The organism is Shewanella sp. Scap07 (genome assembly GCF_013394145.1).
Lineage (GTDB): Bacteria > Pseudomonadota > Gammaproteobacteria > Enterobacterales > Shewanellaceae > Shewanella > Shewanella waksmanii.
The window spans coordinates 1,857,129-1,914,799 of the sequence record NZ_CP041329.1 but is presented as its reverse complement, the minus strand read 5'-3'; the positions used below and the strand labels follow the sequence as shown (position 1 = coordinate 1,914,799).

The window sequence follows — 57,671 nt, the reverse complement described above, 5'->3', positions numbered from 1 at the left end:
ATTCGGGCAAACATCAACTCTTTCTTATCGGAAATATCAGGCATCAGGTTTTTCTTCAATAAATCATGAGATACCGATGTAGAGATAACCAACAACAGACCTGCTGAGGTTGATAACGCGGCGGCTAGACCACCTGCAGCAACCAATGCGATAACCCATGCTGGTAAGTTGGCAATTTCAGGCGTTGCCAATACCATAATATCACGGTCAATCTTCATTTCACTTTCAGGACCTTTGGCATAATACATATTGCCATCGCTATTTTTGTCATCCCAAGTGATCAGGCCAGTCTTTTCCCAGTTCTTAATCCACTCTGGCGCGGTTTCATAAGCAACACCGGTTGATTCAGGGCCATTGATGGTTTCAATCATGTTAACACGTGAGAACGCTGCTAGTGCTGGAATCGTGGTGTACATAATCGCGATAAATACTAACGCCCAACCTGCAGATACACGGGCATCTTTCACTTTAGGTACAGTGAAGAAACGTACAATCACGTGTGGTAAACCCGCGGTACCAAACATCAGGGCACCAGTAATAAAGAACACATCAATCATGCTCTTAGAGCCTTCGGTATATTGGGAGAACCCGAGTTCAGCGGATAAGCCATCTAGCTTATCGAGCAGATACACGCCAGTACCATTACCCGCAGCATCGATTAACTCCGCACCAAAACCAATTTGTGGCAGTACATGGCCTGTCATCATCACTGAGATGAAAATCGCTGGAACCATAAAGGCGAAAATTAGTACGCAATATTGGGCAACCTGGGTATAGGTAATCCCTTTCATACCACCCAATACCGCATAGAAGAATACAACGGCCATACCGATGTAAACACCAGTCTCAACGTCAACCTCTAGGAACCGCGAGAACACCACACCCACACCACGCATTTGACCTGCAATATAGGTAAAGCAGATAAAGATGGCGCAGACGACAGCCACAGTTCTGGCCGCTTGCGAGTAGTAACGGTCACCAATAAAGTCGGGCACCGTAAACTTACCAAATTTACGTAGGTACGGAGCCATACAAAGCGCTAGCAGAACATAGCCACCCGTCCAACCCATTAGATATACCGAACCATCATAGCCGGTAAAAGAGACGATACCTGCCAAAGAAATAAACGATGCCGCTGACATCCAATCTGCTGCTGTGGCCATGCCGTTCATCACAGGGGGAACACCGCCGCCAGCTACATAAAATTCTTTAGTTGATCCCGCACGAGACCAAATCGCGATACCGATATACAGGGCGAACGTTACGCCCACAATCAAATACGTTAAAGTTTGAACATCCATCTCTATACTCCTTTAGTCTTCGTGCACGTCATATTTTTTATCAAGTGCATTTGCCTTCGCTACATAAACGAAGATAAGCGCGACGAAGACATACATAGAGCCCTGCTGAGCAAACCAGAAACCTAGTTTGAAGCCCATAAAGTGGATCTCATTAAGTACATCTACTAATAAAATTCCGCATCCAAACGACACGAATGCCCATACCGCTAATAGGCTAAGAACTAGGCGTAAATTTTCCCGCCAATAGCCCTCAGCTTTTTCATTATTTTCAAAACTCATAGCGACTCCCCTGTGCTGTTTTTTTGATTTAAGTCACAGTTAATCTATCAAGCAGGGAAAGGAGAACAATCAAGACCTTAGTCTAACGCTGGCGTAAACCCTGCCAGAATAAAAATATTTAACACGTAAAAACAACAGTTTACATATTGACGCGCACGTCAACCCAACACTAAACGGTCAGCCCTACCTTAGACTAAGGTCGAGTTAGAATTAGCAATTATGTAACAACTCAACTAAAAGTTTATTGACTTTACCTAGAGGCCTAGCACCAAACGGACCTCGAAATCAGTACAATAAAATAAGGCTCGCTGCTTGATCAGGGCCAAATTGATGGCTCTAGGTCAATAACATACGTAAAGTGTGGCTAGTACATGGCAAGAATGGAATTTAAGGGCAGTCATACCGCAGCGGGCTGATGGCCAGATAACGAATCAAGCAGCGGCTAGATAAGCCAAAATATCTAAGCAACAGCGCTAAAACTAGTGGGCATATAATTGAAATGTCAGGCAGTTTAGGCGCTTATAAACACCTAAACTGACAACTTTAACCTTGCAGGTTTAGCTTCGCTTTAGTAGTTACCACTACTTTAAGTTGGCTAGGTAGGTGAGTAACTCGGCTAATTCAGCGGCAGGCCGACTGGTATTGTTCACCATATATTGACCGTTAACCAAGATAGCGGGGACACCGCGAATGCCCGATAATTGCGTTTGGCTATCATAATTAGACAGACTCAATTGCATATCAGCTGAGGCCATTAACGCCTCAACTTTGTTAGCATCCGCACCATTAGCAACGAACAGATCGACAACTTGCTGTGGGCGCGTAAAAGGCCCTTGCTGTTGGTGAATATGATTAAATATTTGCCCATGCATCAACTTACCCATTTGCAGTTTTTGCGCGACAAAAAAAGCTTGTTGGCTTAGCATCCAGCTTTCACGCCCTGCCCCTACTGGTGTGTGAGTAAAGGTAATTGATTTATCCAACAGCTTGGCCACCTGTTCAAAATGCGGATCTTGTCGGTAACAATGACCACAGTTGTAAGAGAAAAACTCCCTAACGACTGGTTGGTTACTCTCTGGTATCCCTGAAACTTTGACAAAATCTGTACCTTCGACAAATTCTTTGGCATTAACCTTCGATACAGCAACCGACAGCAGACAAGCAAGCAACACAGATGTAAAAACAGTGGATAGTCGTTTCATTTAAGGCACTCCTTACGCCAGTAAAATAGTAAACTAATAAAACAGCCATGCAGTGGCTACCGTTAGCAATGCTCTAGCATCACCATAGGATCTAAATAGTGGTATCGGTAATTAAGCTCATTTACGATCTTCTGTCCACAAACGGTTTTATCCAAACTCGCGTCATTATCTACGGCGAAAGCAGGTGCGGGCAAACCTAGCTTCTGGGTTGCTGCAAAATAAAATGCTTGTTTAGTCGGGTGTTGTTCAGCACACACGTTGAATATATTGTTAGCGCTATGCTGTGCCTGCAACACCTGATAGGTCGCACCAATACAATCATCAAGGTGGGTCATATTAACTGATAGGTTTGCCCCAGCAATGTCACGCTTACCGGCAAAAAAACGCCCTGGTGCACGCTTGGGGCCAACAAGTCCCGCAAAGCGCAGTACAGTGCAACACGAATAATCTAAAAACAGTTGCTCTGCCGCTAGCAGGGTCTGGCTTTTATCGTCATAGGCGCTAGCGGACGTTTCATCATGACAACGGCCATCTGCGGCATAAACACCTGTGGTACTGACAAAAACAACTCGCTGATACTGGTGGTCGCCAATCAATGTTTTTAGCTTTTGTAAGCGCTCAAGGTAATCGCTTTTGCCGCTGCGAAGTCCCGGGGGAATATTGACAATCAAGGCATCTTGCCATAAAGCTTGCTGCGTCTTATTGAGCTGCTCAGATTGGCTTGTTGAATCATTGAAGGCACAGGTATCATCAAGATCGAGGGCAAAACCATGAATACCGTCTTCACTGAGCGCGTCGGCCCCTTGTGGCGTTCTTTTGGAGCCAAATACTTTGAGGTTTTTATCTAACAGAAATTTGGCCAACGGGGTACCAAACCAACCGCAACCAACAATAGCAACAGAAGTGATCATAAGATTTATTTTTACTGAATCGAAGGAAGGTAACGATACGCCATTACAGGCAAGATTTCATGCCTATTATTCAACGCCACTGAAATAAAAGCAGATCCCAGTGTCTGCCTGCAGTACTTTCATCGCACCTTCTGACAGCTCCTCAAGTTTAACCACCCTGGTCACTGTCACGCCCTCTTGGCTTAGAAAGCGTAATGCCGCACCACTGCCATCGGTTTCACAGGCCCACACTTGTGGCTGCTTCACTTCTTTCGCTGTCATCATGACCTTGCCGACACAGCCATTAGATAGCTCAACTAAGGTGCCTGGTGGGTAAATCCCCAGAATTTTAACTAGAACTTCAATGAGTTTTTCAGTGTGTTTACCAGCACGATTTTTAAATAAATAGCCTAAGGCAATCTGTGGTGAACTGATTTCACCAGACCACAACTGTTTATCGTAGTCATTGGCTAGACTAACAATTTGCGTTGTCGTAGCGATTTTGCTTTCTACTAATCCATCCGGGTAACCAGAACCATCAATAAACTCGTGATGATGTAACACGATATCGAGCATAGGTTTAGGGTACAGGCCAGACTTATTGAGCATGTCGTAACCGAAGTTAGGATGCATCTTCATAAAGTTGGCTTCTTGCGCCGTTAATGCTGTTTTTTTGCGGCGGATAACATCAGGCACTTTAAGCTTACCAATATCATGAAACAAACACCCTAAGGCAATGTCTCTCATGGCCGATTTGGGTAAATCGAGCGCTTTGGCAATCATTAACGACAACACTGCCACCGAAATGCCGTGCTGAGTAACGCTGGCATCGCTCTCCCCAGCGCTCACCAATGCAAGATATGGCTTTTCCACTTCAAGCATGTGCTCTAACATCTCTTCCACTAAACCGGCTGCTGCGCGATAGGCCCCTTCAGGATCGCTTGCGACCTTTCCAAAAGAGGAGCGACTTTCATTGACGCAGTCGATAAAACGTTGCTGACTTAATCGCAGTGACTTACGGACTTGCACTTTAGGATCAACTTGTTTGACTTCGACCGGTTTATCTTCGACAACTTGCTCGGCTTCTGCCAAAGCTTGCTCAATCAGCTCCTGTCCTGATAACAAAATAACATAGGGCACACCCAAGCTCTTGATCAACTCGATTTGGGTTGCATCTTTAATCTCTACACGATTGAGTAGAAAAGGATGGTTTTTCCACGACATTGGCAACTTCACCGTTATCCCAACTTGTAGTTGCGACACCGGCAATTGCATTGGCTCAGTTCGGGACACCAGAAACTCCATTTATTTGTCGGTAACACATTTGACCAACAGCCCTATGATAATAAAAACGTTTAAATTGATTTATCTTAATAAGATAACTATAGCTGATAGTTTAAATATTACGTCAAATGTCATAAAAATGACAAGTGACAATAAGACCGGCAAGCTAGAGATTTGTGAGTCAGCAGGCAGATTTACAAGCGGATATCACTGGACGGAGAGCCACTGACAGCAATAATATCGAGCCAAATGCATTAGCAAAGACTAATAAGGATGGGTGGATTGGTGAACACCTGAGTTACCAAGTGCAGTCATTTTCGCCAAGACTAACCAACAGCGGTTAATTCGCAACATAAAATTCACAATTCTATTTTTGAACATTGTATACAATATTCATTATGCTATTATCTTTCTTGTTCTTTAGAGGCTCATAGGCGACCCCGACTATGGAACTTTAAAGAGTGTTGCTGTCAATTGTCCTTACTGCTAAGGCACTACATCTAACTTCATGTAGCTGTTTTAGTAAGGCTTTTTTGTTAACATTCCTGGAACATTACATGAAGAGTTTTCTTCATTTAGGTTCGTTGGCGCTGCTTATTGGCAGCGCCTTTTTTTATTCTTTTTGCCAATCTTTCAAATAATAATGTAAGCGTTTCGACTGCCAGATATACAACAAGCTCCAAAATAGAAACAGTGCATCTAGGCCAAAACTCCAGGTAAACAGGAATTGATTATGGATTAAACGTTGCATCAGCAATGCACCGTCCACTGCCAGTAACAGCAACAACAACCATTTCAATTTGGCAAATATCGGGATAAGCCATAAGGGCTTGCGCTTTCGCTCAGCGATAACTACCCCATAAAGTAATAACGCACCAAAACCCGCAGCCAACGCCATTAAGAAATCGGTTTTATGGGGATAAAACAGTGCTACTAGGCCAGCTCGGTCACTGGCTTGTGTCAATGAAGCCGCAAATACGCACCAGCCGCGTGCAATAAACACCAACATCAAATAAAGCATCGGTGGCGGCTTAATGTGGCCATTGTCATCAAGCCAAGTTATGTGTCCAAAATTCACTCATCTCCCCCTTATGTTACTTGTTATATGGAGGTAAATAACTCAAAAACAATGCACCTTGAATAAAAATCAGCATTGTCGGCCTGTACCATTGCTTTTATATAAGAAAAAACACCAGCTCATAGCTGGTGTTTTTTACCGACGGCTGACATCAGATTACTAGCCGTTTAACAAATCCAGCAGTTCTGCTTCATCAATAACTTTGACACCTAGATCTTGCGCTTTAGTCAGCTTAGAACCCGCAGCTTCACCCGCAACCAAACAATCGGTGTTTTTCGATACGCTGCCAGCGACTTTAGCACCGAGTGCTTGTAAACGTGCTTTAGCATCATTGCGGTTAAGTTGGGTCAAGGTACCGGTGAGCACCCAAGTTTGGCCTTTGAGAGACAATTCATCGTCACTCACTTGCGCTATCTCTGGCCAATTAATCCCTGCTGCAATTAATCTATCAACCACTTCAACATTATGCGGCTGCGCCCAAAAATGCACCAGGTGTTTAGCGACAATCACCCCCACATCATCCACTTTGATAAAAGCCTCTTCATCTGCAGTTTTAATCGCTTCAATGGTTTTAAAGTGGTTCGCTAAGTTGGCAGCGGTGGCCTCGCCTACTTCACGGATCCCAAGCGCATATATAAACCGAGCCAAGCTAGTCTGTTTGGCATGATCAATCGCGCCAACAAGCTTAGTTGCTGACTTAAGTCCCATGCGGTCAAGCATTGTCATGGCCGAAGCTGTCAGTTTAAATAGATCTGCTGGGCTACTGACTAACTCTTTATCAATCAACTGTTCAACGACTTTGTCACCCATACCGTCGATGTTCAACGCCTTACGAGATGCAAAGTGCTTAATGGCTTCTTTACGCTGCGCTTCACAATACAAACCACCGGTACAACGAGCAACGGCCTCACCTTCGACACGCTCAACCATACTGTCACAAACTGGGCATGTTTCAGGAAACACAATCGCTTGCGCTGTATCTGGACGCTTGTCTTTAACAATGGCAACAATTTGCGGAATAACATCACCCGCACGGCGAATAATGATGCTATCGCCTACCATCACACCGAGTCGAGCGATTTCATCTGCGTTATGTAAGGTAGCGTTAGATACGGTGACACCACCGACAAATACCGGCTGCAATCGCGCTACTGGCGTTATAGCGCCAGTTCGACCCACTTGAAAATCCACACCTTCTAAGGTTGTTATCTCTTCCTGAGCCGGAAATTTATAAGCGGTTGCCCAGCGAGGCGCGCGGGCGACAAAGCCAAGTGTCTGTTGTTGCTCTATCCCATCGACCTTAAGCACCACGCCATCAATTTCATAAGACAGTGACTCTCGACGAGTCAAAATATCTTGGTAGTAATCAAGCACACTTGCGGTATCGCTGCACAGTTTGACCTCACTACTCACAGGGAAGCCCCACGACTTAACCTGCATCAGTTGACCATAATGGCTATCCGATAACGGCCACGATTCTGGCTCAACAACCCCTAACGCATAGGCGTAGAATGCCAATGCACGGCTGGCGGTTATTTTGCTGTCTAATTGACGCAAGCTGCCAGCAGCGGCATTACGGGGATTAACAAATACCTTATCGCCCTTGGCCGATGCTCGCTGGTTAACCGCATCAAAAGCGGCTTTGGGCATAAACACTTCACCGCGCACTTCCAGTAACGGCGGAAAATCATCGCCACGTAGTTTTAACGGTATTGAGCGAATAGTGCGCACATTCTCGGTGATATCTTCACCCACAAGGCCATCACCACGAGTGGCCGCGCGTTCAAATACACCGTCACGGTACAATAAACTCACCGCGAGTCCATCTAGTTTGGGCTCGCAGCAAAAGCTTAAATCTGAACCGACTTTATCGACTATGCGTTTGTGAAATGCATCAAATTCGGTTTGATCAAACACATTGTCTAAACTCAGCATCGGCTTCAAGTGGTTTATTTGTTCGAACTTATCTAACGCAACCCCGCCAACACGTTGGGTTGGCGAATCTGCGAGTATGAGCTCTGGATGTTGCTGCTCTAGCCCTTGAAGCTCTCGCAATAAACGATCGTATTCAGCATCCGGTATTGAAGGCGCATCATCAACATAATACCGATAGTTGTGGGTGTTAATTTCTTCGGTTAATTGACTAATACGCTTTATGATTTCTTGCATTTGTGTATCCAAATTAAGCAAAAGAGGCCGCGAATGCGGCCTCAGTTTATCTGATTGATTTTACTAGGCAGTATGTTGACGAATACGTTGTAAATAATTCTGCTTAGTCGCTTCACTCCACTCTTCTCGGCCACCATCGAGTAGTTTTCCGCCTAAGTCATCAGCAAGCTGATGGGCAGAGTTGAGCATAATAGAGAAATTCATTAGTGGTTCACCATAGCAAGGCAGCGTCATAAATAACACCACTCCATGGGTACTGAATTGCTCCATATCATCTGGGTTAAATACCCCAGGTTTTACCATATTGGCTAATGAAAATAGCACTTTACCTGTGCCAGCATTGTCTTCATGGCGGTGGAAAATATTCATGTCCCCAAACTTGAAGTTCAGTGCCAGTAAACTTGGCAGTAGCTCTGCGCCGTTAAGCTCACCTTCGTTGGCGACCACATGCAACACTAATACATCTTCGGGCTCAGGTAGCGGAGCATCAACCTTTTCTTCAATGGCTGAGGCCTGTTCAATTTGAGGTTCAGCCACAGGCTCAGCTTCGAACAAACTTGGCTGCGCGGGTGCAGGTTCCGGTGCTAACCCCAAATCCATTTGCACATTTTCAGCTGCGGCATCAGAGCTTGCAGTTAATTGTGGCTCTTGTTTGGCTTTAGGTGCTTTTGTCGTTGGTTGATTAGATAATGAAAAATCAACTTCGGGATCATCGTCAACATCATCGATAGCACTGAGAACCGGCTCTTGCGGCGACATTTGACTGTTGTGCGAGCTCGATGTGGCCTTTGATGGCGTCACTTGTTGATATTGCTCACTATCGGTATTTTCTTCGGAGGCCTTTTTAACTCTCACCTCACCAATACCATCAGCATCAAAGCCATCTGCATCTTTAGGTTTATCAGTATATAAACCCGACATAGGGTTTTCTTTTAATGACTTTGGTTGCTGTTTTCTAATGGACCAAAAACCATGCACAAGTACCGCGATAATGGCTATCGCTCCTAAAACAAACAATACCAGTTGCAAATTTTCCATTGATTACCCTGTGTTTCCTAATAATTATACAGCGTCGGCCATCGCCACCGCTTCATCAATATCAACTGCGACTATACGTGAAACCCCCGCTTCATGCATAGTGACACCAATTAATTGATCAGCCAATTCCATGGTGATCTTATTGTGACTTATATAAACAAATTGCACACTAGCTGACATCTCTTTAACCAATCGGCAGAAACGGTCTACATTGGCATCATCTAGTGGTGCATCAACTTCATCCAACATACAAAAAGGCGCCGGATTAAGCCTAAAAATAGCAAATACCAATGATAAAGCGGTTAGCGCTTTTTCTCCACCCGAAAGCAGGTGAATTGTACTATTCTTTTTACCCGGTGGCCTGGCCATAATGGTTACACCAGTTTCGAGCAAATCATTATCATCGGTCAATGCAAGGTGGGCGCTACCTCCCCCAAATACTTTAGGAAACAGCACCCCTAAATCTCGATTAACCTTGTCATAGGTTTCTTTAAATCGAGATTTTGTTTCTTTATCAATCTTTCTTATCGCTTCTTCCAATCGAGTCAACGCGCTGGTCAAATCGCTATCTTGACTATCAAGGTAGTGTTTGCGTTCACTTTGTTGCTCAAACTCTTCAATCGCCGCCAAGTTTATCGCGCCAAGGTGCTCTATTTGAGCCTTAACACGACTGAGCTCTTTTTGCCGCCATTGCAGTGATTTACTTACATCCAATTCAGCACTAATCGCTTCAAGATTAATTTGTTGCTCATCAATCAGCAATTGCTGAGAATCAAGCTGACCTTTAATCCCCTCTCGACGTAACTTTAACGTGCTGATCGCTTGAGTCAAGTGCTCAATCTTTCCAAGCCGTTGTTTTTGTTCTACTCCTAACTGTTCAAACTGCTGCTGTAATTGACTTAATGTGGCCCTAACCTCTGACAAATCCGCTTGCTGCTGAGTTTGAGTTGCCAACAAGCTAGCCAGCTTCTGCTGCATCTTTTGCAGTGCATCACTATCATCAATACTGTCGGAAAGCTGCAGTTTTAGTTTGTCCAATCGCGAGTCAAATTCATCAAGTTGACCTTGATACTGCTGTATTTGCTGTGCATGCAATGTTTGCTGTGATTGTAGCTGCTGAATATGACGCTGCTGCTTAAGAAGTTGTGCGCTTGATTGCTGCGCAGATTGCGACAAGGTTTTGCGCTGAGCATCGCAATTGGCAAGCTGTGCTGTTAATCGTTCAACTTGAAGCTGCGCTTCCTGCTGTTGTTGCTGGTATACCGCCAACTGCTGGCTATGGCTGAGGGCTTGCTGCTGTAACTTTTGCAACTGCTGCTGCCAAGTTTGCTGTTGTTGAAGCAAGTGTGTTTTTTGCTGCTCAACCACGCGTATACTGGCATGCTCAGCTTCAATATCAGCGCGTAGCTGTGTCAAGCTCACTTGGTACTGCTGATGAGATTTTATCGCTTGTTCTTGAGCCTGTTTATGGCTCAGTTGCATCGTCAATTGTTCGCTGTACGCGCTACGCACTTTTGCCAATTGAATTTCACTCGCGGCAATACTGTCAGTTAGCGCATCAAGTTCTGCACGCAGCTGCACCAGTGATAAGGTATTAATTGATTTTTGCAGCACAAACCCCTGCCCCACTAGATAACCATCAGCCGTGATAATACGCTCATGCGGGGCAAGGCCAGTGACACGCTGCTTGGCGATATCGAGCGTCTGCTCCCAATGAACATCTTTTAACCACGGAGACAGATTTACCTCGGTTTGCAGTCCTGGCCACTCAGCCGGTTGTGCGGTATTGAAACCAAGCTGGTTAACGTCCACTTCGACTTGCTGGGTCAATATGGATTCGAGTAGCACATCGACGGCAGCCTCCCAACCTGGCTTGACAGCAATACACTGCCATAAGGCTGCACCTTCTTGCTTATCAGCATCTGGCAGCAATTGCGTCACTGCTGCAGAGCGGCCTCGCTCTTCAGCAAGAGACTGTGCTAGCGCTTCTTCTTGAAGCTTGAGCTGATGACATTGCAGCTCTGTTTTTGCTAGTTGCTCGGCACTCGTCTTAATTAACTGCTGCGCATTATCTTGGGCAGCAAGCTGAGAAGTAAGCTCATCTTGATAACGGTTTAAGTTTTCATGATGGCTTTGGGTATTGAGCTGGCTAAGTTGATGTTCACTTTGCTGTATTTGCTGCTGTAAATTGTGGCTTTGCTGCTCAGCATGCAGCTCATCTCGCTTAGCAACCTCCGTCGCATGATGTTTTTCTTTGCTGGTAAACTGTTGCTGCTGTAGCGCTTCCCTCGCGTCATCATACAGTGCTTCAGCTTCAAATAACTGTTCTTTGAGATTATCGCAGTCGAGTTGCAGCTGCGACTCAACATCAGTGGCTTGGGTTAACTCTTGAGCTAATACCGCCTGTGCACTGCTAGTGTCACTATGTTGCTGCGTTAACGCCAGTTGGCGTTGATGTATATCGGCGACCTGCTCAGTTAAATGCGCATCTTGCTGTACGGTATGTTTAATGGATTGTTCAAGCTTGGCAATTTCGGTGCTGCTTTGATAGTAACGCTCTACATACTGATGTTCATTTTTATCGAGTTCATCAATACTGAGTTTGACTTGGGTCATCTGCAACGATAGCGCTTGTTTTTGCGCATCAAGTTCACTCAATGACAATTGGTGTTCATTAAGTTGCTGGTTAATAGTGTCAGTTTGACTGGTAAACTCTAAGAATCGGCTAACGGTGAGCTCGGCATCTAATTGGCGCTCTGCCTGTTTTAGCTGGCGATATTGTTTCGCATCCTGTGCTTGTTCTTCAAGCTTTTGCAATTGACGTTGTAATTCTTGGCGAATATCCCCTAATCGCTCAAGGTTTTCTCGGGTATGACGAATTCGATTTTCCGTTTCACGGCGGCGCTCTTTGTAACGCGATATCCCTGCCGCTTCTTCGATAAACACCCGTAACTCATGGGGCTTAGATTCAATCAGCCGAGAGATTGTCCCCTGCTCAATGATGGCATAACTTCTGGGGCCTAAACCTGTCCCCATAAACAGATCAGTCACATCTTTACGGCGACATTTTTGACCATTGAGGAAATAACTCGAATCGCCATCACGACTGACTTGACGTTTTACCGCAATCTCTTGATAGCTGGCATACTGGCCGGCTAAACGCCCCTGTTGATTATCAAATAACAACTCGACACTGGCCACCGATACCGGCCGCCTAGCGTTGGAACCATTAAAAATAACATCAGCCATAGAATCACCACGAAGGTGCTTGGCAGAGCTTTCCCCTAACACCCAACGTACAGCGTCAATAACATTAGACTTGCCACAGCCATTGGGCCCGACAATCGCAGTTAAGGGTTGGTTAAAAGGGATTTTAGTAACATCGACAAACGACTTAAATCCAGCAAGTTTTATCTGTGTGAGTCTCATTAAATAGAGTAAAGTCGTTTAGCTTTTAATCAGTTAGACTTTGACAACCTAACTAAGGTAAGTGAGTGTCCCCACTTTAGCAAAGCACGCCGCATTTTGTAACGTTTTTTATTCCCTAGATGCCATGCTAATGCTTGTTTTTACAGCGTTGCTACCGCACAATCGATACATATTCACTGTAACAACGACCTAACGTATATTTATGAATCAACCAGCTGCAACTAAACCTAAAAGCGGAGTGAACTATTTCCTCGATGGCTTTGCGCTAATTAAGCGTCCAGGGTTAAGAAGTTTTGTCTTTATTCCGCTGATGATTAACCTGCTGTTATTTGGCTCTGTGATCTACTTTGCCATTGGCGAGCTAGAACGGGCTTTTGCTTGGATATCGGCGCAGCTTCCTGACTATTTAAGCTGGCTCAATTTTTTGCTGTGGCCGTTAGCGGTGATCACTTTGCTAGTGGTGCTGTCATTTATATTTAGTTCGGTAATGAACTGGCTCGCCGCCCCATTTAACGGCCTACTAGCCGAAAAGGTGGAGCAACACCTTACCGGTAAAGATCTCAACACTGGTGGTACGGTTGATTTAATCAAAGATTTACCGCGCATTTTGGGGCGGGAATGGATAAAACTAAAATACTATCTTCCCCGTGCAATCGTGTTTTTATTATTGTTTTTGGTGCCTTTTATCGGCCAAACTTTAGCGCCGGTACTGTGGTTTTTGTTTAGCGCTTGGATGATGGCGATTCAATATTGTGACTACCCTTTTGATAATCATAAAGTGCCATTCGATGATATGAAATTTGCACTGAATCAAACCAAAGGCAGCAGTTTTAGCTTTGGTGCAACAGTGACGTTATTTTCCATGATTCCCATTGTGAACTTTATCGTCATGCCAGTGGCGATTTGTGGCGCAACGGCCATGTGGGTTGATAAGTATCGTGTAGCCTATAAAAACGATGCTGTGGCTCCTGAATAATGGCCCTGAATAATGTCCCTGAATAACGACATAGAGACTATCTGCTAGTGTCTAAATACTAAAAATTAGACACTAGCGATTAGATATTAGCGAGAAAACAGCCAAGATATGACGGTTAGCGCGGCAACTAATCTCGTGCTAACCAGTAAACCTGCTACTTTCAATCCCTTTGCTTGCTGTCACCCCTTGGCTTTAAGTCTTGTGCAGCGAATATCCTCACCATCTAGCTAACTGCCATGCAATGGCCCTTGTCCATATTCCTTTGGCAATGGCCCTTTGGCATTGGCCACATCGTTAAACGGCCAACCCGATAACAAACTGCAACCAATAGACACCAATTGTAACAAATATAAGTTAAGCTCAGCGGCTGTTTGCTGGCAAAATAGCCCCAAACGATAACAAATAAACCTCAAAAGATTAGCATTAATTACACATGAGAAAATCAACCTTGTATCGCAGTGCAGTTGCTCTGCTAACTTGTTGTTTTTCGGCGTTAAGCCACGCCGGCAACAGCAGCCAATTTGCCATCGACATCCCCACTTTAACCACTGAAGCCACCATTGATGGCACCTTCGATGAAGCCGTTTGGCAGCAAGCGGCCACGGCGAGTTTACGTTTTGAAACCAGCCCAGGCGAGAACATCAGCGCCCCGGTTAAAACAGACGTGAAAATTTATGCTACTGAAACTACCCTCTATGTCGCCTTTAGCGCCTATGATCCCGAGGCCAAAGATAACCCACAAATAATTCGCAGCAACTATAGCGATCGCGATGATACCTGGGGCGATGATCTTGTTGGTATCAAGCTCGATACCTTTAACGATGCCAGATTAGCTTACCAGTTCTTTGTCAATCCCTTTGGTGTGCAAATGGACTCCATTGAAAATGAACTCACTGGTGATGAAAGTGATGCTTGGGATGGCATTTGGTACAGTGCAGCCACCCAGACAGAGCAGGGCTATCAAGTAGAAATAGCCTTACCGCTGCGGCTATTTAATTTCGATAGTCAATTAGCGATGCAACAATGGGGGATTGAGTTCATTCGCTTTTACCCACGCAGCCAAAATCATCGTTTGTCTACCCATCAAATCGACCGTAACAACAACTGCCAGCTATGCCAACTGGGTGTGGCACAAGGGCTCGCTGGCGCGAAAACCGGTAATGATTTACAGCTAACTCCCTCTCTTGTCGCTAACCGTCAGAGCCAACGCGCCCTCAACCCACAGCAAGCTTGGCAAGACGAAGACAATTTTGAGGCTGGGTTAGATGTGCGCTGGGGGATCACACCAAGTACCTTGCTAAGTGCCACCATCAACCCGGACTTTTCTCAAGTGGAGGCGGATGCTGGGCAATTAAATATCAACAGTACTTTTGCGCTGTTTTTCCCTGAAAAGCGCGCGTTTTTCCTTGATAATAAAGATTACTTTGATACCCAGCTAGACTTGCTTCATACCCGTAATATTGTCTCGCCAGACTTTGGTGCCAAGTTGACCAGTAAAGTCGATAACCACACTTTTGGCCTTATGGTTACTAACGATACCGAAACCAATTTTCTGGTGCCTGGTAACTTGAGTTCAGACATCGCGGAGCTCAACGATAAAAGTGTCAATTTAGTTGGCCGCTACCGCGCTGATTTATCTGATCAGTTGTCGATTGGCAGCTTATTGACCGGTAAAAAAAGTGATGAATATCATAATTATGTCGCCAGCGCTGACATTAAATATCAACCCAGTGCTCAAGATACCTTCACAGCGCAATACGTATACTCAAATACGCTATATCCCGAAGACTTGTTTCGCAGTTTTTGCAGCAATGAAGACTGTAAACCCGTTCAAGATTGTGACTTAAGTGATTGCGGCGTCAATGAGCGCGTGTTGCGCACCCGCCAAGATGACGAGATCCAAGATAGCCTATACAAAGTCAAATATATCCACGAACGCCGCAATTGGTATGCGTTAACCCAATACGAATCGATAGGTGAGGATTTTCGCGCCGATCTCGGCTTTATCGATAAGGTTGATGTCAATAAATTTGTGATTGGTGGCGGTTACACTTGGTATCCACAATCTCAACCTTTGCACCGCATACAGGTCAGCGGAGATTGGGATATCAGCCACAATCAAAAAGGTGCGATGATTGAGCGTGAATCTGAGATCAAGCTAGAGCTAGAAGGCGCCATGCAAAGTTATACCGCCATGGGCTATGTTTACCGTGACCGTGTTGGCCGCCGTATTGACAGCTCGTCATTAGACATTAAGGACAACACCACCCTATTTACCGAAAAACTGGCTTGGCTTTATGGTAACTTCACCCCGATAAGCCCGTTGAAATTAGCACTGGATATCAATTACGGCGATGCCATCGACTTTTCCAACAATCGCCTAGGTAAGGAGTTTATGATAAACCCTGAGGTAGAGTGGAAAGTCAATCATGCCATTAGTTTAGATGCTTCGCACATTTATCAACATTTAGATGTTGATGGTGGCGAGCTATTTAACGCTAACCTAACCGATATTCGCCTTAACTGGTATTTAAACCTAAATCATTTTATTCGAGTTTCGAGTATCTATACGCAAATTGAGCGCGACCCTTCCCTGTATCTTTATCACCAGCCTAGAGCCAAATCTAGCCAGTTGGGCAATGAAGTTTTATACGGCTATAAACTCAATCCACAAAGTGTGTTTTACCTTGGTTATTCTGACGGCCTTATCAGCAACGACGAAATTGACAGTTTGACCCACAATGAGCAAACCTACTTTATGAAAGTTAGCTATGCGTGGCTGTTATAAAAATCCCCAACAAAAAAGGTGAGCTAATTACGCTCACCTTGTTAATCTTCTACCTATATTTATCTCAATAATGAAAGAACTCTCGCTAGCCTGTTAACCTAACCGCGGTCAGACTCTGCCATGTCCCTACGCCCAGTCTTACTCAGGTGCTAAGCAGACTAAATTACGTCCCGATTCCTTGGCGTCATACAGCGCTTTATCTGCGCGTTGCAGAAGCATATCCACAGACTCATCGACCAGTTCCGCAATGCCAATACTGACGGTAATCGCAAGCTCTCCTGCGGTCGTGCGAATGGGCAGTTCAGCTAATTGCGCCCTGAATTTATCCAATAAAACAAAGGCCTTATCTGCAGTTAACCCTTTAAAGGCGATGGTAAACTCTTCACCTCCGAACCGCGCTACAACGAAATGCTGGCCAAAGAAATGCCGCAGCCTAGCAGCAAACTCGATTAATACTTCATCGCCGACATCATGGCCGTAGGTATCATTGACTTGTTTGAAGAAATCAATATCTAGCAGCCCGACCGATAAAGTAGTCTGTTTTTGGATGATCTGCGGTAGGTGCTCTTCGAAGTGGTCGAAAAAATAGCGGCGACTATAGGTCGAAGTCAGATAATCTAAGTTTGCTTGTTCCCATAATTTGCGGATCATGTCCAACGAATTAAGCGTATTGAGTACCCGGCAGTGAAACTCTTCGTGCACAAAGGGCTTTTGCAAAAAGTCGTTGGCACCATTTTTAATAAACCGTGCAGATAGGCTTTGGTCATCGTCGCTAGACAAGCCAATAATCGCTAGCTCCTCACGACTAAATTGCTCTCTCACTTTCAAAATAAGCCCAAAACCATCTAACCCAGGCATATTGTAGTCAGTGATCAACAACTGAATGTCTTTTTGGTCTTGCAATATCTCCCAAGCAGAAAGACCATCGTCCGCTTCTATCACTTGGTAGAGGTGCTGCTCCAGCAGGCTGCGAACAAACTTGCGGCTTACCATAGAGTCATCAGCCACTAGGACTTTCACATCTTGATTGCGCTGTAATCGTTTAACGAGTGCAACTGCATACTCGTAACTAAATCGATTTTCTTTGAGGATGTAGTCGACAATACCCAACTGCAACAAACGTGTTCGCTGATCACCATCTAAGCTACCCGTTAACACAATACAGGGAATTTGCCTTGCTAACACTAGCTTGACTATCTCTCCTTCTGCCGCGTCAGGTAGGTTTAAATCTGTGATTGCGACAAAATAATCATGTTGTTGTAGCAGTTTTTTCGCGCTCGCGAGGTCTTCGGCATAGTCAACTTCGCATTCTAACTCCTGTGTGATTAGATGCTGCAAGATGCGTGTCACGACTTTGCTGTCTTCGACTACTAAAATTCGCAATTTATTCTCCTAGCTCCCCAGAGACCAACCGTGTTTACCTAACTTTGTCCATATGCGCTACTTATCGGTAAATCTACCAACGGGCTTTACACTCATTCCACAGCGGCAATCAGTATCAAAATAGGCCTTTGGCAATGGCATAAATTGTATCACTAAATCAACTTTTCACCAGCAGTTGATTGACATAGAGTAATGATTCTAACCAAAAAGCTTCACATTGACGCGATATAGTTTGGTTATATGGCTAGCACATACCATTAAAACAGCGATTGATATCGTCAAATGCAATCGTGAGCGAAAATTAGCCCAACAAACCAGTGCCGTGACAATCACTAGCATGAAATTGACCCCCTAGACTGACATTGGCGTAAATTAGTCATTTAAGATATAACTAGCAGCAACAAGGTACTTTGAAACGGCTGAGCATCGTCCTTAAACTGCGATGGCCATTTAGCTTGGATTTAAATTACTTTTTATAACCGACTGAGCGACAAAAGCATGGCCAATTGGCGTTTTATCCACACCAAGGTGATATGTAAAATAGCCATAAAACACAAGGCATTAGCGATAAAACCCAGGTAAGGCCTTAACAATTGTTAATAGAAATGCATGTGCTAATAACCAAATGGAATAAAGAAGATGAAACTAGCATTTCTCAAGCGCTTAAACCGCACTATGATTTAGCTATACAAAAAAGGAGCAAGCAACCCATGAGCAAAATTTACGAAGACAATTCACATACGATTGGTCACACCCCTCTTGTTAAGCTTAACCGCGTTAGTAATGGTAATGTGCTAGCAAAAATAGAAGCACGTAACCCAAGCTTCAGTGTGAAGTGTCGTATCGGTGCAAATATGATCTGGGATGCCGAGAAAAACGGTACACTGACCCAAGGTAAGGAGCTCATCGAGCCTACCTCTGGTAATACTGGTATTGCACTGGCTTATGTTGCTGCTGCTCGCGGTTATAAACTCACACTAACCATGCCTAACACCATGAGCTTAGAGCGACGTAAGTTACTAAAAGCACTGGGTGCTAACTTAGTCCTTACTGAAGGTGCTAAAGGTATGAAAGGCGCCATTGATAAAGCCGAAGAGATTCGTCAATCAGCACCTGAAAAGTATGTGTTGCTACAACAGTTTGACAACCCTGCTAACCCAGAAATTCATGAGAAAACCACTGGTCCTGAAATTTGGAATGACACAGATGGTAGCGTTGATGTTGTTGTCGCTGGTGTCGGTACCGGCGGAACAATCACAGGTGTGAGCCGTTATATTAAAAATGCCCAAGGCAAAGCGATTACTTCTGTTGCCGTAGAGCCTGTCGACTCGCCTGTGATTGCGCAAACCTTAGCGGGTCAAACAGTCCAACCTGGACCACACAAAATTCAAGGTATTGGCGCCGGATTCATTCCTGGCAACCTAGATTTAGAAATGGTTGATCGCGTTGAAGCTGTTAGCAACGAAGACGCAATTGAAATGGCGCAACGCCTAATGAAGGAAGAAGGCATTTTAGTCGGTATTTCTTCAGGTGCAGCTGTTGTTGCCGCTAATAGAATCGCCGCACTGCCTGAGTTTGCAGATAAGAATATCGTCGTTATTCTGCCTTCAGCAGCTGAGCGTTATCTGTCTTCAGTGTTGTTCCAAGGCCAATTTGGTGACGCTGAAAACGTTCAATAAATTCAATGACTGAATTTAAAAAGCCCCGAATGTTCGGGGCTTTTTTGTATCTGCTGCTTTGGTATCGCTGCTAGTACGCTTGTAAGATATTCTCAAGAGAGCGACTAACAATTCGCTGTAGCAAATCGGCGTCAAGCTGTCGATTGGTAACTGCACGATACTCCAACAACTTAATAATGGCTAAAACCTGATGAGCATCGGCCAGCGGATCTGCAGATCCTAGCTGGACAAAAAAGCGCTCAATTGTGCTGATGAAACTATCGTCCAGCACTTTAATTGCATCGGCTAATTGTTGATTCCGTAATGCTTCTTCATGGAATGCACTTTCCAGGATTCTGTCATCACGATGACTGACCTGTTCAGTAATGTGCAGACAGATCATCTCTGTTAACACTGAAGCCAACTGGGAGTTGTTTAGTGCTTGAGCTTGGGTTTGACTTGCAGTAGCCAACATAGCAAAAGCTTTTTCTTCAAGTGCCTTATTCATCCAAAGCGTTTTTTCAGCGAAATAAGTTAACGCATCACTGATCAAAATTTTAATATCAGAGAAGTAATAGGTGGTCGACGCCAGCGGAACTTGGGCCTCTTCGGCTATCGCACGATGTCTAACACCGCGTATTCCTTCACGGACAATCACCCTCAATGTCGCTTCTAAAATAGCAACTCGCCTTGTTTCACCGTCACTTCTCGACGTTTGTTTACCAAGATAGCGTAAGCCGTGCTCCACAGTACTTCCTTAGCCGTGTATGAGGAATTACAAGATACCACTCTATGCTCCCTTAGGGCTACAGGCGGGCCGTCCTAATAGCTCAAAATATCGAAATGCTACCCCAATTTAATTGGGACGGAATTAATCTGATTAAGTGAGATAAGCATAAAAACATTCAAGAATGACTTATCCATAATTTAAGAGAAATTTACCTAAAAAATAAAATGAATAAGCTCTCACTAATTAATCCCTGCTAATGGAATACCCAACACAATGTTTATGACTTACCTAAACACTGCGACAAAACGGTTTCTGTAGATAGCGATTAATAGGGAAAATGTAACAAGCCCACTAATTTTGACGACATTATTAACGTACAAAAAATTAACAAAAGAAACCCTTCAGTTCAGTCAACCTTTAGACTGAATAAATGCCATACGAAAACCTATTAAGTGAGATTTTCGCTGGATTTTTATACTTTAGCATTATTTTTTTAATTTTTTTGTGCAACTTTTGTATAACAATGTTCACTATTGTTTTTCTAAGAAGCGCCACAAAGCAACATTAACACAACCCTTTAAGCACACAATAAATAACAAATATTAACAACAAACAAACAAGTACAATAAAAAATAAACCATCAGTTTAAACATTGTTAAATTTATGTGTTTATTTGGTATCACACCAGCAAAATACAAGTGTAAATGCGATGTTGCGAGCGTCATTTTCTTGTGGTTATATCTCCACCCTGGTGAGAGTCATTACCAATATGTAACGGTAATGATTATATCCAGCATAAAAACAAACAATATTTAACACTTAATGAGTGTCAGGGAGATAAACATGCAGTCCAATTCTGTAGTAGCTAAAGCGATTCGCTTTGCTTTGATTGGTGGTGCAGCAACAGCAGCACTTAGCTCACCAGTTGTTATCGCAGCTGAAGGTGACAATGTAGAACGTATCGAAGTTACAGGCTCACGTATCAAACGTACCGACCTTGAAGGGTCTTCGCCTATAACCACTATTAGCGCAGCTGATATGGAAAAAACCGGAGAAATGTCTGTTGCAGATGTTCTCAGACGCAGCAATATTAATACTTTCGGATCTTTTGCAGAATCTTCAGGAAGCACATGGCAAAGCCAGGCTAACATCTCTCTACGCGGTGCAGGCGCAGACAGAACGCTTGTCCTTCTAAACGGTAAGCGTATGCCTGGTTCACCTACATTAGGTGGTACAGCTGTTAACCTTAACACGATCCCTACAGCGGCTATCGAAAGAATCGAAGTTTTAACTGACGGCGCCTCTGCAGTCTACGGTTCTGATGCGGTTGCTGGTGTTGTAAATATTATTACCAAAAAGAATTTTGATGGATTAGAGGTTTCTGCAACAGGCTCGAACCCTCAACAAGCAGGTGGCGAAGAGTGGAAAACTCACGTCATCGGCGGTATTGAGGGAGAAAAGGGAAGCATGACTTTTTCTTTCGAGCACCAAAACAGAGAGATCATCTATCAACGCGACCGCTGGTTCTCTAGCTCTACAAATGTTCTAGCAGATAAGTATGCTGACACGACAGGTGTATCAGCCTACGCTCGTAATTTCTTAAATATGACAACGGGTCAATTTAACCCGATGGCTGCATGCGATAACGAAAAGATGGTTGGTGGGGGTCATATTTATGATTACGGCGACGGCGACTACATTTGCGGCTATGACTATACTTCCGAAGCTGCCGACCACGCGGCTCGCCAGTACACAGCAGGTTACGTTAACGCAGATTATGAGATAACCGACGAAATAAGATTTGAAGGTCAAGGCCTATTCTCTCGGAATGAAACTTTTGGTCGCTATGCGCCGGCTGCTGGCTGGTTTAATGTAGATGCAGGTCAAGTAGACATCCAAAACATCGATGAAAACGGAAACAGTACTGGCTCGGTCAAAAATCCTGATGCTGGTCGTGTGTACTATCGATTTACCGATGTAGGAACCCGTGACTCTACTACTATCGATTACAGTACCGACATTCAAGTAGGTCTTGTCGGCGAACATGATGAGTTTGGTTGGGACGTAACTTATCACTATAACTTGGCTGAAAATAGTAACTATGGTGAAGGGTACGTTCATCGCCCTACAGTAGAAAATTTAGTGAAAAGTGGTGAGTTTAACTTTGGACCTGAAGGAAATAGTGAAGACGTTGTTGCAGCGATCACTCACGATACACTTAAGCAAGATACTATGGAGTTCCAAAGTTTAAATGCTGGTGTTAACTTCGAAGCTATTGATCTACCAGCTGGTGTGGTGGGATGGTATTTCGGCACCGAATACATGGAATATAAATACCAAGCTAAAGTAGATGCTGAATCAGCTGCTGGTGAAGTAATTGGCTCCTCGGGTAACGGCTCTGGCGGTGATCGAGAAGTGTTTGCAGTATTTGCAGAGTCTATTATTCCCGTAACAGACGATCTTGAACTGAACTTTGCATTTCGTTACGACAATTACTCTGACTTTGGTTCTGCAACTACACCAAAAGTAGCATTAAGATACCAAGTAATCGACGATGTAGTGCTTCGTGCTTCTTGGGGTCAAGGCTTCCGAGCACCTTCTCTTTCAGATTTGTATGCAGCAGATTCATTTAGCGCTGACACCGCAACCGATTACCACTACTGCGAAACTCAAGGTACTTCGGCATCGGATTGCAAAGCGAAACAATACGATGTTACTCGTACTGCCAACTCTGAACTAGAACCGGAAACATCTGATTTCTATAACGTAGGCGTCATTTGGAACTTAACCGACAACCTTAGTTCAAAAGTTGAGTATTACAACCTTAACATTAAAGATGTGATCACTTTTGTATCTTTAGATTCTTTGCTAAAAGAAGAGAAAAAAGTGGGTTACGGCAATCTAGCTCTTGGTGATATCAAGCGTGTAGGTGATGACCCGAATGGCAAAATTTTATCGGCGACTACCCCACAAGTGAATGGCAACGGATTCGATACCTCTGGCATCGATTTCAACCTTACTTATTCTGGTTTAGAAACAACTGTTGGTGACTTCGGTTCAACTTTCGATTTAACTTATGTTATTGACTACAATGATGAAGAGTATTTCGATGGGCCTGTTAACAACAAAATTGGCCGAAATGGTATGCCTGAATTCCGCTTCACTTGGGTTATCGATTGGAATTATGGTGACCACGGTGCATCACTGTTAACTCAATACATTGACGGACAAGCAGAGAAAACGGATCCTAACACTTATGAGCAACTAGGATCTCTACCTTCACAAACTACATTCGATGCAACATACAGCTATAACACTTCTTGGAATGGTAAGCTGACACTTGGTGTTCGTAACATTACTAACGAAGACCCAGTGCTAGACTCAGATCTAGAGTACGATTCTTCATTGTACAACCTGTATGGCCGCACTTATACGGCGACATACACGCAAAAGTTCTAAAATTAAAAGCCTAGGGGAGACCCTAGGCTTTTTTCTTGGCCCGCCTATCAAACAAAGCCAAAATAGTGGGCACTGATAACAACCCCGCTCGATACAACAAACAATGCCAGCATAAAACGCCAAATAAACTTAAGCCAATCGCCCCAATCAACACGACACACACCCAATGTGGCCATTAAAGAAGCTGACGTTGGCACCAATACATTGGTAAAACCATCACCTAACTGGAACGCCAGTACTGCGGTTTGCCGCGTCACGCCCACAATATCAGCCAGTGGTGCCATCAACGGCATTGTCAGTGCTGCCTGACCTGACCCCGAAGTCACAAAGAAATTAAACACCGATTGAAATAGCAACATAAACCAGGCAGAAAAGACTGCCGGTAGCTGACCAATAAACTGCCCAGCAGAGTTAAGCACAGTATTGAGCACACTAGGCGCTGTAGCGTCGCCACCACCCAGTAAAATAAGAATACCTGATGCACAGCCTACTAATACTGCAGGCTCCACCATAGTCGCTGCCCCCTGCTTGAAACTGCTTGCCACTTTATTGGCTGTCATACCATTAAGTTTAAACACCGCGCCAATAAGACCCACAATTATACCCATGGTAAAAAACTGGCTGGCAATTTCAGGAATGAACCAAGCATGGGCAATGACCCCCCAAATCACCCAGGCAATCGTGGCGACAATAGTGGCGAGAACCAATATGTCACCGACATTAAAGCGCGCATTGATATCGGCATTGTCTTGATTGTCCCGAAAGTACTTATCACTATGATAGCTATAAGATAACTTAGGTTGGCGCTGAATTTTAGCGGCGTAGCGCATAGTGAAAGCTAACCCCATTAAAGTAAAACCGGCCCACATCACACCACGAACTCCAGCACCAGAAAGCACCGGCACCCCAGCAATGCCTTGTGCAATGGCGACACTAAATGGGTTCATCCATGAGCTAGCAAAACCTATCTGGGTTGCTGCATAGGTCACCATCACAGTAGTGATGCCATCGTACCCAAGCCGAATCATCAATGGGCAAATAATAATCGCAAACGCAATGGCTTCCTCACCCATACCAAAAACAGCACCGCCAAGTGAGAACAGACAAAACAACACTGGAATAAATATCGCTTCGTTACCTCGGGTGCGATCAATCAGTTTAAGAATGCCGTTGTCTATGGTGCCCGTTGCCATCACTACACCAAATGAGCCACCGATCACCAGCATGAACATAATCACGCCAATCGCACTGCCCCACTTTGAGCCGGACACGAGACCTTCAAAAGCAAAGTTAAAAAAGCCTATACCGCCACCACCGGCGAATAGTCCAACGGGCTCAATAACCGCTTGCCCTAGTTCATCGAGCTGATAATTGAATGAATTGGGATCCACCACGGTACGGGTCTTCTCCACACCGTCACTGACATACTGCACCTCTTGAGTGCTAAATGAGCCAATAGGAACAACATAAGTCAACGCCATGGCCAGCAAAGCGACAAAGAAAATGATGACCAGTGTATCGGGTAGTTGAAATTTACCTGTCGGGCTTGGCGGTAAAGTCGCAGGGTTGGAGCTGTTATTATTATCTAGTGTGGACATGGCTAATGTTGTGGTTATTGTTTTAGCGCAAAATATAAATCATTGTCGGCCGTAATCACAGACAAAATGCGCTTAACAATGCGGTTTTTTCCTCTAATCACTGCCCTAGTCCCCACCCTTCTTCAAAGGGTCAAACACAGTAAGTTTCTTAGCCAAAGTGGTTTTTTGCTGTTATGTTTATTAGCCTTCACTGTACAAATGTTAACTTGCTCGCAAAATGCAAACTTACCGGTTAAATATCAGGCTTAAATAGGTGTATCGATGGGGCTGTTATGCTAATATTGATTACGGTAAATTGGTCTTACCAATTTACATTTGAGGGTGCAGCGTTAAGATTAATGCGATGTAATTTTATTACAGAATAAGCTGCAAAAGCTGAATAAAGTGATCAAGATCACGACAGTAAATTACACATTTACTATACTAGCTCCCTGTAGAAGCCCTTTACATTAGAAGTGGTTTCTTTAACTAACAATCAAATCTATATTGGTGGATAAAACCAATTTATAAGGACGATAAAGGTTAGAGATGCAAAATAGCCCCAGCCCATTTGATGCCATCACGCCGGCTAACACTGCCCAAAAGGTAGAAGACACAGCCGTTGTTAAGGTTAATCGTGACACCGTATCAACATTGGTGTTAGCCATGACGGCTGGTTTGTTTATTGGTCTTGCCTTTATTTTCTATGTTGTGGTGACTGCCGGTGGCCATGACCTTCCCTATGGACTCAATAAACTCATTGGTGGTTTATGCTTCAGTCTGGGACTCATATTAGTTGTCGTGCTCGGTGGCGAACTATTCACATCTAGCGTGCTTACTCTAACCGCCAAACTCAGTAAACGTGTTTCACTAACCGCGATGCTAAAAAACTGGGGCTTGGTTTATATTGGTAACTTTGCTGGTGCCATGTTACTTGTGCTGCTAATGATCAGTGCTAAGCACTATGAGTCCGGTCATGGACTAGTAGGTTTAGGGTACCTTGCAACCGCACAAGCGAAGTTACAGCACTCTTTTATACAAGCTATTGCATTAGGCATTATGTGTAACATCATGGTGTGCCTTGCCGTCTGGATGGCCTACGCGGGTCGCACGGTCACAGATAAAATCATCGCCGTCATCTTGCCCGTTGCCATGTTTGTCGCCGCAGGATTTGAACATTGTATCGCCAATATGTTCTTAATCCCGATGGCTATCATCACCAAGCAAGTCGCTTCAACCGAATTTTGGGCGCAAGCTGGAGTAGATCCAGCTCTATACGCCGATGTAACTTGGAGCCAATTTGTGTTTGCTAACCTCATTCCCGTCACAATAGGTAATATTATTGGCGGTGCGTTGTTCGTTGGCATGACTTATTGGTTTGTTTACCGTCGCCCTGCGCTAAAGCGCGGCTCCGACGCCTAACAGTAGTAACCCAATTCTTAACTTAAGGTATTTATACTATGAGCGAAAATACTGAAAAATTTTTAGCAGCATGGGAAGGTTTCGCCGCTGGTGACTGGAAAACTGAAGTCAACGTTCGTGATTTTATCCAATTAAACTATACCCCCTATGAAGGCGATGAAAGCTTCCTAGCGGAGGCGACCCCTGCCACTGTCTCTTTATGGGACAAAGTGATGGAAGGAATCAAACAGGAAAACCGCACCCATGCGCCTGTAGACTTTGATACCGATAAAGTCTCTACCATTACTTCACATGATGCTGGTTATATTAATCAAGAACTGGAAACCATTGTTGGCCTGCAAACTGATGCGCCGCTTAAACGCGCCATGTTGCCAAATGGTGGTATTCGTATGGTTGAAGGCTCATGTGCCGCTTACGGTCGTGAACTTGATCCGAATATTAAATATGTTTATTCAGAACTGCGTAAGACCCATAACCAAGGTGTATTTGATATTTACACCCCAGAGATCATGCGTTGCCGTAAGTCTGGTGTACTAACCGGTTTACCTGATGCCTATGGCCGTGGCCGTATTATTGGTGATTATCGCCGTATTGCGCTCTATGGTATCGATTACTTGATGCAAGACAAATTTGCTCAATTTGGTTCGTTGCAGCCTCGCTTTGAAGCGGGTGAAGATTTAAGTGCAACCATGCAGTTGCGTGAAGAAATTGCAGAGCAGCACAAAGCACTAGGTCAAATGAAACAGATGGCTGCCAGCTATGGTTTCGACATTTCGGGCCCAGCAACCAACGCTAAAGAAGCCATTCAATGGACTTACTTTGGTTATTTAGCCGCTGTTAAGAGCCAAAACGGCGCGGCGATGTCCCTTGGCCGTACCTCTAGTTTCTTAGATGTCTATATTGAACGCGACATCAAAAATGGTGTACTCACAGAGCAACAAGCTCAAGAAATGGTTGACCATTTCGTGATGAAACTGCGTATGGTACGTTTCCTCAGAACACCTGAGTATGATGAGTTGTTCTCGGGCGATCCAATCTGGGCGACTGAATCCATTGCCGGTATGGGTGTTGATGGCCGTACCTTAGTGACTAAGTCAAGCTTCCGCTTCTTGCACACGCTCTACAACATGGGCCCAAGCCCAGAGCCAAACATTACTGTTCTTTGGTCTGAAAAACTGCCACTGAGCTTTAAAAAATACTGTGCAAAAGTCTCGATTGATACCAGTTCAATCCAGTATGAAAACGATGACTTAATGCGTCCAGATTTCGACTCTGACGATTACGCGATTGCCTGCTGTGTTAGCCCAATGGTTGTCGGCAAGCACATGCAGTTCTTCGGCGCTCGAGCCAACTTAGCTAAAACCATGCTTTACGCCATCAATGGCGGCGTGGATGAAAAGTTAAAGACACAGATTGGTCCTAAGTCAGCACCTATCAGTGATGAAGTCCTTAACTACGATGATGTCATGGGTCGTTTAGACACTATGATGGATTGGTTGGCTACCCAATATGTTTCTGCACTTAATGCTATCCACTTCATGCATGACAAGTATTCATATGAAGCGGCATTAATGGCATTACACGACCGCGATGTGCGTCGTACTATGGCTTGTGGTATTGCGGGCTTGTCTATTGCGGCTGACTCGCTATCAGCAATTAAATTTGCCAAAGTGAAGCCGATCCGTGATGAGAATGGCATTGCCGTCGATTTCGACATCGAAGGTGATTATCCGAAGTTTGGTAACAATGACCCACGTGTTGATGATATCGCCAGTGAACTGGTTGAATGCTTCATGGGTAAAATTCGCCACATGAAAATGTACCGTGATGCTATCCCAACACAGTCAATTCTTACTATTACCTCAAATGTGGTTTACGGTAAGAAAACCGGTACTACACCAGATGGTCGTCCAGCAGGGGCTCCTTTTGCACCGGGTGCAAACCCAATGCACGGTCGTGATGAGAAAGGCGCTGTTGCCTCGCTCACGTCAGTGGCTAAACTGCCTTTTGCACATGCTCAAGACGGTATCTCTTATACCTTCTCGATTGTGCCTAATGCATTAGGTAAAGGTGAAGATGGTCGCCGTGCTAACTTAGCAGCGTTAATGGATGGCTATTTTGCGCACAGTGATAGCCGTGAAGGTGGCCAACACCTAAACGTCAACGTGATGAACCGTGAAATGTTAGAGGACGCAATCGTTAATCCGGACAAGTATCCACAATTAACTATTCGTGTTTCTGGCTATGCGGTACGTTTCAACTCTTTGACTGCTGAGCAGCAAAAAGATGTCATCACACGTACCTTTACACAAGGGCTGTAAAAATAAGCTAACGCTAGACTTTTAGTAGCAATAAAGTAGGTTGTCATCTAAATTAGATCAGCCTACTTTTTATTACCCCTTGGAGCAAAAATGGCAGTAACAGGTCGGATTCATTCGCTTGAGTCTTTCGGTACGGTTGATGGCCCAGGCATTAGGTTTATCACCTTTATGCAAGGCTGTTTGATGCGTTGCCAATACTGTCATAACCGTGATACTTGGGACCTTCATGGTGGCCGCGAGGTCGAAGTTGAAGAGCTCATGGGCCAAATCCGCAGCTACAGACCGTTTCTAGAGTCCAGCGGCGGCGGAGTCACAGCCAGTGGCGGCGAGGCGATTCTACAAGCTGAGTTTGTCAACGAATTATTCAAAGCCTGTCGTCAAGAAGGTATCCATACTTGCTTAGATACCAACGGTTTTGTGCGTAAATATACGCCCATTATTGATCAATTATTAGATAACACTGATTTGGTATTATTGGATATCAAACAGGTTGATGACGATAAGCATATTGCACTGACCCATGTCAGTAATCAACGTACCCTTCAATTTGCCCACTATCTACACCAACGCCAACAAAAAACGTGGATACGCTATGTGGTTGTCGGTGGTTTTACCGATGATATTGAATCAGCCCAAGCACTTGCTGATCTGGTCAAGCCAATGACAAATGTTGAAAAAGTAGAACTATTACCCTACCACGAATTAGGCAAGCATAAATGGGAAGCCATGGGAGAGCAATATCAGCTTAGTGATATTTCCCCCCCATCAAGCGAGACCATGGCGGCGATAAAACAAGTGTTCATTGATGCAGGAATTAATGCCATTTACTAAGCTTGACTGACGTGGTGCTTTTAGAGCTCTTCCCAGTAGCTTTTATCGAGACGCTCAAAGGCAATTTTTAACACAATTGCCATGTCGAAGTAGCACGCTTTAGCGCCGAGGGGTTTACTCGATACCCCCATAGTATTGAGTTTAGATGTAAGTTGGTTGCACCAATCAAATAGAGTTAATGGTAATGGGTGCTGAGCACGCCATCCCAACCACAACAAACCTTGAATGGGTAGACTGATAAAAAATAACGCAATAGTGATAGCTTGAGGCAAAAATGCCCAACCATGAATATAGATTTGGCTCGCGGCAGCTAACAATGCCAATACCGGCATAAAACGCAATGACAATTGCGTCGCGCGCACCACACGATATTCAGGAAAATAAAAACTCAGCTGTCGCACCATAGGCCAAGTCTTCATATAACGACGACCCATGCCTAAGGTCTTAAACACATTAATGGTCAAAACGGCACCTAACTTTTAAAAGACTGTCTTTACCATAGCACAATCCGCCGTAAAGCCCCAAGGCTAAAGGGATGTGGTATAGCAGCATTAACGACCTAACTTCAGGTTTGCTTTCGCTAGCGCAGCAACAGCTACCAGTTAGGTCAACACAAATTCATACTTTGTATAAGGTTTTAAACATGTCAAACAAACTGGTACTGGTTCTAAACTGTGGTAGCTCTTCACTTAAGTTTGCCATTATTGATGCGGCAACCGGCGAAGACCAAATCTCCGGCCTTGCTGAATGCTTTGGGCTTGAAGATTCACGCATCAAGTGGAAAGTCGATGGCAAAAAAGCTGATGCCAGTTTAGGCGCGTATACGGCTCACCGTGAAGCTGTTGAGTACATAGTGAATAACATACTGGGTAGTCACCCAGAGATTGCTGAGCAAATCCAAGCCATTGGCCACCGTGTGGTGCATGGTGGTGAGAAGTTCACCCATTCTGTGATTATTGACGAATCTGTAATACAAGGCATAGAAGACTGCGCCGCATTGGCACCGCTACACAACCCCGCGCACTTAATTGGTATCCGCGCCGCGCAAGCCTCATTTCCTAACCTGCCACAGGTAGCGGTATTCGATACAGCATTCCACCAAACCATGCCACAAGAAGCCTATGTATACGCCTTGCCCTACAAGTTTTATCGCGAGCATGGTATCCGCCGCTATGGCATGCACGGTACCAGCCATCTGTTTGTGAGCCGCGAAGCTGCAAAAGCCTTAAATAAACCACTTGAGCAGAGTAATGTAATTTGTGCTCACCTAGGCAATGGCGCCTCTGTGACCGCGATTAAAGGTGGTAAAAGTGTTGATACTTCTATGGGGTTAACCCCCTTAGAAGGTTTAGTCATGGGAACACGTTGCGGAGACTTAGACCCATCGATTATCTACCATTTAGTTGACCGCTTAGGCTACACCCTCAAAGAGGTCAACGACTTAATGAACAAGCAAAGTGGTTTACTGGGTATATCTGAGCTCACCAATGATTGCCGCGGCATTGAAGAAGGCTATGAGAAAGGCCACAAAGGCGCCACACTAGCGCTCGAAATTTTCTGCTATCGACTCGCCAAGTACATTGCATCATACACAGTGCCGTTAGGTCGTTTAGATGCATTAGTCTTTACCGGTGGTATAGGTGAAAACTCAGATGTGATCCGTGAAAAAGTGCTCAACGCGTTGGCTATCTTTAACTTTGAAGTTGATAAAGCACGCAACCTTGCGGCACGTTTTGGTCAGCAAGGGCAGATCACCACAGACAATGGCCCTATCGCCATGGTTATCCCCACCAATGAAGAGTGGGTTATCGCTGAAGATGCTGTCGCACTGCTAAAGTAATTTGGTTTAATCCGATTAATATGGAAGAGACCGAGAGCTCTTCCTTTGACCACATTCAGCCATGCTGAGTGTCGATTGTCACTAAGAGGTTTTTATGTCTCGTAATATCATGCTAATCCCCATTGGTACCGGTGTGGGGTTAACTTCAATCAGTTTAGGTATGGTGCGCGCACTTGAGCGCCATGGTGTTAAAGTTCGTTTTTTTAAACCGATTGCTCAGCTCAGACCTACCGATACCGGTCCGGAGCGTTCCACCACTATTTTAAGTAAATCGCCAACGGTCAATCCGCTAGAGCCTTTTGATATGGCCCATGCTGAAAACCTGATCCGCGCCGACCAAACAGATGTGCTGATGGAGCAGATTATTGCCCGCGCAACTGAACAAGCTAGCCCATCAGAGACATTGATCGTAGAAGGGCTGGTACAGACCCGCAACCACCCTTTCTCAGACGATATCAACTACCAAGTGGCCAAGGCTCTTGATGCTGACATCATTTTTGTGGCCACTCCAGGTAACGAAACCGCAACGGCATTAATGCATCGTTTAGAGATTGCTCACAACAGCTGGGGCGGGAACAAAAATAAACGATTAATCGGTGCTATCGTTAATAAGATTGGCGCCCCGGTCGATAATGAAGGCCGTGCAAGACCAGATTTGTCAGAAGTCTTTGACCATCAGGACATTCAACGCTCTGATGCGGCGCACATGTTCCAGCTACCTGGCAAAAGCCCACTGCGCATTTTAGGTAGTGTGCCATACAATCTAGACTTGGTTGCACCGCGTGCCTCCGATTTAGCCAAGCATTTACGTGCACGCATTATCAATGCCGGCGAGATGAACACACGTCGCCTGCGCAAAGTCACCTTCTGTGCTCGCAGTATTCCCAATATGGTTACCCATATTAATACTGACTCATTGTTGGTCACCTCTGGCGATCGCTCAGACGTGATTGTCGCCGCTTGTCTTGCTGCCATGAACGGCGTAAAAGTTGGCGCACTGCTACTCACGGGTAGCTATGAGCCAGAACCTGAGATCATGGCGTTATGTGCACAAGCTTTCGATACCGGCCTACCGGTATTTTTGATCGACACCAATACCTGGCAAACCTCACTTAATATCCAACGATTTGACCATGAAGTACCGGTCGATGATGCGGTTCGCATTGAAGAGGTGCAAGAATACGTTGCCAGCCATATCGACCAAAACTGGGTTGAAAGCATCACTAAAGACTCGCCGCGCGAACATCGCCTGTCACCTCCCGCCTTCCGTTATAAGCTCACTGAATTAGCTAGAGCTGCGAGAAAGACCGTGGTACTGCCAGAAGGCGATGAACCACGCACCATTGAAGCCGCAGCGATTTGTGCTGAGCGTGGTATTGCCAAATGTGTGTTGCTAGGTAATCGCGATGAGATATTACGTATCGCCGACCAACAAGGCGTTTCGCTAGGTGAAGGGGTTGAAATTGTTGAGCCAGAAGCCGCACGCGAGCGTTATGTCGCGCCTATGGTTGATTTGCGCCGCCACAAAGGCTTAACGGAGGTTGTTGCCCGCGAACAACTCGAAGATAACATGGTGCTCGGCACTATGATGCTAGCGCAAGAAGAGGTCGACGGTATCGTTTCCGGTGCGGTCAATACCACAGCTAATACTATTCGCCCGCCACTGCAGTTAATCAAAACCGCACCGGGTTCAAGTCTGGTATCTTCTATCTTCTTTATGCTGATGCCTGATCAAGTATTGGTTTATGGTGATTGCGCCATTAACCCTGATCCCAACGCGGAACAATTAGCCGATATTGCCATTCAATCGGCTGAGTCGGCTGCGGCTTTTGGCATCGAACCTCGAGTGGCCATGATCAGTTACTCTACCGGTAGTTCTGGAACAGGCTCTGATGTTGATAAAGTACGTGAAGCGACCCGTATTGCCAAAGAGAAGCGTCCAGATCTCGTGATTGATGGTCCACTGCAATATGATGCGGCTGTTATGCCAAACGTAGCCCAATCTAAAGCGCCTAATAGCCCCGTAGCTGGTCAAGCAACGGTATTTGTATTCCCAGACTTGAATACCGGTAATACCACCTATAAGGCTGTACAGCGTAGCGCTGATCTGATCTCTATTGGTCCAATGCTGCAAGGTATGCGCAAACCGGTCAATGACTTATCACGCGGCGCATTGGTCGATGATATTGTTTACACCATCGCCCTGACTGCTATCCAAGCATCTCAAGGTAAGTAGCCCCAATAGCCACAAAAAAAGCCTGTCATCAACGACAGGCTTTTTTATGGGCGATCGATCAACGATCGGCAACTGACCGACACTTTAAAGCTTAAAAACTCACAATGCGTCAATTTTTAACCAGCAAAATTTATAAAGCAACATCAGCCACTTATAAGTTATGCATCTAGTCTTCAACATAGTTATCCCCAGATTCTGTGGATAACCGTCATCAGTTATTCATTAAGATATGACGGATCAAAGCCAATACGTCAAGCCTTAGCGATTCAAGTGCTGCATTTATACCCAAATTCCGCGCCTAACCCGTGATTGAACGAACGAGCTACCAATAAGCCACAATCTCAGTTAAGCTGCTTTTACCATGTGTACAGGAAGTCTCACTTAACAAAATGAAAAAGCTACTCTTGCTGGTTTTACTCTTAGTTAGTGCATGTAGCCCAGACTCAGAAATGGGCCAAAAGCCGTTAACACCAGAACAAGTCTCCCTAGGGTTCTTTCAAGCTATCTATATTGATAGAGATGTAGAAAAAGCAAAACAGTATGTCAGTGAGCCGATGCAAAAAATACTCGGACATTACTACATTGCCTCAGCTGTGCAACGCCACGTGCTCAATTTATCTATGACCGATGTCACCATGGAGATTGAGGAGATCAATATTGATTTCTTTCGCAAGTTTACCGACGATGTCACGGTTATTGTCAAAATGACCGGGTTGCGTGGCGGTAGTCCCTGGATTGATGACCGCACATTGCGCTTGCATAAGCACAAGAAAAGTTGGGTCATCGTTGAAGTATTGCCAGAGAAAGGCAACCTCAACTGATTGAGCTCTACTAATGATCTCAAAAAGCAGGCAAAAAAATAGCAATCAATTGATTGCTATTTTTTATTGAGGTCTTGTTAGCGCATACAGCGCTCCGCCTCAGATGTGCTGTTTAGCTTCCTTTAATCCAAAAACGCTTCTTCGTCCTTTTCTACCGGCAAAGATTCAATCACGTCATCTTGTACCTGATAATATGCGTTTTCGTATTCACGAAATTCCATAACAACTCCAAATTTAAATAGTAGGGTACGAGGCATGCTTGTTATTTAGGTCTGCATTTTTGCCATTATTAGAATCTATGCCAAACCAGCAAAATTCTTACCCGCAGTATACTACTTCAAAACCAAAACTTACAGAAAACTTTCAAAAAAGTTTCATTCAAAAGGTTTTAAAGGTGTTTATTGGTTAGACAACCGGCAAAAAAGTAACTCAACATGAAAGACTTTCAGTTTTTTATCCATTTTGATGATAAAAGCATCACTACTTACAACATAAAAATCTATCTTTGCAGCAAAATCACAACAACACTTAATACACAGTTCAAGTAATCGGCAGTGTCTGTGATGCATCAATAGCGACAGTAAACTGCCTAGCTTGTGACCCACAACTTATCAACCGCAACAATCATCGGGTGCGTCACAGGGGAAGGTCAATTGAAGCGGCTGAGTTTTCTGCATTAGTGAGGTGTAACAATGAACGAACTAATTGAGTATGAGGCAGGTGTATTAGTCGATCTGTTAGCTGAAGGAGACGACTTACAAGTACAACTATTTATGGATAAAATGAATATTCCTTTTGATGTACAAGGTCAACTATTAACGGCCATGGCTGCAATCCGTCGCCCCGATCAATTATCCATCGCCAAGGTTATCGAATCACACGGCCACTCTTCATTGAGTGACCGTTTGGGCTATTGAATTGGGTGCAGCAAAATTGTCACCGTTAGCGCTATCGGGCAGTGATAGCACTATCAACACAAAAAAATAGCCCAGCGTAGCTGGGCTATTTTGTACCTATGTAAACAATGTCTAATACCGTCACAGAACGAACAACGGTTCTGTTGCCCGCAAGATTTGTTGAGTTAACGGTAGCGCAGTACTTTTAACGCTTTATCGGGGTCAACATCCTTAAAAATAGCCGGATTAGCTATTTGCTCAACAAAGGTCAAGGTGGGGCTGTTCTCTGCAACCTGCGCTTTCAAGAATTCAATACCCAATTCTGGCGCGTTCAAGCACAGTAGCACTTCCCCCTCTTCAGCTAACAGTGTCGGTAAACGCTTTAGTAATCGCGCATAATCTTTAGTGGCAACAAAGCTGCCCCGTTGATTACTTGGGGGATCAGCAATAATCAGATCATAGGGGCCTAGCTTAGTTAATTTACCCCATGACTTGAAAATATCATGGCCAAGGTATCTCACTTGATCAGCAAAGCCATTAAGTAAATGATTTTGCTTACCGATACTAAGCGCGCCTTTGCTCATATCGATATTAACCACACTGTCTGCACCACCTTGCATCGCCGCCACAGAAAATCCGCAGGTATAAGCAAATAAATTGAGCACTTTTTTACCCGCACTATGCTGTTTTACCCACTGGCGACCATTGCGCATATCCAAAAACAAACCATGGTTCTGGCCGCGCATTAAATGAACTTGATACTTAGCGTCATCCTCTACCACTACATGCGGGTCGCTTACCTGCCCTTCTATAATTTCTGTGTGGGTCTGGCCGCCCTTACGAAACTGATACACCAAGTTCAATGGCGCCTGACTTTCCACAGCCTGCCAGCGCTGCTTAATGGCACTATGAGCTTGCTCTAGCGCTTGTTCATCAAGCTCCTTAAAACTGGTTAACAACACCACAGGTGGGAAAAAGTCTAAGTTAATGTGCTCACTACCTGGATAACAACATCCTCGGCCATGAAATAGCCGTTCAACCTGTTGACCAAATTCAACCTTTGATACGGCTTCTAAAAATAACTGCATGATAGTAAAAATAGTCCAATAAATATTGTTGATTAATCGCGCGGCGTCTCAGCCTCAATGTCATCACTTGCCGCTTGTTGTCCGCTTGGCGAGCTCACATCGTCAGCTAATAATATCGCTAACCATCCGCCACTCTGGCTCGACTCTAGGGCGATTTTAACAATCATGGTCAGCGGCACAGACAACAGCATGCCCACCGAGCCCAATAGCCAGCCCCAAAAGATTAATGATAAGAACACCACTAAGGTCGATAAGCCTAGGCCTCGGCCCATATAACGCGGCTCTATAACGTTACCCATCACCATGTTAGTACCTAGATACAGCAACGCTGTCATCCCCGCAGCCCCTGGGCCAATTTGGATAAAGGCCAATAACACTGAAGGGATGGCGGCAATAATAGAACCGATATTAGGAATATAGTTAAATAGGAAGGCCACTACGCCCCATAGCAAAGCATAGTCGACACCAATAATCGCAAGACCAATACCGACAATCAGACCCGTCCCCATGCTCACCAGCGTTTTGATCACCATATACTGATTAACCGAGTGCAAAAACTTATCAATTTGCTTGAGACGCATGTCAGGATCATCGAGAGCAAAGTGTAATTTTTTCGGTAAAGTTTGTGCTTCAAACAACATGAAAACGACGGTCAAAATAATTAGAAACAGGTTAGCCATCACGCCACCAACGCTAGAGAGCATGTTGGTGGTCATGGACAAAGCAATACCCGGATCAAAATAGGCCAGTAACTGATCTCGTGAGACGGTGATGTTGAAAGCTTGCAGCTTATCGATAACCCAAGAGAACTGCTGCACCAACTGATCACGATAATGTGGCAATTGTTGACTAAATTCGTTGATGGAGCTTCCAACAATGGATGCAAGCCACAGACCCATCAATACAATGAACACCATTAATACCATGATGGCCAAACCACGCGGTACCCGATAACGGGCTAACCAATCGATAACCGGGTTACAAATCACCGCAATAAATGCTGATAGCACAAATGGCACTACAATTGGACTTGCCGCCTTAATTCCTGCCAGAATAACGACGAGAAACGCCATTATCGCGAAGCCCTTGTAAGCCACGCCTTGATTCTCAAACCGACCCATATTAATAAAAGTCCTTCTAGAATTACCTTATAGTTGATAGGCTACAAATATGTTAACGACTAAAAACATGAGCTTATGAATCCTCAAATCGCCATTATTCGAATAAAAAATCTGCGCCTACGTACCTATATCGGTATTAAAGATGATGAAATAAACAATAAACAAGATGTCACTATTAACGCACAAATTCACTACTGTGCCAGTAAAGCCCGTGATAGTGACAACATGGATGATGCTCTGAATTATCGCACGATTACAAAAAAAATCATTGCTTTAGTGGAAAACAATCGCTTTTCTTTACTTGAGCATCTTACTGACCAAGTATTGCAGATAACGAGCGAACATGACTGGGTCGATTTTGCCAGCGTTGAAATCGATAAGCCTCACGCATTGCGCTTTGCCGATTCAGTATCGCTGCAGCTGTGCTACAACAAATCACAAGCTTAACAATAGTGTGCAGCTTTCTATGAGCTGCACTTGTTCCCCTAGCCCTCTTGGTCACATTTTTGTTGTAATAAAACTGATCGACTTATCCGCTTTTTGTGTATATACCTAATAGAGCAGTAAATTTTAATACATCTTAGTTAGGCGGGAGCAGATTATGCATATCTTGATCACTGGCGGTACCGGCTTTATCGGCCAACAACTTATCAAGCAATTATCTGCACACCAGCTAACCATAGTGACGCGCTCAATGGTCAATGCCCAGAAAACATTGGGTCATCAACACCAATACCTAAACAACTTAGGGGCATTAACCGACCTTGACCGCTTTGATGCTGTGATCAATCTCGCTGGCGAACCCATCGCTCAACGGTGGAGCTTCGCCAACAAGCAAAAAATTTGTGCTAGTCGCTGGGATTTAACCGCCAGACTCAGTGAACTGTTCAATCAAAGTAGTCACCCCCCCAAACATTTCATTAGTGCATCCGCCATTGGCATCTATGGCAACGGCGACGAGGCAGTTGATGAGCAAACGAGCCTGTGTAGTTTCGCCGAAACCGGAGCGGACGAGCAGTTTGCTCACAGTGTTTGCGCCAGATGGGAAGAGCTGGCGCTGAGTGCCCAAGACAGTACCCGTGTGGCCATTATTCGTATCGGTTTAGTATTGGGTAAAAATGGCGGCGCATTGGCAAAAATGTTACCCGCTTTCAAACTTGGGCTTGGTGGCAAAATAGCCAGTGGCTCTCAAGGTATGAGCTGGATCCACATTGATGACTTAATCGCACTGATTCTATATCTACTGGATAACGAGCAATGCCAAGGTATCTATAACGGTACTGCGCCAAACCCAGTCGATAATGCCACATTTACCCAACAGCTGGGCAAAACACTATCAAGGCCGACTTTGTTTCCCGCTCCTGAAAAGTTGCTTACGGTTGCCTTAGGTGAAATGGCGGAGCTGCTTACCCAAGGACAGTTTGTCAAACCCACTCGAACCCAAGCTGCGGGTTTTGAGTTTCAATATCCGCAATTAGGCCCGGCGTTAAAGCATATTTTAAAATAAACCCGCGGTAAATCTCTGGCCCTATTCGCCATAAAAAACGGCACTGTATCAGTGCCGTTTGTAAAAATGTCGTTCTATCTCATTATCTAAAGATAAACCCTAAACAATGATATGACTTTGGTTAAGCTCTTGCTTTGAGTAATTGCGAGCAAGATTGTTGCAGCAGTGCACGGCAACGCCAAGTCCCTAGGGCGGCAACAATAATCGCACCTGCGATGGGGGCTAACGCCCACCAAGGCCAATGCATATACACATTGAGCTCAAACACCTGGGTTTTGAGTAGATACAAAGTAAACTCTGCCACCACCACCGCCATAAAGCCGGCTATCGCCCCCAGTAACGCAAACTCAAGGCCAGTGGACCAACGCAGCAAACTGCCTGACGCGCCGAAAGTTCGCAATACCGCAAGTTCACGCTGACGTGTTGCCATCCCCGCTTCTGTTTGCGCCACCAGCACTAAGCTACTGGCTGCGAGTACCAACACCAACACCAAGGTCAATGACAGAGACACCTGATCGATAATTTGCCGCAACTGCGCAACCATCGCTCCCACATCAATAATCGATACCGTTGGAAAATCTTGAATCAGTTCAATAATCAAATGGCGTTTAGATTCAGGCAAATGAAAACTGGCCATAGAGGTATAAGCAAAAGGCGCCAAGGCTTTCTCACTAAAAATCATGAAGAAGTTGGGCTGCAAGGTTTCCCAATGAACCGCTCTAAAACTCTTAACGGTAACGGTTAGCTCTTGATTATCTATCATGTACGTTAAGGTATCGCCAAGTTGCAGCTCTAAACGCTCAGCCACCTCTGACTCCACTGACACATCGTAATCATCAAGGTTAAACTCCCCAGCGACGATCTCGTTATTCTCAGGTAAGCTATTACGCCAAGTTAAATTGAGCTCACGCGAAATACCGACTCGACCGGGATCACCGTTTCTAGATTGCTCAGAAGAAATCAGCGTCTCACCATTAATCTGAGTCAGACGACCGCGGATCACCGGGTAAATGTCTGTCGCTTTAACATCATGCTTAGCAAAGTAGTCATTTAGTGGCGCCGCTTCATCGGGAGCAATATTCACTAAGAAGTAGTTTGGCGACTGTTCAGGCAACTGTTTTTGCCACTCATTGAGTAAGTCTTGTCTTAGGGCAATAATCGTCAACAACAACACCAGCGCTGCACTAAAGCCCACCAACTGGATAGCGTTTTGGCGCGCTCGGCGTCGCAGCCCAGCCAAGGCTAGCTGAAATGGGTTGGTGGTTTTCATGCCGACACTGTGTCCGGCACGAATCAAGGCAAAACCAAATAGGCTTAGCAATACTCCTAGCAGCAACACACCTGCGACAACAGTCATAGTTAACGCAATACTATTGGAGTACAGATAACCCAATAGCGCCATGGCGGCGAGGCTCAACAACAGGTGCAGCCACATGCCAAATTGCAAACCTTCAAGTTGGCGTTGCAGTACCCTTAGCGGTGGAATCGCCAGTAAGCGCAGCAGTGGATAAGCAGAAAACATAAACGCACTAATTAAACCGGTTGCCACCCCAAGCAGCACAGGCCTAGCTAACGGTGCCCCATAGGCAGCAATACTTTCAGGCAGGTAACTGGTGATAACCGCATCCAGCGCCAGGCCAGCAACAATGCCAAACACCACCCCTAGCAAGGTCACCAATAGCAGATGTAAGCCAAATAGAATACGGATCTGCTTGCGAGACGCACCGAAGGTTTTCAACATCGCCACGACATCAAAGTGACGTTGACAGTAGCGCTGCGCAGCAATACCTATCGCTGCACAGGCCAAAGCAATACCCAATAAGCTTGCCAATAATAAGAAACGCTCAGCCCGTTTGACAGCTTCGGCAATCGGCGAGTCACCCGATTGTACATCAACCCAGCGCTGACTGTTGTTGAGCAAAGGTTTAACCTGATTTTCAAACTGCTTGAGTACCGCGCTGTCACCAGCAAATTGGTACAAATAGGTCACCCGGCTACCCGGTTGGATAATGCCGGTTTTCGCCACATCTTCAATACGCATCAAAACGACAGGCGACGATGCAAACGGATTAAACCCTGCATCGGGCAAACGTGCAATTTCGCGGCTTAAGGTAAATTCACTGTTACCTAGCTCGAGCGATTCTGGATAACTCAAAATGCCGCCCAAGCGGGTCTCGTACCAAATACTGCCAAGCTCTGGTAGTCCTCGCGCAGGACCGGTATCCAACTCAATGGTTCCCTTAAGCGGATAGCCTTGCGCTACTGCCCTAACGGTGATCAGTTGAAACTCATCATTGGCATAAGCCATCGAGTTAAACTGCATACTGCTGACTTGTTGCAGCCCAAGTTCTTTAGCCTGTACCAGGATTTGCGGGTCTATCTCAACCGGGGAATTAATAATTCTGTCTGCGGCAATGAACTTTGACGCCTGACCATTAATCGCTATCTGTAACCTATCACTCACCCGAGCGAGTCCTGTTACTGACATTACCGCCAAAGTAATAGCAAGAATAATCAGTAGTAACTGCCCTTGGGATAGCTCACGTTTAAAAAGTCGCCAAGCTAAGCGTGCTTCCATTAGCTCGCCTCCTTGGCATCAACGGGATCAGAGTTTTCCGTTGCCAATGCTTCCGTTAGCACGCCAGAATTCATCATCAATTGGCGTTGACAACGCTTGGCTAACTGTAAATCATGAGTCACCAACACTAAGGTCGTATCACTTTCACGGTTCAGCTCAAACAACATGTCAGCAACGCGCTGACTGTTAGCGCCGTCCAGATTACCCGTTGGCTCATCAGCAAACAGGACTTTAGGCTCACAAATAAATGCCCGTGCAATCGCCACACGCTGCTGCTCGCCGCCAGAAAGTTGATTAGGTAGATGAGTCAAACGATGGGAAAGACCCACTCTGTCTAACATGGCTTCGGCTTTCTGTTTGGCATTAGCAATCCCAGCCAGTTCTGCGGGTAACATGACGTTTTCCAACGCATTCAAAGTGTCAACCAACATGAAGGACTGGAAAATAAAGCTGACTTTTTGCTTTCTTAATGCTGCTTTGCCTTCTTCATCTAGGCCATGCAATGCGCTGCCATCAAGATAAATCTCTCCTGATGACGGGGAATCAAGTGCTGCTAATAATCCCAGTAAAGTCGACTTGCCTGATCCTGATGGGCCAAGAATCGCAACACTCTCACCCGACTTGACATCCATTGAGATGCCATTGAGGATAGTAAGCTCTCCCTCTTGGGTCGTAACTTTTTTGATGAGATTATTTACTGTGATTGCCTTCTGCTGTGCCATATTATCCCTCGTATCTGCCAAACTTCGCGTTGGCTTAAGCGTTGTCTTACTGTCATGCGTATCATTATCAACTGCCTATGCTACCCCGATTTTGATTCTCGGTGATAGCCTTGGTGCCAGTTATGGTGTATCACCTGAACAAGGTTGGGTGAACTTATTACAGCAAAAAATGCCACAACATACCTTTATTAATGGCTCTGTTAGCGGCGAAACTTCTGCTGGCGGATTGCGTCGACTGCCCGCCCTGCTTGAATCTACGTCACCCAAATTGGTGTTAGTCGAGCTTGGCGGTAACGATGGCCTACGTGGCTTCCCGCCGAAACAGTTGAAAGAAAATCTTACAAAAATCATTCAACTATCTCAAAAGCAAGGCGCCAAAGTCTTGTTAAGTGAAGTCATGGTGCCGCCAAACTATGGTCCCCGTTACGCCAAACAATTTTCTGCTGTCTACAGTGAATTGGCCGACGAGTTTCAAGTTACCTTAATGCCTTTTTTCATGGAGCCCATCGCAATTGATCCCAATTTAATGCAACGCGATGGCATTCACCCTAACGCAGATGCTCAACCTATCATTACGGAATTTGTTTATCCTTGGATCAATAAAGCGCTATAAAGTTCTGCGCTTCGATTAACAAGACTTAGCGGATAAAAATTAAACGGAAAGTTGACTTAACCCTGCTAAAATAATGCTTTACACTAAAGATATTATTTTGCCTAGAATAAATATTTTCAGGGAGCAGGCTTATGCAATTGCAACAATTCCGCTGGGTCCACCACACTGCGAGTGCAGTATTGCTCGCAGCCACCAGCGGCTTTTCAATGGCCGTTATCGCGACAGAACCGACCCCCTTTGATCCCACCCAAGTCGTGTTACCGGCTGACAGTCAGTATGACTGGTTGCAACTCACCTCATTGGAGTTATTAAAAGGTGAGATCAAAAACTTGTATGACGACAAGTTGGAGTTTGAAAGCGATAATTTAGATACTCTCTATATCGACTGGGAAGATGTAAAGCTGCTACAAAGCCAAGGTTTGGTAAGTATTGGTTTTACTGACTTAAGTACCCAAACTGGCAAGTTATTAGTCAAAGATGGCAAGAGCTACCTTGATGGCGTCGAATTTGACCGCAACGATATTATGACTATCATCGCCGGCGCCCAACAAGAGTCCAACTACTGGTCGAGCAAAATTTCATTAGGCGCTAACTTCCGCTCAGGTAATACCGAGCAGGTCGACTACAGCGCGATTGCAAACGCTAAGCGCCGGACGACAGAGTCACGTTATTTAATTGATTATCTGGGTAACTATTCCAACGTTGACGACAACAACACCATAGACAATCACCGTATCAATACCAACTTTGACTGGTACATCTCTAAACAGTTTTACCTACGTCCAGTTTTTGCAGAAATTTACTTAGATAAATTCAAAAATATTGACTATAAAGCCACGCTCGGTTTTGGTCTCGGTTATGACATTATTGACACCTCGAAAGTCACCTGGAGCGTCAGTGGCGGTCCGGCTTATACCTATACTAAATATGACAAGGTCTCAGATGGCGCGGTCGAATCTGAAGGCAGTGCAGCCGTCGTTATCGAAAGTGTTTATGAGTGGGAAATTACCGACGACATTGATTTCGATGCGCTCTATAGAGTCAACTACGGCAGTGAAGATTCCGGCGGCTACTCACATCATGCTGTCGCCGCGTTTGCCATTGAACTGACAGACATGTTTGATTTGGACCTATCATTTGTTTGGGACCGCATCAGCAACCCACAAGATGACGCCGAAGGTATCACTCCAGAAAAAGATGATTTCCAGTTTATCGTCGGTTTTGGTATCGATTTATAACTCATTTCAAACAATTAATCTTACCGAAAGCCAAACGACATCGTTTGGCTTTTTTGTTCGATGTTGAGTTAATTTTTTCTGTATTACTAGAAAGAAGAATATTTTTAAGTTTTTTTTAAGGTTTGACAGCGCTAACATTCGGCGTTTAAGAGTGCCTGCTATACCTTGTTTTGTATACAAAAATAGCAAAACACACGTTTGAATTTTTACTAACAACCATATGATATCAACTTGTTACATTAATGTTGGCCGGATTTCACATTGAATATCTGGTACGTCCGTGCAATCTAAGGGGTGAATAATAAAAATAAGCAGGAGACGCTATGTTCAGCAAGAAACCCAGTTGGTTGATACCGACACTGGTTGCCACCGCGGTAGCCGTGAGCTTAGGTGCATGTTCATCCGACGACGATGAAGTGGTAGTAGTGGAAGAAGAGACCCCAGTGGCCACGCCTCCAACCGACCCAGCCGATAATTTCCCCGAAGGAGCGATACTGATTGAAGATGGAGAGAATCTCACTCTGCGGATTCAAGAAGCGCTCATTAATGCACAAAGTAACGATGTCATTGTGCTGCCCAAAGGTAACTTTAAAATAGAATCAACCTTACTATTTGATGGTGATGTTGACGGCGACGGTGCCTATGCCAAAAATATTACCATCATGGGTTACGGTATGGATGAAACCGTACTGGATTTCTCTGAATCAATTACCGGAGACGGTATCTTTGTTCAAAATGCTATTAACGTCATTATTCAAGACTTGTCGGTCAATGAAGCCAAGAACAACGGTATTAAGCTTAAAAATACCAACGGTATCATTCTGCGTCGTCTAGCCACGGTGTGGGAAGGCGAGCTAGATGAAGATAACGGCGCCTATGGTCTCTACCCGGTAGAGTGTGAAAACATTCTCATTGAGGACACCTACGTACGCGGTAGTGCAGATGCCGGTATTTATGTCGGCCAATCAGAATATATTGTGGTCCGCCGCAACATCGCTAAAGAGAACGTCGCTGGTATTGAAATTGAAAACTCAAAGTATGCCGATGTTTACGACAACGAAGCGGTAGGCAACACAGGTGGTATTTTGGTATTTGACTTACCAATCAACAACCACAGATATGGCTCAAGCGTGCGTATTTTTAACAACAAAGTATATGATAATAATACTAAAAACTTTGCCAACGCATCATCTAACCCTGCAGGGGTGCATATTGTACCGCCCGGTACAGGTATGATTATTCTCTCAACCGATGATGTTGAGATTTTCAATAATGAAATTACTAATCACGATACCGCTGGCGTGGCAATCACCAGTTTCTTTATTGCTGAGCCAGACATGAATGCCTTTGTCGCCAACTATGGCCAGCCTGATCAATCCATTGAAGATGGTTGGCGCCCCACACCGCGTAACATCTACTTGCACGACAATGTCATTGAAGGCTACGGGCAGAAACCTAACGGTTACCTTATTGATGACATCATCAAAGCCTACCTGTTTACCCATGGTGAATTCCCAGGCGTACTGTATGACGGTTTAGGTGAAATGCTATCTAACAACGGCACTGCCGCCTATTTGGGCCTACAAGAGCTGCCATTTGCTGAAGATGGTAGTGACAATGTGTGTGCACAAGATAATGGTGATGTGTCATTTGGTCGCCTTTATGCCAATAACAATACGGACATCAATATTGCCGATGTGATGTTTGAGAAAACGCAAGATCAGCTGCTGAACTGTGCTCAGGTGAGCCTACCTGTACACACCGTGACCTTCGGCGACCAAATCTTTGGTTGTGGCGTTGATGATGACGTTGAAGGCTGCGATGGCGGTAACCTTGTGGGCGGAGGCGGATCCATTGGTGAAGGTGAAGGCGGACTCGTCGGAGATGGCGATCTTAGCCTTTGTGAATCAACCGCTAACGGCGTGAACTGGGACGCATTATTAGGTGCTAACTGCCCTAACCTATCGGACTACAACTTGTTTGCCGATGCCAGCGACCCAACCTCTGGCGCTAATTCCGGCGGTATGCCGTATGATCTTAATACGCAACTGTTTACTGACTATGCATCTAAATACCGTTTTGTATTTGTACCAGAAGGTCAAGTTGCCCAATACCATGACAGCGAATCAATGGACTTCCCTGTAGGTACCGTCATCACTAAAGCGTTTGCGCTACCTAGCAATACCGCTCAGCGAGGCATTGCCAACGAAGACTTGATAGAAACTCGTCTACTTATCCGCCGCGAAACCGGTTGGTCTGCGCTGCCTTATGTGCATAATGCCCAAAAAACCGATGCTGTTCTGGCAAAAGCCGGGGCGATTCAGGGCAAGACAGTTGTTCACCAAGGCGAGAGTCTAGCGTTCGACTATGTTGTGCCAAGTATGAACCAGTGTAAGCAATGTCATCAGTTTAAAGCTGATGCCGATAGCCCAGCAGTGTTTGTGCCTATTGGTCCTAAAGCTCGTCAGCTAAACAAGACCTATAGCTATCATGATGGCGATATGAACCAGCTACTAAAATGGCAAGCAGCTGGCATTTTACAAGGCACGCCTGATATCAGCACCATAGATACTGTGCCAAGTTTTGCTGATGGCGATGAAGCTAATGTTGCTGCCATGTCTGATGCTGAGCTGATGGATACAGCTAAAGGTTATTTAGATATCAACTGTGCCCATTGTCACCGTCCAGAAGGCAACGCGTCTAATACAGGCCTGAAACTTGAGTACTTCCGTGCTTACGATGAAGATGGTGGTTTCTCCCACGGTACATGTAAGTCGCCAGTCGCTTACGGTGGTGGCTCGCTTGGATTTGATGTCGTCCCTGGTTCACCTGAAGAGTCGATTCTACACTTCAGAATGGCCACCAACGATCCTGGTGATCGTATGCCTGAAATTGGGCGCAGCCTCTCCCATGGTGAAGGTGTCGCCCTAATAAACGAGTGGATTAAGCGCTTACCCGCCGCCTCTTGTTCAGAGTAATAGCAAACCAAGGCCGACACCCAGTGTCGGCCTTTTTATTAGCTTCAGCGAATGTAGGCAAACCACCATGCGAATTATCCCCCCTCTTATACTGTTGCTTTTTGTAGCGGCCTGCGGCGGAGGTGGCGACAGCAGCTCGAATAACAATCAAGTTGATACAGCGCCGACAACGCCACCAGATACCACTAGTCCACCAGCAGATAACCCCGCCGATCCCAGTAGTGTCTGTGATGCATCACCAACAGGCGTTAATTGGGATGCTCTGATGAATGAGGACTGCAATGAGTTGTCGCAATATAATCTGTTTGCAGACAGCAGCGATCCCACCCAAGGCCCAATTGGCACAGGGATGGCCTATCAACTCTCAAGCGAGTTATTTACCAACTATGCGCAAAAGTACCGGTTTGTGTTTCTACCTGAGGCCAGCCAGATAACCTATCGTGCAGAAGATACCTTTTCTCTGCCCGTGGGGAGTGTGCTCACTAAAACATTTAGCCTACCCTCGGACACCCAGCTTTCCGGGCGCGAGCATCAAACTGTCATTGAGACTCGATTATTGATCCACCGACAAAGTGGCTGGACGACATTGGCTTACGTGTGGGAGCAGGGTGTTGCCACTTTGAATGTGGTCGGCGCTGATATTGCGCATACCTTCAATCACCAAGGTGAGCAAGTGAGCTTTGACTACCACGTACCAAGCCGTGCTGAGTGCAAACTTTGCCACCAACTTAATGACAATGATGTCAGCCGCATTGCTCCCATTGGCTTGAAAGCTCAGCTACTTAACCATCAGATTGAGACCAGTAATGGCCAAACTCAACTGCGCCATTGGCAAAGTTTGGGCATGTTAGCCGGCTTAGCCAACAATGAGTCCATCCCCCATGCGCCTAATATTACCGACGACAGCGGCGATCTAACCGCCAGAGCCAAAGGCTATATTGATATCAATTGCGCTCACTGTCATCGCTCTGAAGGTTTTGCCAGCATATCGGGATTACGCCTCGGTTTTCATGTTGATCATACAAGCTACCCCTACGGTGTTTGCAAGCAGCCTCCAGGTTGGGATGGCGGCGAAAAAGGCCTGTCTTATGATATTATTCCTGGTGATGCAGAACACTCCATCATGGTATATCGTCAAGAACTAAACGGTGCAAAAGATAGAATGCCGCCTATTGGGCGTGCCATGGTACACACTGAAGCGATAACGGTTATTCGCCAATGGATTGATATGATGTCACCCAGTATTGGAGATTGCCAGGCTTAATAAAAGGCAAGTTTAATAAGCGCCAAGCGGAACACTTTCGCTGCGCTTAACCCGCACTGGGCAAGCAACATTCTTTGTCCAGTGCGCGCATAAAATCGCCCGGTGCAAAGCCAGTCCAATGCTTAAAACTCTGCCTAAAATGGCTGACATCATTAAATCCCATCTGCTCGGCTAAAGTGGCCACATCGAGTCTCTGAGTCACCAACTGTTGCAGTGCATATTGGCAGCGAACCTGATAGACCAGATTTTGATATCGACTTTTACCATTCGCTAACTTACGCCTTAAAGTCCGATCACTAAGCTCTAAATGGCTTGCCATCTGTTCCATGCTAGGCAGTGCCGGTAAACGACTCCGCAGCGCGTTGATCACTTGCTCGGCAAAAGATTCTTCAATTTTCTGCAGTGTCAGCGGCGGAGCATCAATCATTCCGTTGAGCGGCTGCCGCAACTGCTGACGCGATAACGTCCAGCTATAAAATGGCGCCCCTGTACGGATATTGTCGCAGCGAATGCTGCCCAACCAATGTTGATCAGGTGGTTGAATTAGCGCAATTTCTAATGGTAGAAATGGTTCACCAAGTAAACGCTCAGCGACTGAGCACATCATGTTTATACTGTGTTGGAATTGAACCTGTAGGCTATCTACCGACGAACGGCCGCTGTTAATCCACAGAATACGGACAAAATCATCATGGCTAATCACTACAGTATCGGCAAACTGCGCCACAGGCAGTTGTTGTTGAACCAATGCGCTGATCACTTGTTCAAGGTTATCAAAATGAGCAAGTAGACTGGCTAAATCATCAACCCAATCAGGGCTTAATTGTGACGGTAACGCCACTAAACTCGGATAATGCTGCTGCAAATAATTCAAAGCCGTTTCAATTTGCCACATTGGCACAAAATGGCGCTGTGCTGCGGCCGAAAAAGCCACACCAAGATGTTGGTTTAGCTTAGCGACCGCTTGACTGCCTTCTTGTTGCTCAAGATGAGCAATGATCCGCTGCACACCGCTGGCCGAACAGGGCTGATCGCCAACCCTGAGCGTTGATTGATAGCCAACTTGAAATGCCATGCAAACCTTAATGTTTTAGAAACGAATCATTTAGTTGTAACGGATTTAAGCAAAATTTGGAAGTGAAAACTCGTAAACACAAAACCACTGTCGGTGTTCACTCTTACTGCAACACTTAGCCTCGATATAATGAAAAACTAGTCTGGTAGAAATTTATAGCTCACTGCGCCTGTAAGGATGTATTACGGCAGACTTTTATACATTGGACCGAATTGCGACTCAATTGAGAGTCGTTATCGCCATTTTCCTGCCACACAACTTAATTTAACTCTTGTGTAGTGGAGTTAATTTACCTAAAACCGACTAAATTCACCTCATTACTTAATCTAGGCTTAAACATAGCAAGGCAAAAACAGCCTAGGTTCAGCTTCACAGCGTGTTTACGTGAGCTGCAAAACACTTTTCAAAAAAAGCCCACTTAGTGCTATGTACTCAGCATTCTTAACACCGATTGTCTTTTATAATTGAGCCACTTAATTTTGGTTACTGAGAGTAGACATGCTCAAATCCATCGCCCTTAGCGCCCTATTGGTCGCGTTTTGCTTACCTACATTTAACCTTCAAGCCGACCCCAACGGCATGAAGCCATTTCCGGTAGAAAACGCGCCTTTAGGCTATCTTGTCCATAATCCGTACGAGCATGCCCCTCTTACCGCTTTGGTCACCTTAAACGGCCATAAGATATCCGATGTTAGCGTGACGGTGCATGCAAAAGATGACACTGGTGTCGATATCCACTATCGCGTTGCTGATATGCGAGTGATGAGCGAAGGTGGTGTGCCCATTTTTGGTCTCTATCCGGCATTGATGAACAAATTTACCGTACATTGGACCGAAAATGAGCAGCAGCATAGTCACCAATACCAAATGCTCACCCCTGATATTGACATGGGTTTTTCTGAAAGCCAATGGGCGAAAGCGCCTTTGGTTAAGGTTGAACATGTCGACGACGACTTTAAAGACAGGCTCTATTTTATTAACTGGACCAACCCAGATGGCAAAACCAGCCCATTAATGCATAATAATCCTCAAGCGCCCGGTGCATTTTCTTGGGATGGTAAACCAGGCTTTTTCATCATAGATACGGCGGGTGATATCCGCTGGTATATGAACCCCTACACCACCCACAACTCAAAAAGCTACGACACCGCGGGCTACGCCATGGGAATGAATGTCACCCAAGACGGCAACATGGTGTGGGTACAAGGGCAAACGTGGAAAAAGATGTCACTCATGGGACGGATGATCTCTGAGCATAATCTACCAGGAGATTTTATCGATGCCTCCCACGAAGGCATTGAAGGTGCCAACGGCAATGTCTTCATTCGTGCTGCAGCAAAAGACTATCACCGTCCGGATGGTAAAATCGTCAATACTGTTCGCGATCACATCATCGAAGTAGACAACAATGGCAAGCTTGTCGATTACTGGGATTTGAATACCATATTAGACCCAATGCGCGATGCGGCATTGTTATCGCTTGACGCGGGTGCAGTTTGTTTAAACATTGATATTGACCAAGCGGGTCATCAAACCACCCTAGAAGATCTGCAAAATGCACCTTTTGGAGATATCCACGGTGTAGAAACGGGCCGCAACTGGTTACATGCCAACTCTGTAGATTATGACCCAAGTGATGACAGCATCATCATCAGTTCCCGCCATCAATCTGCGGTCATCAAAATTGGCCGAGACAAACAGGTCAGGTGGATTATCAGCCCTGTCGAAGGCTGGTCTGAGCAATTTGCAGACAAGCTACTCCAGCCTGTCGATGCAAAAGGTCACCCCATTGAGTGCACAGCCAAAGGTATTTGCAGTGGCAATGATTTCGATTTCAGCTACACCCCACACACAGCCTATAAAGTGCCCGAAAAAGGCACGTATACCGTATTTGATAACGGTGATGGCCGCCATTTGAGTCAACCCATGTTTGCTATGGAGAAGTATTCTCGAGCGGTTGAGTACAAAATTGATGAACAGAAGATGACTATCGAACAGGTGTGGTATTACGGTAAAGAGGAACTGGGCTACGCGGGTTACTCTCCTGTCACCTCAATTGTAAAATACCAAGCCGACAAAGACAGTCTATTAAGCTACTTTGCATCAGCGGGGTTGTTTGGCATTGGCGGCGGGTACGGCAATTTGAAAATGGATGACACTACCGGCAAAGTGAAGTCTATTTTGGTTGAACATCGCTATGGTGAAACCGAGCCGGCAGTAAGAATCGCCATCGATAGCCATGATATGTATGCAACCGGTTATCGCGCCCAAGTCATTCGCCCCGCACTGATGTTAAAATAGGCTAAGCGGACCGTTTTTCTCACACGACGACAGCGCTTATGGTGGCTGTCGTCGACTGCAATATAGGTAGCGACTTTTGGCTGTTTGTCGGTAAAGCTGCTACTTAAAATACCAACATTATACCAATCAGTATAAGAATTTGATCTACTCAGCGCGCTTTGGGCAAACTAATTCAAGGCGAATGATTGAAACAATGGTTGTTCCCTTGTGAAATTATTCAACGCAGAAGTAGGCAGCCTAAAACGCGCCAGAATGGCGAGTTTTAGCGATTCTGATGCTGTGTTAACGAGCTTAACCGTAGAATGACTATGCTCTTCACTCGTTGCAAGCCACATGGATGTGGTGAATGTCATTAATGCAGGAGCATTTAAGGACCTTGCCTCAGAAGCGCTAAACTCTCGCTGAGTGACTAAATGTTTATACTGACTGGTATTACAATACCGATGAACTGGATTAGCGATCACTATCCGGCATTGAAGGATGGCGGTCTTTTGCTATTTTCTCGATTGCGTCTAAGCGCCGCTCGACCACAACAAACATCATCAACAGCAATATGATTGAAACTGAGCTTGCACTGCCATAATTGGGGACATCGACTATTAAGCTAATGCCCAGGTAGCCAAAGTAACTCGCCACTATAAGTTTTATAAACAATGGCAATTTATTGGATGCTTGATGCCACAACGCCTGCTGTTCAAGTTGTTTGATATAGTCAGCCCCAGTTCGCTGAGCTTGGTTGTTATCACTGTCCATGTAGTCACCTATATTCATCCATTATTTACAGATTGCGTCATGCCTATACCGCTGCTAGCACCAGAGAGCCTTTCTGCTTAGCTCAGCCTGTCTGCTTAGCCCAGGCTGTCACACACTGCTTAACTTGTGCGACTAATCGCAAACGAGGGATTAAGGGTTAGAAAAAATCAAGTTAAAGCAAACAATTACCCAATACAAGCAACTTGAATTATTTGCATGTTGTACAACTGACTTTGCCATAAATACACAACTTGGCGCAGACTCAACGGCAATCATTAAGCACTTAACACAATGAGTGAAACAACGGCAAAACCTAAAGTAGGTGTTGATATGGTAGGCATAGCAGTGAACTTTAGTTAGCGGATAGAGAGGCATTAAGCCACATTGTAGTTAATACCTCTCGCGGTATTGCTTTTAGTTAAGTCAGATATGGGGTTTAAGCCAACAACTCGCCTTCCCCCAGCAAGCTACATTTCCTGCATCAACTGGATATTGTTCCCGCAGGTATCGTCCAGTACAGCAATTTTAACATTGCCAACCTCTCTTGGCGCAACGGAGAATTCAACCCCCATGTCCACTAAACGTTGATAGTGCTTTTCGACATCATCTACGGCAAACGAAGTCCAGGGGATCCCCGCTTCTTTTAGCGACTGTTGATAAGTTTTTGCCGGCTCAAAGGCCATGGGTTCTAGAAGCAATTCAACGCCTGACTGCGCTTGTGGCGACACTACAGTTAACCATTTATGCTCGCCAACCGGCACCTCTTTTTTCTTCACAAAACCTAACACTCGGGTATAGAAATCAAGCGCTTGGTCTTGATCTGTCACTGGTACACTGCAAATAGATATTTTGATCATTTAGTCAATACTCTGTTGATGTTGGGGGTATACATAAAGCATAGCGAGACACGAACATTAATACTTATTCTAAATTGCTTTTATGCAAGCGCTGATATTGGCTTGGTGAAAAACCGGTGCACTTTTTAAATACCGCAGAAAAGGTCGGCAGACTTTCATAGCCAACCGCCAAACAGACTTCCGTCACGGGGTAGCCCTGAACAATTAACTGTTTGGCTTTTTCAATGCGTAAATCTCGCAGATAGTTCTTTGGCGTTAAGCCATAAACCTGTTGAAACTTGCGCACATAATGAAATCGCGACATGTAGGCACTGTTAGCCAAATCATTCAGTGCTAGCTTTTCAAAATACGCTTGTTGCATGAATGCTCTAGACTGACGGATCTGCAGGTAATGCTGCGGCTGCAAAGACTCATCTTGCTCAATGCGGTCGAGCTGCTGTTGATAAAATGTCGCTGTGGATGCTGATTTCAGTTTTGACATGGCAATAAATTACTCATTGAGTCAATGGCAAATCATTGTCAATCATAGCCACCACTAGGGTTGAATAGCAAGCCATAGCTAACTCCCTTGATTGCAGTGGGATAGATAAATACCCATCCGCAACCAAGAATCAAATGCTAATGGCCCATTGCGAGCGACCTGTCACAGGCTCAATCTACGTGCTAGCTTTGCTCAGCCATCTTTGTTGCCGTTGGCGCAACCGCAAAGCTATCACCATAGTCTTTATCAAACTCAGACTCGGCGACCTTAATGCCTTTAATACGCTCTACCACCATGTAATTCACAGGTACCAAAATGAGTGTAATAAAGGTGGCAAAAATAATACCGAAGCCGAGAGAAATCGCCATTGGGATTAAGAATTGCGCTTGCGTTGATTGCTCAAGTAACAGCGGCATCAGGCCAATAAAAGTCGTCAGGCTGGTTAACATTACCGGGCGAAAACGCTTCGCACCCGCGGTCAATACCGCTTCGACTAACGCCATACCGTCAGCACGCTTTTTATTGATAAAGTCGACTAACACTAGCGAGTCGTTAACCACCACCCCTACCAAAGCCAACATCCCCAGAATACTAAAGATCGTCAGCGGCGAGCCCATGATCCAGTGCCCAATCACCGCCCCAATCAGTCCAAATGGGATCACGCTCATCACAATGAAGGGCTGCACATATGACTTAAATGGGATAGCCAGCAAGCTATAAATCATGAAACAAACAAATACTAAGCCCCACTGTAGCGAGCCAAAGCTCTCACTTTGCTCTCTCGCCTCGCCTTCAAGCGAGTGACGAACACCGGGATACTGGGCAACTAGACCATCAAGATAGGTTTTCAAATCGGCCTGTAATACAGTCATGTTAGTATTGTCTTTATCGATATCCGCGGTCACATTCAGTACCCGATAACGGTCGATACGCTTAATGGTTGAGGGGCTTTTGCCCGAGGTCATTTTAGCCACGTGCCCCAATGGCACCTGTGCCCCCTGACTTGTGCTAATTAATATCTTTTCCAGATCCGCCAACGACTGACGTTCATTGAGTGGCAAACGCACCATGACCCGAATGTCATCTCGACCACGTTGAATGCGTTGCACTTGCGATCCAAAATAGAAACTGCGTATTTGATTGGTGACCTCTTCGCGAGTCAGCCCTAACGCTTTGCCCTGTTCGGTCAGTTCAATCAACAACTCCTCTTTACCATTGGATAGGCTATCGGAGATATCAAATACCGTTGGATAAGTGGCTAAATGCCCTTTAACTTGGTCGGCAATCTCACGTAATGTATCTAACGAGTTAGCGCTTAATTGCACATCAATAGGATCTGAACTGCGGCCAATCTCGGCACGATAGGTCACCGATTCGGCACCAGGAATATCCCCGACCATACGCCGCCATTCGGCCAATAGCTGCCCAGATGTGATTTCAGACTCACGTTTTTCCGGCGGTGTGATCTCAAAACGCACACCACCCGCATTTGAAGTACCGCCGCGGCCACCTGTAGTAGCCAAAATGTTCAGAATGATGCTTTGATTACTCGCCTCATCAATATACTTGTCCTGTAAGATTTTCGCTTTAGCCGCAATATTAATAATGTGCTGGTTGGTCACTTCAAACGGCGTGCCCGCGGGCATCGTCAAGTTTAAGCGCACGGTTTCACTAGGGATGCGTGGAAAGAAAGTAAACTTAGTCCAGCCCGTCATCAGCAGGGCAAAAATTATCAACAATACGCCACTAAACAAACTTAACGTCGCGGTTTTATTTTTCAGCGCAATACGTAAAAAAGGCTGATAGAACTTAATAATCGCCCGCTCAAAGCCATCGGCAAAGTTTTGCTGAAACTTCTCAAATCTATTTTGCTTTTGATTCTCGTGACGCAGCTTAATGTGTTTAAGGTGCGCCGGTAGCACAAACTTAGATTCAATCAATGAAAACAGCAGTACAGGAATCACCACAATGGCAATTTGAGCAAAGATAGCGCCACGGTTACCTTCGATAAACAGCATAGGTAAAAATGCGGTCACAGTGGTTAATATGCCAAAAGTAACAGGCGCAGCCACCTCTTTGGCACCATTTATAGCTGCCATTTCACCACTAGAAGAGGTTTTCAGGTGACTATAGATATTCTCACCGGTGACAATGGCATCATCAACCACAATCCCGAGCACTAGAATAAAGCCAAATAAACTCATGACATTCAGTGACACATTGAAAAATGGCATAAAGATAAATGCGCCCATGAATGACACTGGGATACCAATAAACACCCAAAAGGCGATAGAAGGTCGCAAAAATAGCGTCAGTAACAGCAACACCAAAATACCACCTTGCATGGCACTGCCGGCAAGCGTCGATATGCGGTTTTTTACAATCTCAGAATCATCATCCCAGTAACTTAAGCTATAGCCAGCAGGTAAGCTGTCCTGACGAGAGTTGATATAGGCTTTCACTTTATCGGCCACATCAATAGCACTTTGCTGACCGATTCGGTACACATCAATAAACGCCGCCTGTTCACCGTTAAAGCGGGTACGCACGGGCGTTTCTTCAAAGCCATCGACGACATTGGCGACGTCACTCAAGCGAATAATGGTGCCATCGGCAGCTGTTTTAATGGCAATGTTGGCAAACTCATCCTTGTAATAGGCTTGCCCTTTTGAGCGCAGCAATATGTCGCCGCCCTGGGTTTTGAGGTTACCCGCCGAAATATCGGTACTTGAGCCGTTAATCGCTCTGGCAATTTCAGTCAACGTGAGCTGGTATTGCTGCAATTTGTCTTGCGGCACTTCCAAGGTCACTTCGTAATTGCGAACACCACTCAAATCGAGCTGGGTCACACCATCGAGCCTGAGCAGTTCATCACGCACCACTTCAGCAAACTCTAGGGTTTCTTTTTCACTGTACTTACCCGTCACTGTCACCGCAATCACTTCACGTTTACGCTGCGCCAGTGCAATAACCGGTTTTTCAGCATCCACTGGAAAAGTATTAATCGCATCGACGCGGCTTTTTATATCGGTGAGTAACTCTCGTGGATCGTAGCTGCTTTCAATCTCAATATTGACATTAGACGCCGACTCAGAAGAGTTTGAAGTGATTTTTTTAATCCCTTCAAGATCTTGTACCGCTTCCTCTACCCGAATCGTTACCCCTTGCTCTACATCCTCAGGGGTTGCACCGCGCAAGGAGATACTGACAGAGACCACTTCAGAATCAACGCTTGGAAAGACCTCTAACGGAATACGCGTCGACAGCGACCCCAGTCCAATCACCAATAGAAACAACATCAACAAATTGGCGGCAACATGATTTCTTGTAAACCAGGCTATCATTGCTGCATCTCCTTCGCCTTAGGTGCTTTTTCGCCGCGGCGTGGTTTGCCTGCATCTGCCGTGTCGCCACCGGGACGAGCAGCGCCACGGTTTTTCAGCGGTTGCTGTGCGCCTGCAATGGAAACTGGCGTGCCAGAGCTAAC

42 protein-coding genes (2 of these 42 cut by a window edge) are annotated in these 57,671 nt (G+C 45.2%); 18 read left to right on the top strand and 24 right to left on the bottom strand.

The features are described 5' to 3' along the window. The 9 genes from FLM48_RS08320 to FLM48_RS08280 all read right to left on the bottom strand — a co-directional run. On the bottom strand, window positions 1–1,301 hold the 5' portion of the coding sequence (locus FLM48_RS08320) for a sodium:solute symporter family protein (RefSeq protein ID WP_028774334.1). The gene continues 418 nt to the left of window position 1, outside the view; 1,301 of the gene's 1,719 nt are visible here — the first part of the coding sequence; the start codon lies at window positions 1,299–1,301; the stop codon falls past the left edge of the window. 12 nt (window positions 1,302–1,313) lie between these two features. Further along, complete coding sequence (locus tag FLM48_RS08315; RefSeq protein ID WP_179024326.1) at window positions 1,314–1,580, bottom strand: DUF4212 domain-containing protein; 267 nt, start codon at window positions 1,578–1,580, stop codon at window positions 1,314–1,316. Between the two features lie 581 nt (window positions 1,581–2,161). Next, complete coding sequence (locus FLM48_RS08310) at window positions 2,162–2,782, bottom strand: thiol:disulfide interchange protein DsbA/DsbL (RefSeq protein WP_037471446.1); 621 nt, start codon at window positions 2,780–2,782, stop codon at window positions 2,162–2,164. Between the two features lie 62 nt (window positions 2,783–2,844). Further along, complete coding sequence (locus FLM48_RS08305) at window positions 2,845–3,693, bottom strand: SDR family oxidoreductase (RefSeq protein ID WP_179024325.1); 849 nt, start codon at window positions 3,691–3,693, stop codon at window positions 2,845–2,847. Between the two features lie 66 nt (window positions 3,694–3,759). After that, complete coding sequence (locus tag FLM48_RS08300) at window positions 3,760–4,965, bottom strand: HD domain-containing phosphohydrolase (RefSeq protein WP_028774330.1); 1,206 nt, start codon at window positions 4,963–4,965, stop codon at window positions 3,760–3,762. Between the two features lie 604 nt (window positions 4,966–5,569). Continuing rightward, the gene (locus FLM48_RS08295) at window positions 5,570–6,034 is read right to left on the bottom strand and encodes a DUF2919 domain-containing protein (protein WP_179024324.1); all 465 of its coding nucleotides are present in this window, start codon (window positions 6,032–6,034) and stop codon (window positions 5,570–5,572) included. A gap of 159 nt (window positions 6,035–6,193) precedes the next feature. Continuing rightward, the gene (ligA, locus tag FLM48_RS08290; RefSeq protein WP_179024323.1) at window positions 6,194–8,203 is read right to left on the bottom strand and encodes an NAD-dependent DNA ligase LigA; all 2,010 of its coding nucleotides are present in this window, start codon (window positions 8,201–8,203) and stop codon (window positions 6,194–6,196) included. Window positions 8,204–8,266: 63 nt separating this feature from the next. Continuing rightward, entirely contained in the window at window positions 8,267–9,241 is a 975-nt protein-coding gene (gene zipA / locus FLM48_RS08285; RefSeq protein ID WP_179024322.1) for a cell division protein ZipA, read from the bottom strand. 24 nt (window positions 9,242–9,265) lie between these two features. Continuing rightward, window positions 9,266–12,670: a chromosome segregation protein SMC gene (locus FLM48_RS08280; RefSeq protein WP_179024321.1), complete on the bottom strand. Its 3,405-nt coding sequence runs from the start codon at window positions 12,668–12,670 to the stop codon at window positions 9,266–9,268. 202 nt (window positions 12,671–12,872) lie between these two features. On the opposite strand from FLM48_RS08280, the gene cysZ reads away from it, so the two are divergent. Then, complete coding sequence (gene cysZ, locus FLM48_RS08275; RefSeq protein WP_028774325.1) at window positions 12,873–13,646, top strand: sulfate transporter CysZ; 774 nt, start codon at window positions 12,873–12,875, stop codon at window positions 13,644–13,646. Window positions 13,647–13,873: 227 nt separating this feature from the next. On the opposite strand, the gene FLM48_RS08270 is transcribed toward cysZ, so the two are convergent. Continuing rightward, the gene (locus FLM48_RS08270; protein ID WP_179024320.1) at window positions 13,874–14,059 is read right to left on the bottom strand and encodes a hypothetical protein; all 186 of its coding nucleotides are present in this window, start codon (window positions 14,057–14,059) and stop codon (window positions 13,874–13,876) included. Between the two features lie 20 nt (window positions 14,060–14,079). On the opposite strand from FLM48_RS08270, the gene FLM48_RS08265 reads away from it, so the two are divergent. Beyond that, window positions 14,080–16,434 (top strand): carbohydrate binding family 9 domain-containing protein, encoded by a 2,355-nt coding sequence (locus FLM48_RS08265; RefSeq protein ID WP_179024319.1) that lies wholly within the window; start codon window positions 14,080–14,082, stop codon window positions 16,432–16,434. A 138-nt stretch (window positions 16,435–16,572) separates the two neighbouring features. On the opposite strand, the gene FLM48_RS08260 is transcribed toward FLM48_RS08265, so the two are convergent. After that, complete coding sequence (locus FLM48_RS08260; RefSeq protein ID WP_179024318.1) at window positions 16,573–17,817, bottom strand: response regulator; 1,245 nt, start codon at window positions 17,815–17,817, stop codon at window positions 16,573–16,575. A 710-nt stretch (window positions 17,818–18,527) separates the two neighbouring features. Between FLM48_RS08260 and cysK the strand changes: the two genes are divergently transcribed. Continuing rightward, window positions 18,528–19,496 (top strand): cysteine synthase A, encoded by a 969-nt coding sequence (gene cysK, locus FLM48_RS08255; RefSeq protein WP_179024317.1) that lies wholly within the window; start codon window positions 18,528–18,530, stop codon window positions 19,494–19,496. Between the two features lie 70 nt (window positions 19,497–19,566). Here cysK and FLM48_RS08250 read toward each other — a convergent pair whose 3' ends face one another. Further along, window positions 19,567–20,223, bottom strand: coding sequence for a TetR/AcrR family transcriptional regulator (locus FLM48_RS08250; protein ID WP_179024316.1), 657 nt, complete (start codon window positions 20,221–20,223; stop codon window positions 19,567–19,569). Window positions 20,224–21,048: 825 nt separating this feature from the next. Between FLM48_RS08250 and FLM48_RS08245 the strand changes: the two genes are divergently transcribed. Beyond that, on the top strand, window positions 21,049–23,664 hold the full coding sequence (locus tag FLM48_RS08245) for a TonB-dependent siderophore receptor (RefSeq protein ID WP_179024315.1): 2,616 nt from the start codon (window positions 21,049–21,051) through the stop codon (window positions 23,662–23,664). A 47-nt stretch (window positions 23,665–23,711) separates the two neighbouring features. Here FLM48_RS08245 and yfcC read toward each other — a convergent pair whose 3' ends face one another. Then, entirely contained in the window at window positions 23,712–25,262 is a 1,551-nt protein-coding gene (gene yfcC / locus FLM48_RS08240; RefSeq protein WP_179024314.1) for a putative basic amino acid antiporter YfcC, read from the bottom strand. A 528-nt stretch (window positions 25,263–25,790) separates the two neighbouring features. On the opposite strand from yfcC, the gene focA reads away from it, so the two are divergent. The 3 genes from focA (at window position 25,791) to pflA (ending at window position 29,815) form a co-directional block, all read left to right on the top strand. Further along, entirely contained in the window at window positions 25,791–26,663 is an 873-nt protein-coding gene (focA, locus tag FLM48_RS08235) for a formate transporter FocA (RefSeq protein ID WP_179024313.1), read from the top strand. 38 nt (window positions 26,664–26,701) lie between these two features. After that, a complete protein-coding gene (gene pflB, locus FLM48_RS08230) occupies window positions 26,702–28,984 on the top strand; it encodes a formate C-acetyltransferase (protein ID WP_179024312.1) in 2,283 nt (760 codons plus the stop codon). Window positions 28,985–29,074: 90 nt separating this feature from the next. Further along, window positions 29,075–29,815 (top strand): pyruvate formate lyase 1-activating protein, encoded by a 741-nt coding sequence (gene pflA, locus FLM48_RS08225; RefSeq protein ID WP_179024311.1) that lies wholly within the window; start codon window positions 29,075–29,077, stop codon window positions 29,813–29,815. A gap of 20 nt (window positions 29,816–29,835) precedes the next feature. On the opposite strand, the gene yfbV is transcribed toward pflA, so the two are convergent. Next, the gene (yfbV, locus tag FLM48_RS08220; RefSeq protein ID WP_028775198.1) at window positions 29,836–30,279 is read right to left on the bottom strand and encodes a terminus macrodomain insulation protein YfbV; all 444 of its coding nucleotides are present in this window, start codon (window positions 30,277–30,279) and stop codon (window positions 29,836–29,838) included. 179 nt (window positions 30,280–30,458) lie between these two features. Between yfbV and ackA the strand changes: the two genes are divergently transcribed. From ackA to FLM48_RS08200, 4 genes are all read left to right on the top strand, one after another. Beyond that, the gene (gene ackA, locus FLM48_RS08215; RefSeq protein WP_179024310.1) at window positions 30,459–31,655 is read left to right on the top strand and encodes an acetate kinase; all 1,197 of its coding nucleotides are present in this window, start codon (window positions 30,459–30,461) and stop codon (window positions 31,653–31,655) included. A gap of 94 nt (window positions 31,656–31,749) precedes the next feature. Then, window positions 31,750–33,891, top strand: coding sequence for a phosphate acetyltransferase (gene pta, locus FLM48_RS08210; RefSeq protein ID WP_028775196.1), 2,142 nt, complete (start codon window positions 31,750–31,752; stop codon window positions 33,889–33,891). Window positions 33,892–34,280: 389 nt separating this feature from the next. Then, the gene (locus FLM48_RS08205; protein ID WP_028775195.1) at window positions 34,281–34,712 is read left to right on the top strand and encodes a hypothetical protein; all 432 of its coding nucleotides are present in this window, start codon (window positions 34,281–34,283) and stop codon (window positions 34,710–34,712) included. 692 nt (window positions 34,713–35,404) lie between these two features. Continuing rightward, entirely contained in the window at window positions 35,405–35,629 is a 225-nt protein-coding gene (locus tag FLM48_RS08200; protein ID WP_179024309.1) for a hypothetical protein, read from the top strand. A 164-nt stretch (window positions 35,630–35,793) separates the two neighbouring features. Here the strand turns inward: FLM48_RS08200 and FLM48_RS08195 are convergent, their stop codons facing one another. Further along, window positions 35,794–36,696 carry a class I SAM-dependent methyltransferase gene (locus tag FLM48_RS08195; protein WP_179024308.1) on the bottom strand — a complete coding sequence of 301 codons (903 nt, stop codon included), beginning with the start codon at window positions 36,694–36,696 and terminating at the stop codon, window positions 35,794–35,796. 32 nt (window positions 36,697–36,728) lie between these two features. Then, a complete protein-coding gene (locus tag FLM48_RS08190) occupies window positions 36,729–37,817 on the bottom strand; it encodes an AI-2E family transporter (RefSeq protein WP_179024307.1) in 1,089 nt (362 codons plus the stop codon). A 75-nt stretch (window positions 37,818–37,892) separates the two neighbouring features. Between FLM48_RS08190 and folX the strand changes: the two genes are divergently transcribed. Both folX and FLM48_RS08180 read left to right on the top strand, forming a co-directional pair. Beyond that, window positions 37,893–38,264 (top strand): dihydroneopterin triphosphate 2'-epimerase, encoded by a 372-nt coding sequence (gene folX / locus FLM48_RS08185; protein WP_028775192.1) that lies wholly within the window; start codon window positions 37,893–37,895, stop codon window positions 38,262–38,264. A gap of 154 nt (window positions 38,265–38,418) precedes the next feature. Continuing rightward, on the top strand, window positions 38,419–39,324 hold the full coding sequence (locus FLM48_RS08180; protein ID WP_179024306.1) for a TIGR01777 family oxidoreductase: 906 nt from the start codon (window positions 38,419–38,421) through the stop codon (window positions 39,322–39,324). A gap of 121 nt (window positions 39,325–39,445) precedes the next feature. On the opposite strand, the gene FLM48_RS08175 is transcribed toward FLM48_RS08180, so the two are convergent. Both FLM48_RS08175 and FLM48_RS08170 read right to left on the bottom strand, forming a co-directional pair. Further along, on the bottom strand, window positions 39,446–41,902 hold the full coding sequence (locus FLM48_RS08175; RefSeq protein WP_179024305.1) for an ABC transporter permease: 2,457 nt from the start codon (window positions 41,900–41,902) through the stop codon (window positions 39,446–39,448). Continuing rightward, window positions 41,902–42,624 carry an ABC transporter ATP-binding protein gene (locus tag FLM48_RS08170; protein ID WP_179024304.1) on the bottom strand — a complete coding sequence of 241 codons (723 nt, stop codon included), beginning with the start codon at window positions 42,622–42,624 and terminating at the stop codon, window positions 41,902–41,904. Before FLM48_RS08170 ends, FLM48_RS08175 begins: the two co-directional genes overlap by 1 nt. Between FLM48_RS08170 and FLM48_RS08165 the strand changes: the two genes are divergently transcribed. The 4 genes from FLM48_RS08165 to FLM48_RS08150 all read left to right on the top strand — a co-directional run bounded on the left by FLM48_RS08165 (window position 42,587) and on the right by FLM48_RS08150 (window position 48,717). Continuing rightward, window positions 42,587–43,237, top strand: a complete 651-nt coding sequence (locus FLM48_RS08165; RefSeq protein ID WP_179024303.1) for an arylesterase — start codon at window positions 42,587–42,589, stop codon at window positions 43,235–43,237. The genes FLM48_RS08170 and FLM48_RS08165 overlap by 38 nt on opposite strands. A 131-nt stretch (window positions 43,238–43,368) precedes the next feature. Then, a complete protein-coding gene (locus FLM48_RS08160; RefSeq protein ID WP_179024302.1) occupies window positions 43,369–44,475 on the top strand; it encodes a YdiY family protein in 1,107 nt (368 codons plus the stop codon). Window positions 44,476–44,798: 323 nt separating this feature from the next. Beyond that, on the top strand, window positions 44,799–47,453 hold the full coding sequence (locus FLM48_RS08155) for a parallel beta-helix domain-containing protein (protein WP_179024301.1): 2,655 nt from the start codon (window positions 44,799–44,801) through the stop codon (window positions 47,451–47,453). Between the two features lie 67 nt (window positions 47,454–47,520). Continuing rightward, on the top strand, window positions 47,521–48,717 hold the full coding sequence (locus FLM48_RS08150; RefSeq protein WP_179024300.1) for an SO2930 family diheme c-type cytochrome: 1,197 nt from the start codon (window positions 47,521–47,523) through the stop codon (window positions 48,715–48,717). Window positions 48,718–48,763: 46 nt separating this feature from the next. Here FLM48_RS08150 and FLM48_RS08145 read toward each other — a convergent pair whose 3' ends face one another. Then, complete coding sequence (locus FLM48_RS08145; protein WP_179024299.1) at window positions 48,764–49,792, bottom strand: AraC family transcriptional regulator; 1,029 nt, start codon at window positions 49,790–49,792, stop codon at window positions 48,764–48,766. Between the two features lie 498 nt (window positions 49,793–50,290). Here FLM48_RS08145 and FLM48_RS08140 point away from each other — a divergent pair, with 498 nt between their 5' ends. After that, window positions 50,291–52,093: an aryl-sulfate sulfotransferase gene (locus tag FLM48_RS08140; RefSeq protein ID WP_179024298.1), complete on the top strand. Its 1,803-nt coding sequence runs from the start codon at window positions 50,291–50,293 to the stop codon at window positions 52,091–52,093. 453 nt (window positions 52,094–52,546) lie between these two features. Here the strand turns inward: FLM48_RS08140 and FLM48_RS08135 are convergent, their stop codons facing one another. From FLM48_RS08135 to FLM48_RS08115, 5 genes are all read right to left on the bottom strand, one after another. Next, window positions 52,547–52,846, bottom strand: a complete 300-nt coding sequence (locus tag FLM48_RS08135; protein WP_179024297.1) for a hypothetical protein — start codon at window positions 52,844–52,846, stop codon at window positions 52,547–52,549. Between the two features lie 467 nt (window positions 52,847–53,313). Further along, window positions 53,314–53,703: a VOC family protein gene (locus FLM48_RS08130; RefSeq protein ID WP_179024296.1), complete on the bottom strand. Its 390-nt coding sequence runs from the start codon at window positions 53,701–53,703 to the stop codon at window positions 53,314–53,316. Window positions 53,704–53,767: 64 nt separating this feature from the next. Next, window positions 53,768–54,184: a helix-turn-helix transcriptional regulator gene (locus FLM48_RS08125; RefSeq protein WP_179024295.1), complete on the bottom strand. Its 417-nt coding sequence runs from the start codon at window positions 54,182–54,184 to the stop codon at window positions 53,768–53,770. A gap of 182 nt (window positions 54,185–54,366) precedes the next feature. Continuing rightward, window positions 54,367–57,528: an efflux RND transporter permease subunit gene (locus FLM48_RS08120; RefSeq protein ID WP_179024294.1), complete on the bottom strand. Its 3,162-nt coding sequence runs from the start codon at window positions 57,526–57,528 to the stop codon at window positions 54,367–54,369. Then, window positions 57,525–57,671: the 3' end of an efflux RND transporter periplasmic adaptor subunit gene (locus FLM48_RS08115; protein ID WP_179024293.1), read on the bottom strand. It continues 1,113 nt past the right edge of the window; 147 of the gene's 1,260 nt are visible here — the last part of the coding sequence; its start codon lies beyond the right edge, outside the window; the stop codon is at window positions 57,525–57,527. Before FLM48_RS08115 ends, FLM48_RS08120 begins: the two co-directional genes overlap by 4 nt.

Bases quoted from the DNA above. Each gene is read 5' to 3' on its own strand.
- FLM48_RS08315 (WP_179024326.1), bottom strand. From the start codon at position 1,580: ATGAGTTTTGAAAATAATGAAAAAGCTGAGGGCTATTGGCGGGAAAAT.
- FLM48_RS08310 (WP_037471446.1), bottom strand. From the start codon at position 2,782: ATGAAACGACTATCCACTGTTTTTACATCTGTGTTGCTTGCTTGTCTG.
- FLM48_RS08305 (WP_179024325.1), bottom strand. From the start codon at position 3,693: ATGATCACTTCTGTTGCTATTGTTGGTTGCGGTTGGTTTGGTACCCCG.
- ligA (WP_179024323.1), bottom strand. From the start codon at position 8,203: ATGCAAGAAATCATAAAGCGTATTAGTCAATTAACCGAAGAAATTAAC.
- zipA (WP_179024322.1), bottom strand. From the start codon at position 9,241: ATGGAAAATTTGCAACTGGTATTGTTTGTTTTAGGAGCGATAGCCATT.
- FLM48_RS08280 (WP_179024321.1), bottom strand. From the start codon at position 12,670: ATGAGACTCACACAGATAAAACTTGCTGGATTTAAGTCGTTTGTCGAT.
- cysZ (WP_028774325.1), top strand. From the start codon at position 12,873: ATGAATCAACCAGCTGCAACTAAACCTAAAAGCGGAGTGAACTATTTC.
- FLM48_RS08265 (WP_179024319.1), top strand. From the start codon at position 14,080: ATGAGAAAATCAACCTTGTATCGCAGTGCAGTTGCTCTGCTAACTTGT.
- cysK (WP_179024317.1), top strand. From the start codon at position 18,528: ATGAGCAAAATTTACGAAGACAATTCACATACGATTGGTCACACCCCT.
- FLM48_RS08245 (WP_179024315.1), top strand. From the start codon at position 21,049: ATGCAGTCCAATTCTGTAGTAGCTAAAGCGATTCGCTTTGCTTTGATT.
- yfcC (WP_179024314.1), bottom strand. From the start codon at position 25,262: ATGTCCACACTAGATAATAATAACAGCTCCAACCCTGCGACTTTACCG.
- focA (WP_179024313.1), top strand. From the start codon at position 25,791: ATGCAAAATAGCCCCAGCCCATTTGATGCCATCACGCCGGCTAACACT.
- pflB (WP_179024312.1), top strand. From the start codon at position 26,702: ATGAGCGAAAATACTGAAAAATTTTTAGCAGCATGGGAAGGTTTCGCC.
- pflA (WP_179024311.1), top strand. From the start codon at position 29,075: ATGGCAGTAACAGGTCGGATTCATTCGCTTGAGTCTTTCGGTACGGTT.
- ackA (WP_179024310.1), top strand. From the start codon at position 30,459: ATGTCAAACAAACTGGTACTGGTTCTAAACTGTGGTAGCTCTTCACTT.
- pta (WP_028775196.1), top strand. From the start codon at position 31,750: ATGTCTCGTAATATCATGCTAATCCCCATTGGTACCGGTGTGGGGTTA.
- FLM48_RS08205 (WP_028775195.1), top strand. From the start codon at position 34,281: ATGAAAAAGCTACTCTTGCTGGTTTTACTCTTAGTTAGTGCATGTAGC.
- FLM48_RS08200 (WP_179024309.1), top strand. From the start codon at position 35,405: ATGAACGAACTAATTGAGTATGAGGCAGGTGTATTAGTCGATCTGTTA.
- FLM48_RS08195 (WP_179024308.1), bottom strand. From the start codon at position 36,696: ATGCAGTTATTTTTAGAAGCCGTATCAAAGGTTGAATTTGGTCAACAG.
- FLM48_RS08190 (WP_179024307.1), bottom strand. From the start codon at position 37,817: ATGGGTCGGTTTGAGAATCAAGGCGTGGCTTACAAGGGCTTCGCGATA.
- folX (WP_028775192.1), top strand. From the start codon at position 37,893: ATGAATCCTCAAATCGCCATTATTCGAATAAAAAATCTGCGCCTACGT.
- FLM48_RS08180 (WP_179024306.1), top strand. From the start codon at position 38,419: ATGCATATCTTGATCACTGGCGGTACCGGCTTTATCGGCCAACAACTT.
- FLM48_RS08175 (WP_179024305.1), bottom strand. From the start codon at position 41,902: ATGGAAGCACGCTTAGCTTGGCGACTTTTTAAACGTGAGCTATCCCAA.
- FLM48_RS08165 (WP_179024303.1), top strand. From the start codon at position 42,587: ATGAGATTATTTACTGTGATTGCCTTCTGCTGTGCCATATTATCCCTC.
- FLM48_RS08170 (WP_179024304.1), bottom strand. From the start codon at position 42,624: ATGGCACAGCAGAAGGCAATCACAGTAAATAATCTCATCAAAAAAGTT.
- FLM48_RS08160 (WP_179024302.1), top strand. From the start codon at position 43,369: ATGCAATTGCAACAATTCCGCTGGGTCCACCACACTGCGAGTGCAGTA.
- FLM48_RS08155 (WP_179024301.1), top strand. From the start codon at position 44,799: ATGTTCAGCAAGAAACCCAGTTGGTTGATACCGACACTGGTTGCCACC.
- FLM48_RS08150 (WP_179024300.1), top strand. From the start codon at position 47,521: ATGCGAATTATCCCCCCTCTTATACTGTTGCTTTTTGTAGCGGCCTGC.
- FLM48_RS08145 (WP_179024299.1), bottom strand. From the start codon at position 49,792: ATGGCATTTCAAGTTGGCTATCAATCAACGCTCAGGGTTGGCGATCAG.
- FLM48_RS08140 (WP_179024298.1), top strand. From the start codon at position 50,291: ATGCTCAAATCCATCGCCCTTAGCGCCCTATTGGTCGCGTTTTGCTTA.
- FLM48_RS08135 (WP_179024297.1), bottom strand. From the start codon at position 52,846: ATGGACAGTGATAACAACCAAGCTCAGCGAACTGGGGCTGACTATATC.
- FLM48_RS08130 (WP_179024296.1), bottom strand. From the start codon at position 53,703: ATGATCAAAATATCTATTTGCAGTGTACCAGTGACAGATCAAGACCAA.
- FLM48_RS08125 (WP_179024295.1), bottom strand. From the start codon at position 54,184: ATGTCAAAACTGAAATCAGCATCCACAGCGACATTTTATCAACAGCAG.
- FLM48_RS08120 (WP_179024294.1), bottom strand. From the start codon at position 57,528: ATGATAGCCTGGTTTACAAGAAATCATGTTGCCGCCAATTTGTTGATG.